We start from the raw sequence: 55,730 nt of genomic DNA on the forward strand, positions 1-55,730 counted from the left end.
TTTTTCTACGCCTGGGGCTGACATCGTTCGGTGGCCCCGTGGCGCACCTCGGGTACTTTCGTACCGAGTTCGTGGAACGGCGCAAGTGGCTTAGCGATCGTGCCTATGCGGACCTTGTCGCGCTGTGCCAGTTCCTGCCCGGCCCGGCGTCGAGCCAGGTCGGTATGGCTATCGGGCTGCAGCGTGCCGGAGTGCTTGGAATGGCAGCGGCCTGGGCGGGTTTCACCTTGCCCTCTGCCGTGCTGCTGCTCGCGTTCTCGGTCGGGGTCTCTGCGCTCGGCGACCTGTCTCAGGCCGGGTGGGTGCTCGGATTGAAGGCTGCTGCGGTCGCGGTCGTCGCCCATGCGGTGCTAGGCATGGCGAAGTCTTTGACGCCTGACGCCCGCCGCGCGACGATCGCCGTCGCCGTGATGGCTTCCGTCGTGCTCGTTCCCGGCTCCCTGACCATGCTCGGCGCCCTGTTCATGGCGGGCATCTTGGGGCTGCTCTTCTGCCGCCCTCAGCACGACCCCGCAGAAAGCGAAGACACCTTTCCAGTGCGGATACGACCTGCCGTGGCAGGGATCAGCCTGGCCGTGTTTGGGCTGTTACTGGGAGGCCTGCCGATCCTCACCATGCTCACCGGGAATGCGACGGTGGGCCTATTCGATATCTTCTATCGCACAGGGTCGCTCGTGTTCGGTGGCGGTCATGTCGTCCTGCCGCTGCTGGAAGCCGAGATGGTGCAGACGCGGCTTGTGGAGTCCGGCACCTTTCTTGCTGGCTACGGCGCCGCTCAGGCGGTACCGGGGCCGTTGTTCACGTTCGCCGCGTTCCTCGGTGCGGTCACCACGAGCGGCCCAGGCGGGATGGCAGGAGCGTCGATCGCGCTGATCGCGATCTTCTTGCCATCCGCGCTGCTCGTGCTGGGGGTACTGCCGTTCTGGGAGCGACTGCGCCGCATAGTCGGGGTGCGGCGTGCTCTGATGGGCGTGAATGCCGGGGTCGTGGGTTTACTCGCCGCAGCACTTTACGATCCCGTGTTCGTCGAGGGTGTTACGGGTGCCGCTTCGTTCCTCGTGGCGGTGCTCTCCTTCGTGGCACTGGCCTCGTGGAAAGCGCCGGCATGGGCGGTGGTGTTCGCCGCCGCCGCACTAGGTATCGTGCTGCTGTGAACAGGCCAGATTCCAGCTGTCACTGATGTAGGTGAGGCTGGCCTGCGGTGCGGGGGCAGCTCCCGCATGGGAAAATAAGTAGCATGAGCCGATTTCTCGCCGCAGTCAGGGCGTATCCGCTCGTGTTCGCAACCCTGCTGGTCGCGACGGTTGGACTCCTGCTCCTCGCGACGCCCGCGAGCGGCGTGGCACGGTGGATCGTGGGCGGGTACGCGCTCGCGATCGCGGCGTGGGAGGCAGTCGGGATGATCCGGCAGCTCCTACGGAAGCATGCGGGGCTCGACATTCTCGCGGTAACCGCGATCACTGCGGCCGTGCTCGTCGGGGAACCGTGGGCGGCACTCGTGGTGGTGCTGATGCTCACCGGAGGTGCGGCGCTCGAAGACTACGCCGAGCACCGCTCCAAGAGAGAGCTCACCGCGCTGCTGCGCAAGGCCCCGCAGCAGGCCACGAAGATCCTCGACACCGAAACCTCGGCGCACACGGCGGATACCGCCACCGAGGAGGTGCCAGTCGATGCGGTCGCGGTCGGTGACCTGCTGCTCGTGCGCCCGGGCGCACTGGTGCCGGTGGACGCGATCCTCGTCTCCGAGCACGCCGTGTTCGATGAGTCGTCGCTCACGGGCGAGAGCCTGCCGGTCGAACGTCAGGCCGGGGAGAAGGTATCGAGCGGTGCAGTGAACGGGCAGGCCGCGGTGACGATGCGCGCCGCAGCGCCTGCGGCGGAGAGCGAGTACCAGCAGATTGTGCGACTCGTCGAGCAGGCCGCGAGCAGCAAAGCGAAGGTCGTGCGGCTCGCGGATCGCTACGCGGTGCCGTTCACGATCCTCTCCCTGGTCATCGCCGGTGTCGCATGGGCCGTGAGCGGTGACCCGGTCAGGTTCGCCGAGGTGCTGGTGGTCGCGACCCCGTGCCCGCTACTGATCGCGGCCCCTGTCGCGTTCCTCGGCGGAATGAGCCGGGCTGCGCGTTTCGGACTGATCGTGAAGGGCGGCGGCACCCTCGAACAGCTCTCCCGCGCCCGCTCGACCGCATTCGACAAGACCGGCACCATCACCGCCGGGAAACCCGCCCTCGAACGCATCGTGGCTGCGCCGGGGTTCGACGCAGACGAAGTGCTAGGCCTTGCAGCCTCAACCGAGGTCTACTCCTCGCACGTGCTCGCCGGCTCCGTCGTCGGAGCGGCGAAGCGGCGTCAGATTCCGCTCCTCGAAGCATCCGAGGCCGAGGAGTTCGCCACCAACGGTGTCGCCGCAACCCTCCGCACGCCCGAGACACCGAACACTGTGGTCGCGCGGATCGGCAAGCCCTCCTGGGTACGCGAATACGCGCCAATGCTTACCGTGGCTGACCTTGCGCCAGGCGAGCTTGCGATCTACCTTGCGGTGGATGACCGCTTCGCAGGTGCGATCATCATGCGCGATCAGGTCCGCGAGGAGGCAGAGGCCGTCCTCCGTGAGCTCACGGCACTCGGCATCGAGCGCACCCTGATGGTCACCGGAGACGTAACCGCCACCGCTCGGCCGATCGCGGAAACACTCGGAATCAGCGAGGTGCACGCGGAGTGCCGCCCCGCAGACAAGGTGCGCATCGTGAGCGAGGTGCGGCCCCGCCCGCTCATTATGGTTGGCGATGGCCTGAATGACGCACCTGTGCTCGCAGCCGCCGATATCGGATTCGCGATGGGTGCTCGCGGCGCGACCGCTGCGAGCGAATCAGCGGCCGTCGTCAACCGCTACGACACACTCTCCTCGCTGCCGCGCGCGGTGCGGATCGGCCAAGATACCGTGCGGATCGCGCTGCAGAGCATCTGGCTGGGCATCATCATTAGCGTCGCCCTCATGCTCATCGCCGCGTTCGGATTTTTACCGGCGCTCCTGGGCGCGTGGATGCAGGAGCTGGTCGATCTCGTTGCGATCCTCGGTGCGCTTCGCGCGGTTGGGCCACGATCCGAACGCCTCGTGAGCGCCGGGCCACACGAGACCACCGCCCCCGTTCAGGCAGCACACACTCCACAAAGGAACTGATCCATGACTCGTCGCTCATCTGACACGCAGCATCCCGGTGAAGCTCACCTCCAGGACATCGGCCAGCGTCTGAACTGGCTTCGCGCCGGGGTGCTCGGCGCGAACGACGGCATCGTGTCGACGGCGGGCGTCGTGATCGGTGTCGCCGCAGCCACCCCAAACAACGTGCTCGCGATCGCCACTGCCGGTATCGCCGCGATCGTCGCGGGCGCGTTCTCGATGGCGGGCGGAGAGTACGTCTCGGTCAGCACGCAGCGCGACACCGAGCAGGCGCTAATCGCCAAGGAAAAGTGGGAGCTCGAATCGATGCCCGACGAAGAACTCGAAGAGCTCGCTGGCCTCTACCGGCAGCGCGGCCTCTCCGATGAGCTCGCCCATCAGGTCGCCGTCGAACTCACCGCGAATGATGCGCTTGCCGCCCATGCGGAAGTCGAGCTCGGTATCGACCACGAAGAGTTCACCAGCCCCTGGGCGGCCGCGTTGTCGTCGTTCGTTGCGTTCACGGTCGGCGCGCTGATCCCCCTTGTGATGATCCTGCTCCCCCTCGGGGAACACCGGATCTGGGTCGCGGCCGTCGCTGTCGTGATCGGCCTGTTCCTCACGGGATGGATCAGCGCTGCTCTCGGTGGTGCGCCGCGCGGCAGGGCGATCCTGCGCAACGTGATTATGGGCTCGGCCACAATGATCGCAACCTACCTCATCGGGCTGCTCTTCGGCGTCGCGGTCGCGTAGCACTAGTACGAGCCCAGGCAGGCGAAACACTACCGGCAACCCGATTCCCGTTTTCGTTCCTCGTCGCAGCCGCGCAACCGGGGAGGGGGTGCGTCAGGGGTTGCGCTGCGCAACGTCGCGCAACCCCGGCGGTAGATCAGAAGTGCGTCAGCCCGTCGCGCTTGCCCGCCGGGGGTCGCCGCCGCACAGGTGCAGGCAACCGTCTGGCCGGTGTCTGCAACGCTTGGGGTTGCAGCCCCTCGGCGAGCACTCGCTTCACGTCGCTCCACAGGTCTGGGCGGTCGAGGTGCGCATCACGCTCGCAGTCGCGGCGCAGCTCGTTCAGGAAGCCCGCTCGTCGTGCCGGGGTGGACAGTTGCGCGTCGTAGAACCCGTCGAGGTCGTAGTGCGCGATGAACCCGAAATAACCGTGGGTCGAGAGCCCCTGGTAGAGCGATCGGGTGAAGCGTTCGCGCGGGCAGTCCGCCGCGATGAACCGGAGCAGGGAGTTCACGAACCTCGCCTTGCGCTCCGGGGTGCCGGAATCCCACCCCGACGCCTCGAACTGGGCCGGTTGGTACGTCGTTCTCGTACTCATCGGGGTCGTCCTTCCTGAACGCTCGGTCGCGTTCGGAAGGAGGTGCGCGCGGTTGGCTCTGCGTGTACTCGCGGGCTCTGAAACCTCATCTGCAAGACGCGTGGAGGCTCGGGAAGGAGGCGGAGAGGTAGCTGAGGATGCGGTGGCGGTGAGGGCTGCGGTGGCGAGGAGGCCGGGCGCGGGAGCGGGGCTCGGGTCTGCGGGAGAGGTGCCGGGGTGAGTAGGGCACGGGTATGGCAGCGTGCACCTGTGAGGTGATCAGCTCGGCGCGCTGAAACCTCGGTGGAGGGGTGTTGCCGGGACCGCCGACCGGCAGGAGCCCCGATGCCCACACCTCTCGAAACACTCGACCCCTCACCACTCACGGTCGGGTCGCTGTTCTCTGGCTACGGCGGCCTCGACCTCGCCGTCGAGCACGTCTTCGGGGCGCGCACGGTCTGGTTCTCCGAAATCAACGAACCCGTCGCCCGCGTGTTCTCCCATCACTGGCCGGACGCACCCAACCTCGGCGACATCACCATGATCGACTGGCACACGGTCGAGCCGGTGGACATCCTCTGCGGCGGCTTCCCCTGCCAGGACGTGTCAACCGTCGGGAAGATGGCCGGCCTCGCACCGGGAACGCGCTCCGGGCTGTGGGCGAACATGGCCGACGCCATCGACCAGCTCCGCCCCGAATGGGTGGTGATCGAGAATGTGCGCGGCCTGCTCTCAGCGTCTGCGATCCGCGCAACCCCCGACGATGCAACCCTTCAAGGAGACGAACGTGCAACCCCTGACCCCGCAACCCTTCGCCACCTGGAACCCGATCTCTGGGGTCTGGGAAACCAGCCAGCTCGACCTCTCCGGGCGCTCGGCGCCGTACTCGGAGACCTGGCCGACCTCGGGTATGACGCACGATGGATCGGCCTACCCGCTTCCCTCATCGGCGCCCCGCATCCCCGGTTCCGCGTCTTCATCCTCGCCCGTGCCACTCCTCCGCACCCCGCTCGCCTCCGACGCAGCGCGAGGCGGGGAGAACCTGGATCAAGTACGGGTAAGACGGGGAACAATCGCGCTCTCGCACCAAGTGATCGACCTCGCCTTGAACGGACCCGATGGCTCACCGAAATGGAGAGCCGAATCGGAGACCCTGTGGAACCTGATCAACGGCATCTTCACCGCTGGGGAAGATACGCTGCGGCCATCGCACGATGGGAACACATCGCCGGACGAGCTGCGCCCGCACCCGCGCTTCTGAGTGACTCGGCTGGCGCCAGACCAGCGCCAATGTTCCTAGAGTGGCTAATGGGTCTCGAACGCGGCTGGGTTGTTGACCTGATCCACCAGTTGACCCCGAACCAACAAATCACTGCGCTTGGTAACGGTGTCGTTCCACTTCAAGCCTCGATGGCTCTGTCGCTGTTGATGACTTGATGAGGGCGGGTGGCGATGAGTTTCGCTCGGATACGAAATGTCAGCGTCGTTGCGGGGTCTGTAGCAAATCGTAGTGTTTCGAACTATGTGCGCCCGCGGCCTCCAGATTAAGCTTTGACTCATCCCGCACCGCCCAGGTATAGCCCGGATGGAGTCAGGGGGCGGTGCGGCCGGCGAGGATGCCGCCGGCGATGAGGAGCAAAGCGCCCATCGGGTAGCCGGCTGCGAGATCGATCCAACCCTCGGGCTGGGCGGGGCCGAAGGCTTCGAGGTGGGCGAGCCAGTGCACGATGAGGATCGCCGTTCCGAGCACCATGAGCAGTTGGCCCAGTCGCACGAAGCGGCGATGGCGACGGTATGCGGGATCGGGGCCCGGTATGCCAGCAGGCGGGTGAGTCTTCATGAGGGGGTGTGATTTCTCGCTGCGAGTGGGGCTACTGCCGGTAGGCGATGGTCGCCATCATCCCGGCTTCGCCGTGGTAGAGGTTGTGGCAATGAGTGAGCCACTGGCCGGGGTTGTCCGCGTCGAACTCGAGGCGGAGCGTCTGGCCGGGAAGCACGATCGAGGTGTCCTTGCGGGGGCCGCCGTCGGGGTGTTGGTAGGTGTGGCCGTGCAGATGCATGGGATGCCACATCGTGGTCGAGTTCGTGATGGTGAGCGCGACCCGCTCCCCCTCGCTGATCGCGAGGGCGTCGCGGAGGGGGTCGTCCATGTTCATGCGGGAGCCGTTGATCGCCCAGTCGTACTCCTCCATACTGCCCGTGAGCTCGAGGGCAATCGTGCGATCCGCGCGCTTGGAGGCCAGCGCCACGTCATCCGCTGCCGTCAGATCGGCGGCGATCGTGGGGGTGCGGGTCTGCGGGAGAGCGGTGCCTGCCGGGGGCGGGGAACCGGCCCCGGTGGAGAGGATCGCGACGGCCTGGTCGACTTTGCCGAGCGCCTCGGCGATGACGGCGAACACGCCGTCGCCGGCGGTGATGATCGCGTCGTAGCGTTCCCCCATCCCGATCACGACGCTCTCCGCCTCGTGCGGTGCCACGGGGTAGCCGTCCGTGTGGGTGATCGTGAGGAGGTGCCCGGTGACGCCGAACCGGAACGCGGTGTCACCGCCGGCGTTGATGATCCTGAGCCGGATCCGCTCCCCCGGTTTCGCGGTGAAGGTCTCGGGATCGAGCCGGGGGCGCCCGTTGATGAGGTAGAGCGGATAGTAGACGTCTCCCGCGTCGCCGCCGAGGAGGTCGGAGGTGGCACCCATGAGGGTGTTGCCCATCCGCATCGGCATGCCGCCGTGGTCCATCCCGCCCATACCGCCCATGCCGCGGCTGAGCTCCGCGAACACGTCGTCGGGGGTGGCCGTGACGCCGTCGAGCCAGTCGTCGAGCACGATCACCCATTCCCGGTCGTAGTCGGCCCGCTCACGGGGGTCGTCGATGATGAGCGGCGCGTACAAGCCCCGGTCGAGCTGCGTGCCCACATGCGGGTGGAACCAGTAGGTGCCCGCGTGCGGCAGCGCGAACTCATAGGTGAACGTGTCGCCGGCGTCGATCGCGGACTGCGTCAGCCCCGGCACCCCGTCCATATCGTTGCGCAGAGCGAGGCCGTGCCAGTGCACGGTGGTCGCATCGGGCAGGTCGTTGGTGAGCGTCACGCGGAGCAGGTCGCCGACATTGCCGCGGATCGGCTCCGCGGCTGAGGCGCCCCGGTACCCCCAGGTCTTGACGGTCTGCCCGGCGAGATCCAGCGTGACGGGCTCTGCGGTGAGCGCGCGTTCGATCGTCGCCCCGGTGGTCAGGCGGCCCGCCTCGGCCGCATCGACCGCGTCCGCCGTGGGCGAGAGGAACGCGGAGCCCTGCCGGGGAGTGCAGGCGGCCAGGCCCACGGCGGCGAGGGTCAACGTGCTGGCGGCGAGGAACTGGCGGCGATTCAGGGAGACGGTCATCCGAGGCCTTTCCGGGGTCGACGAGGTGCGGGGGTACGGGGCGGGGGTCATTGCGCGTTCGCTTCGATGAAGGGAAGCGGGTCGATGGGCTCACCGTTCAGGCGCAGTGCGAGGTGCAGGTGCGCGCCGAAGGACAGGCCGGTGTTGCCCACCCGTCCCGCCTCGTCGCCACTGCGCACCCGGTCGCCGACCTGGTAGGCGTGAGACTCGCCTTCCATATGGCAGTACCTGCTGGTGAGGTCTTGCCCGTCCACGAGGTGCTGCACCTTGAGCGAGAAGCCGCAGCCGTCGTTCGCCCAGCCCGCTTCCACGACCACCCCGTCACCGATGATACGAATCGGCGTGCCGTTGGCGGCGGCGATGTCCTGGGCATCGTGGAACTGCTCCACAGGGACGGTGCGGTAGCCGAAGCCGTCGGTGAGGGGCATGGTCTGGTCGAAGGGGTAGCGCAGTTTCGTATCGGTCAGCCGTGAGGGATCGACGAGGCCCTGCTCGGCGTTCACGCGCTGCGGCGCGACGGGGGCGGCCTGCACTTCGACCGCGCCGATCGCGTCCAGGCCCGCGGCCTCGAATGCGGCAGGGCCGCTCACGAGCTGCTGCGCGGGGAGCTCTGCGGCCGCGGCCCCCGGCACCGGGGCGAACGGGGTGGGGAAGACAACGGGGCTCATCAGGCCGGCCACGCTGAGCGCCGCAGTCGCGGTGGCGATGAAGCTGCGCCGTGCCCGTCGGTGGCGCGCGCCGCCGCCAGTGCCGCCCGAGAGGAAGTCGAATGACGGCATGGGGGTGAGATAGACCTGCTGGGTGTTCATGCGAAGATCCCCCCGATGACGTAGTAGTTGCCGATCGCGACCGGGATGCTCAGGACGAGGGTGCTGGGGATGAAGACGGCTGGGTTCTTGAACGGGTTTCGACGTGAATGCATAACTGTTCCATGGGTCGGTGGCCAGGGGATACGAAAGGTCCGAGGCTGCGGCACGCAGCACCGCAGTTGCTCGGAGGACACGAGCGACATGCACGCGCACCGGCGGGGTGGGCCTGTGATCGAGTTGCCCATGCCGGCCGGATGGCCTTGGACGCCGTACTGTCGCGACACGAGCGAAGCACGCTCAGCGTGCAGGTCCTCGGTCAGGGTCGGCGTCGGGCAGCTTGACCGCCAGGACGAGTTCGGGCGTCAGTCGATCTGCCGCATCGCTCGCCGCGGCTGACTGCCGGGGTACGTGTGCAAGCTCGTGCCGGGGGCCTGGTTTCAGGTGCGGCTGATCGACAGCGCGAATAGCGACGGCGGACGGGCCACCGGCGGTGCGGGCCGTGCGCGGGTCAGCCAGCCGGCGGACTGCGCGGCGGCGCGGGAGAGGCGGAATAAGGCGGGCCGGAGCAGGAAGAGTAGCCCGGTCAACAGGGCCAGCATGCACAGCATGAGCATGCCTAGGTGCCCGTGACCGGGGGCCGTGCCGTGCGCGCAGCTCGCGTCGCAGTCGACCGCTGCCCCGCTCACCGGGCCGGCGAGGGCACCCGCCTCTACCGCGTGCGCGGTATCGTCGGCGGTTACCGTGCTCGCAGGCACGGGCGCGTCGTGCGCGGTCGTGCTACCAGACAGGGAGTGCATCGCGACCAGGCCAAAGACGAGCATCAGCACGATCGCGAACACCGTTCCGGCGCTCTGGAAAAGGGAACGCGTGGCTGCACGGTTCAGCAAATCTCGCACACCAGCCCCCTTTCGTTATGGTTTCGTTACCATACCATGTACTCCTGAGCCGCCGCCAGACTCACCCCGTCACCTCGTCGCGGCGACTCGGCCGCCCCTCTCCGCGCGGTTCCTACGCGGCGGCGGACACCGCCCTCGAGCGGCATGCGCGCGCAGAGAGACGGCAGGCGAGGTAGATGAGGAATGAGATCGTGGTGAAGTACGGGCTGATCGGGAAGGCACTGCCCAGGGCCAGGAGGATGCCGCCCACGCTCGCGGTTACCGCGAATACGATGCTGAGCAGGGGTACGACGACCGGGGAGGCTGACACGCGCAGCGCCGCCGCCGGGGTGACGAGGAGGGAAAGCACGAGCAGGGCGCCGATAATCTGGATCACGACGGCGACGGCGAGGCCGAGCAGCAGCATGAAGACGATGGATAGGGTGCAGGTGTGTACGACGCGGCCGGCGGCGACGGCTGCGAATCAACCGATCCGCCGGCTGTCGCACGGTTCGACCCGGCCGTGGTTCTCAGCGAGGAACGCCGGAAATGCTTTAGCGTAGAACGCAGGACATGCCTGATCTGCGGATCCAGCGCGGCACGGGGATGGAGAAGAGGAGACAACGATGCAGACCGGACGTGGAGTGCCGCGCGGCGACGCGCCACGCCGCCGTCTGCTTATCTTCGGCCTGCTCGCCTTGGTGCTGGTGGGGCTGCTCGGCATGCATGTGCTGAACTTCTCTTCCGGGCACGGCGGCCACGACACGAGATCCCCGGCCGCGCTCATGGCGAGTGACCACGAGGCCATCGGTGCTGGCATGATCGGCGGCGAGCTGCCGGCTGCCGATTCGGACAGGCATGCTACGGGTGCTACTGCCGCGCCGCTGGCACCGGCTGGAGACGCCCACTGTCCTGGCTCGTGCGAGGATCCGGCCCCCAGCCACGTCATGTTGATGGTGGGGTGCGTGCTCGCGCTGCTGGCGGGCTTCATACTGCTGCTCATACCGCTCATGCTGGGATATTCCTGGCACTCTCTCGTCCTCGCGATCCGCTCTTTGCCGCTTGCGGGCGGCGTTTTGCCGCGCCCCCGTCCGCCGTCTCTCATCATCCTCTCAATCAGTCGCACCTGATTTGCGCTCGCTCCGGCCACGATTGCCGGAGCGTGGCTGCGCTCTGCCTGGGGCGCGAATCTCCCAATGTTGACTGAACCGAAAGGACGCACACTGATGCGTATTCGCACACTGGCGCTGGCTTCAGCCGCGCTGTCCACCGCCCTCCTGCTGACCGGCTGCTCCCCGAGCGGAACGTCGGGCGGGATGGCCGGCATGGATCACGGATCCAGCTCGTCGTCGACTCCCGCCGAGTCCGACGCGGAGTTCAATGCCGCCGACCAGACGTTCGTGACGATGATGATCCCGCACCACCAACAGGCCATCGAGATGGCCGACATGCTGCTCGCCAAGGACGGCATCGACGAGCGAGTGATCGAGCTCGCCCAGCAGATCAAGGATGCCCAGGGCCCCGAGATCGAGACCATGCAGGACTGGCTCGAGGACTGGGGCATCTCCGCCGATGACTCGTCGATGGGCGGCATGGAGGGAATGGATCATGGCGGCGGCATGATGTCCGACGACAGCATGACCGCGCTGGAATCGGCCACGGGCGTCGAGGCGACCCGGCTGTTCCTGCAAGGCATGATCGAGCACCACAACGGCGCGATCATGATGGCCGAGATGGAGCTGTCCAACGGGCAGAACCCGGATGTGCTGGAACTGGCGCAGCAGGTCATCGACGGCCAGAAGGCCGAGGTCACCACGATGCAAGAGATTCTGGACAGCCTCTAGCCATCCTCGATAGGAGCGGGCGTGGGAGCCCGACCACCGTTGGTGCGGGCTCCCCACCGTCCTGCCGCTGCTCTTGACACCGGTTCTCCGCGTTTCGCGGCCGGCTTCCTTCACCTACCCATCGGCCAAATCTGTCATCGTCCTGCTCTCCCGAAAGGCCACTCTGATGTTCACTTCTCGCCTTCGTTCCTCACCTCGCCGCGCGCTCGTCGCGCTCGCTGCCGCCGTGGCTGCTGTCACAGTGCTGGCTGGCTGTGGTGCCTCCTCCACGCCGCCCCCAGCGGCGCAGACTCCGGTCGAGTTCGGGCACATTCATGCTGTGGTGCCCGAGGCCGGTACCACGATCCTCGTCGGCACCCATATGGGCCTGTACCGAGTTGATGCCGAAGGCTCCGTCCAAGGTCCGTTGGGTGGCTACGACTTCGACGTGATGGGCCTGACCCTCACGGACGGCGCTCTGATCGCCTCCGGGCATCCCGGCATGAACACGCCTTCGGAATTGGGGTCACCGAATCTCGGCATCATCCGCAGCGAGGACGCCGGGCAGAACTGGGAGCCGGTCGCGTTCACGAGCGAGGAGGACTTCCACGTCCTGACCGCCGGCCCCGATGGGCAGGTGTATGGGATCGGGTCGAGCAGTCCCGCGCTACAGATCAGCGGCGACGCCGGAAACACCTGGACGGCTGGCAGCGAGATAACCGCCGCTGATCTTGCGGTCACCGCAGACAGCACGGTCTATGCGGCCACCCCAAGCGGGCTGTTCGCCAGCCAGGACAACGCTGCTGCCTTCGGACTGGTCGCTGATGCACCCACGCTGTACCTGCTCGAAGCGGCCGGCGACCAGCTAGTCGGTGTCGATACCGATGGGCAGCTCTGGCGACGCAGCGGCCAGGCGGCGTGGACGCCGATCGGAACCGCGGAAGGCACCGTCGCAGCTCTCGGTCTTGCCCCGTCAGGTGTCGTCTATCTCGTGGACGACCGCGGCATCGTCGCCCTCGACGGCGACCAGGCCACCACCATCCTGCCCGCCCTGTAGGGCTGGGCTGAACACCAGTCATAGGAAACGCCATGAACAAGAAGATGAACACCGTCGTCCTACAGGTGGCAGGTCTGCATTGGGCCTCCTCCTCACAGCTCGCCGAGAAGACCCTGGGGCGACAGCCCGGAGTGGCCGCCGTCGAGATGAACCCGGTCGCGCAGACCGCGAATGTCACCTACGACCCCGAGCTGACATCTGTCCAGCAGCTCCGCGCCTGGATCACCGAGTGCGGATTCCACTGTGCCGGACAGTCCGTGCCGCAGCACGTCTGCCACCCCAGTGACGAGCCGCACGCCTCGCGCTCGACGGCCCCTCCCTCCCCCCACGGCAGCGCGCCGCAACATCACCACCACGGAGCAACCGGCGACACGGGGCACGATCACTCCGCCCATGCCGGCCACGACATGGCGCTGGCCTCGCCGGAGCCGGCTCACGCGCATGGCGACTCGGCACCGGCGACCGCGCAGGATGTGATGGGGCACGGCGGCCACCACGGCGGCATGTCGATGGACGCGATGATCCGAGACATGCGCAACCGTTTCCTGGTCGCGCTGATCCTGTCCATCCCGATCACCTTGTGGTCTCCGATCGGCCGGGAGGTCATCGGCTTCACCGTCCCGGCACCGTTCGGGCTCCGCGACGACGTGTTCTCCCTGATCCTGTCGCTGCCGGTCATCTTCTACGCGGCCTGGATCTTCTTCGACGGCGCCTACCGGGCGCTGCGCGCGAAGACGCTGGACATGATGGTGCTGGTCGCGGTCGGTGTCGGCGCGGGCTGGCTCTACAGCCTCGCCATCACCCTGACCGGCGGCGGCGAGGTGTTCTACGAAGCCGCCAGCGTGCTCGCCACCTTCGTACTTCTCGGCCACTGGGTCGAGATGCGCGCCCGCGGCGGCGCGAACGACGCCATCCGCCGACTGCTGGAACTCGCCCCGGCCCGCGCGGTCGTGATCCGCGACGGCAACGAGGTCGAAATCCCCACCGCCGAGGTCGTTCCCGGTGATCTGCTGCTCGTGCGGCCAGGCGCGAAGGTCCCGACCGATGGGGAGGTCGTGGACGGCACGTCGGAGGTCGATGAGTCGATGGTCACCGGCGAGTCGATGCCGATCGAGAAGACGCCCGGCTCGGCGGTGATCGGTGCGACGGTGAACACGGTCGGCACGCTTCGCGTGAGGGCGACGAAGGTCGGTGCCGATACTGCGCTGGCGCAGATCGTGAAACTGGTGCAGGAGGCGCAGAACTCCAAGGCTCCCGGTCAGCGGCTCGCGGACCGGGCCGCGTTCTGGCTGGTCCTGGTCGCCCTGATCGGCGGCACTCTCACATTCCTGGTTTGGTTCCTCGCCGGAGCGGAGGTACCGATGGCGATCCTGTTCGCGATCACCGTGGTCGTCATCACCTGCCCCGACGCACTCGGCCTCGCCACTCCGACCGCGATCATGGTCGGCACCGGATTGGGCGCGAAACGCGGGGTGCTGTTCAAGAACGCCACCGGCATCGAGACCGCCGCCCGGATCGACACCGTGGTGTTCGACAAGACCGGCACGCTCACCAAGGGCGAGCCCGAAGTCACCGACTATCTCGCGGTCGGCACCGACGACCTGGACCTGCTGTCGTTCGTCGTGGCCGCCGAGCGAGAATCGGAGCACCCGCTGGCGAAGGCAATCGTCGCCTACGCCGACGCCCGCGACATCCCACGCCGCGTTACGACCGCGTTCCGCAACATCACCGGGCAGGGCGCGGTCGCGACCGTCGACGGACATCGGGTCGTGCTCGGCAACACCCGGCTGATGGCCCAGGAGCGAATCGACACCAGCCAGATCGACGCCGCACGGGAAACCCTCGCGGCAAGCGGGCGCACCGCGATCATGTTCGCCATCGACGGCGACATCGGCGGAGTGATCGCACTGGCCGACGCACCCCGCGAGACCGCGAAAGCCGCGATCGACGCCCTCCACGAAGCCGGTATCGAGGCCGTCATGCTGACCGGCGACAACCAGCCCACCGCGCAACGCATCGCCTCGCTGCTGGGCATCGACACCGTGATCGCCGACGTGCTGCCCGAAGACAAATCCGCCAAGATCGCCGAACTGCAGACAGCTGGGAAGAAGGTCGCGATGGTCGGCGATGGCGTCAACGACGCCCCCGCTCTCGCCCAGGCCGACCTCGGCATCGCGATCGGCGCCGGCACCGACGTCGCGATCGAAACCGCCGACGTCGTTCTCATGCGCTCCGACCCACTCGACGTGCCCGTCGCGCTGCGGATCGGCAAGGGCACCCTGCGCAAGATGCGGCAGAACCTCGGCTGGGCCATCGGCTACAACGCCATCGCGCTGCCCATCGCCGCCGGTGTGTTCTACCCGAGGTTCGGGATCATGCTCACCCCGGAAATCGCGGCGATCAGCATGTCCGGCTCCAGCGTCATCGTCGCAGTCAACGCCCTGCTCCTCAAACGACTCCGACTGCCGGATCAAGTGCGGTCTCAAGACGAGATGGCCGGATGATCGTGATGAGAACCGTGACCGGCTACCGGATCTGACCTGCGTCAGCGGCATCGTCGGCGCTGGCGACAGTCATCACGAGTTGGTCTTGAAGACGCTATGGCACGGTCAGAGTGAACGGATTAGTCCCCGCGGGGGAGATAACACCGTATGCGCCTTTGCTGGCCCGTACCCGAACGATTCACCGGTCAGTTGACCCGGTCAGGTACGACTGTGTCACGGTGATCGTTGTGCGCGATGGATCGGCGACCGTGTTCAGCGAGTTCGGACAGCAGCCAGTCAAGGTCGGTGATGTGATCCTCCTCGGTGCGAACGTCCTATGCGGTTCTCAGCCCGAGAAGCACGTCACCGTCTCGACTGTCTACCTCGACACCGACTACGTGCTTGATCAGGTGCGTTGGCAATACTCCGGCTTCATTCGGGATCGCCTCGATGCGCAGAGTTTCGCAGACAACATCTATACCGAGCCGGCGCAGGTTCTAAGCTTGGGTGAAGCTCGCGCAGGAACGCTAATGCCCTGGCTGGATGAACTGGTCGAGTTGAGCATCGACGGGGGTTTCGCCCGGCACTTCTTCCGGATGCAGGCACTCTGGTTCTCAATCGCGCATGTGGTTTGCCCGCTCATCAAGGTTTCGCCGGTACGGCTCTCGGAGACGCAGCGGGCGCACACTCGAGCTACGTTGCCACGGGATCGCAGGTTCGCGCCGTTACGAGTCGAGGTGCGCAAGGCCGCGGAGTTGTTGCGCAACAAACCCGAACAGCGTTGGACGCTGGGCGAGCTCGCCGCCGAGGCGCATCTTTCATCGTCTCGGCTCAGCAGTGTGTTCGTGGATGCCTACGGTAAGACACCGCTGGCGTACCTCACGATGATTCGTGCGGAACTCCTGGCCAAGTACCTGCGAGAGACCGACCTTTCTGTGACGGCGGCAATGCACCGGGTGGGGTGGCATAGCCGCGGACATGGCACCGAGCTCTTCCGCCAGTACGTCGGCCTCACCCCGGGCAGCTATCGCCAGATGCGACGAAGCGCCGAGTAGCGAGAGTTGTTCCCGATCTGGCCGACCTGGTTCCGGTTATCTGGATCATCGACCCTTTGGTCCTCAACGGGTGTGCTGATCGTGTAATCCGGTAGAGACTCGCCGGGTTCTTCACGATCCCCGACGGTCACAGCTTTCTTCCGTTGCCCGTCTCGTCTTCCTGATCCTCCCGGCGCACCTCATGGTGACAGGGCCGCGCCTGTCCGTTGCGCGTCCCGCCGAGAGGAGTACGGGATCATGGCAGGACGTAGGAGCAGTGAGGAGCTTCGGGCTGTACGCGAGGCGCAGGTCGGGGAGCTGCAGGAGACGCTGACAGCGTCGGTTGAGGCGTTGGTCACGGGCGAGGACTGGAAGCGGGCGCTCACGTTCGTGGCGCAGTTCCGCAAGCGCAGCGTGAACAATGTGCTGCTGATCTTCGCGCAGCACGAGGCCGCGTTCGCCGCCGGCCTGGTGCCTGATCCGTACCCGACGTATGTGGCTGGGATGAAGCAGTGGCAGTCACTCGGGCGTGAAGTGGTCAACGGACAGAAACCGTATGGCATCCTCGCGCCGTTCAAAGCGCGGTTCGCGTCGGCGACGCCGGGCAACCCGGATTCGTGGCGAAGGCTCAAGCCGCGCGAGCGGCCGAGGCCGGGCGAGTCGGTGCGGGAGCGGATGATCGGCGTCACGCCGGCCCGAGTGTTTGACATCTCCCAGACCGAGGGGGCGGAGGTGCCGCTCCCGCCGAGCCCGAAGCTCCTGGAAGGCGAGGCACCGGCCGGGCTGCGAGAGGGCCTGATCGGGCAGATCACGGCGGCGGGGTACGAGTTCCGGCCGGTGCCGCATGAGCGAGAGATCCGCGGCGCGAACGGGCTCACCCATTGCAATGAGAAGTGGGTTGCGGTGCGGAGGAACATGGACGATGCCGCGCAGGTGAAGACCCTCGCGCACGAGCTCGCCCATATCCGCCTGCATGACCCCGACGACGAGGACGCGACCCGGCATCGCGGGATCGCGGAGGTCGAGGCGGAGTCGGTGGCGCTGATGATCGGTGCCGCGCACGGCATGGATACCGCCGCCTACACGATCCCGTATGTGTCGGGATGGGCGGCGACCGTGGACGGGAAGGACCCGGTGACGGTCGTGAAGCACACCGCCGAGCGCGTGCGGCAGATCGCCGTCTCGATCCTCGACCAGCTCGACACCGTGCAGCTTGGCACCGGCGAGCCTCCCGGCCTCGTCCGCGAACCTCCTGCTCGTACTGCGTCAAAGCAGCCAACACGCACCGGCCGCACCTCCACCGCGAGGTCGCGCCCATCACGGGCATCCGAACCGGCACGCAAGCCAGTCGAAGCGCGAGGGCTCTCATGAGCGCCGGCCAGCTCCTCACCCCGGTCTCGGACATGACGCTCGCCGAGGCCGCCCAGCACTACGCGAGCCAGGGCGTGCCGGTGTTCCCCTGCGTACCGGGCGAGAAGCGGCCTCTGGTCGCGCACGGCTTCCACGATGCGACCGCCGACCCCGGGCAGGTTGCGGCGTGGTGGCAGAAATGGCCGGATGCGAATATCGGCATCCCGACCGGCCCCGCGTCGGGGCTCGAGGTCGTCGATGTCGACGTGAAGGGCGATCCGCCGCGCGGCCCCGAGTCCTGGCAGGCCGCCACCCAGGCCGGCCTCCTCGATGGCTGGGTCGCGCACGTCGTCACCCCATCGGGCGGGCTACACGCCTACTATCCAGTGGCGGAGGCCGAGCAGCGGTCGTGGGCGTCCGGCACCGCGCAGCTCGACTTCCGCGGCACCGCCGGCTACACCGTCGCCCCGCCCTCCCGCACCTCGATTGGCGGTGAGGTCGCGGCGTATCAGCTTCTCGAACTCTCGCCTGACCCTGCCCGGCCGGTGGATGCTGCCGCGTTGCGGGAGTTCCTGGACCCGCGCCCGCCGCGCGCACCGTGGCAGTCGCGCCCGTTCCGAGGGAGTCTCGAAGAGCGCACCGCGCATATCGCGGCATGGCTGAGCGGGCGGAGCGAGGACCGGAACGTCGGCCTCTACTGGGCGTCCTGCCGTCTCGCCGAAAACGGGGCCACGCTCTCGGAGGCGTTCGACGCGCTCGGCCCGGTCGCCGAGGACATCGGCCTGCCGCCCAGGGAGATCGAGCGGACGATCCGCTCCGCCTACCGCGGCCCCGCACAGCCGGCCCCTGCGCAGAGCAATGCACGGCAGTCGCAGGCGCGGCGGGAGCCAGCCGGCCGAGGGCGGGTACTCGCATGACCACGACGGCGGTTCGAGGAGGTGGCCGGCTCGCGGTCGTGACGGCGGTGGCGGGCACGGTACTGATCGCAGCAGGCGCATTCTGGCTCTCCTTCACCTCGCTCACGGACCTGGCGCGCCGTTCCGGGATCGATGCCGGGCAGGCATGGGCCTGGCCCTTGATCGTGGACGGGATCATCGTCGTCGCAACGGTCGCAGTCGTCGCGCTCGCAGGCACCCGGCAGGCATGGTATCCGTGGCTGCTGCTGATCTGCGGGGCCGGCCTCTCGGTCACGGCGAACTCCATTCACGCACTCGTCGCCGCCGATGCCGACGTGCCCGGCGTGCTCGCGGCATCGGTCGCAGCGGTGCCACCGGTGGTGCTGCTCTCGATCACGCACCTCACCGTCATCCTCACCCGCCACCACGCCACCCAGGCGCACCCGGAGGAGAGCTCCACGGTAACCGAGGAAGGAGCGACGTTGCCGGTGTCGTCGGCAGTGGCCTCGGCGACGCTCCCGCTGCCCTCGATCATCGAAGCCCGCCCCACCGTCCCGGAGGCTCATCGAGCGGTGCCGGGTGGTCGGGGTGTGGCGGAGGCGCTGCGCGCGGAGGGTTGGTCGAACAAGAAGATCGCCCGGCACCTCGGCGTCCACGCCTCGACCGTCGGCCGCTGGTTCGCCTCAGACGATCCGCACGCGCTCGCCGGACAGACAGCTGAGCCAGCCGAAGACGATCCCGCATCCGAGCTTGACCCTGCATCCGATCTTGACGAGGAGGAGGAACCCTCATGAATCCCGACGACCAGGCCCCGGAAGCGGGGCCGCCGGAGGCCGCGCACTCGCGGCTGCACCCGGCACTGGCGGCGGCGATGGCCGCCGAACGCGCACGACCGGCCGACAAGGCCTCAGCGGAGCGGTCGATGCTCGCCACGCACCACGACCCCTCCCTCACCCAGCAAGCCGCCACGGTGGTCACCGAAACCCCCGAGGCGGAGACCCCGGAGGCGGAGGGGTGGCGGCGCACGCAGGTGCGGTGGGTGCGCCCGACCGAGCTCATCGTCGCCGGCGGCGCACGAGCGACCGGGTGGGGCGTCGACCTCAGAGCCGAGCTGCTGCGTCGCGCCCGCGAATCCGCGCACGAGCACCGCGCCGCCCGCGCAGAACGTCCTGAGCGGAGCGAGCGCGCGAAGCGGCTGCCCGATCTGTCGATCGGCGGGCGCCGGAGAACCCCCGCACGCCGCGAGGTCGAGCGTGCAGGGATGGGGCTGAGGTGAGCCGCCATGTCCGCACGCATCGACTTGCTCGCGCAGGACCTTCCCGGCCCCATGCAGCTCTGGCGCACCACTCCGGTAGGAGGTGCCATCATCATGACCAGCAAACGCACGAAGAGAACCCCCGCGACCGCGCCCAGAACTCCGGGCGGGGCGCGGGGGTTCGAGCATCCCGAAGGACTCCGCGCCCTGCTGATCCGCCTGCACGGGCAAGGCCCGTGGGCGTGGCAGCACGACCCCGAAGTTGCGGAGCTCATGCGGCACGCCGCCGACCGCTACGCCGCGCTCGCTCGCCGGCACGGCCTCGACCCGTGGGAGGCCGCCGCTGCCGCGTTCGATGCGATGCGGACCGGGGCGGTGCGCCGCGCCGACGACCCCTGGGCGGTCGTCACCCGCGCCGTGCAGGTGACCTGCATCGCCGAGGAACGCGCGAACGGGCTGCTCTGTTCGGTACACCAGGCGCGCCGTCCGAAGTTCTCCGCGCACCACGACGCTGAACGCTTCTCAGACCGGGAGAACCCGCTCACCGACTACCACCCCAGCTTCCGCGCCCCCGACCCCTTCGCCGAGAACACCGAGGCCGAGGCGGATGAGGCGGCCCGGCGGGTAGCACCGGCGATCGAGGATTGCGTCGCCTTGTTCCACTTCCTCGGCTGGCCGGAAGAGGCCGCCCGTTCCGGGATCGAGTACATCGTGACCCGGCTTGCCGAGTGCCCGTCGCGTGCGTCAGCGTTCGAGTCGCTGCGCCGCGACTACCACGCCCGCGCCCTCCTCGATCTGCCCGCCGGGTCGTGGCTGTCGATGCTCCGGGTCGTGCTCGGCAACCCCGACCCGATTCATGCGCACACGAGGGTCGCGCGCGGGGTGCTGCACCGGCTCGTGAACGAAGAACCTCTCCGATCGCTCCTCACCGATGAGGCTGTGCTGTCGGAGGTGGTGCTCTCCGCTCCGGGAGGGGGTGGGTGCCGTGGCTGCGAGTAGCCCGGGGCATATCGAGCTGGAACGCGCCCTCGACTCCATCGTCGTCGGCACCCGGCACCGCACCGATCTCGGCGACATCGACGCCCTCATGGAGTCGATCAGCCGCGTCGGCCTGTTGCAGCCGATCACGCTCACCCCGGACGGGGTGCTCGTGTGCGGGTGGCGCCGCTACCACGCGCTGCGCCGGCTCGGGCATCGCACGACGAACGTGTGGATCAGGTCGGGCCTCACGGACCGGCTCAGCCAGCTCCTCGCCGAGCAGGACGACAGCGCGATGCACAAACCTTTGTCGCTGATCGAGGCGGAGTCGCTGTACCGGGAGCTGAAAGCCGTGATGGCCGAGGATGCGGCGCGCCGGCAGGAGGCATCACGCTTCGGCAGCAACACCCGGGAAGCCGGGGATGCTGCGGAAGTCTCCGGTGCCGTCGAATCGACGGCACCGCGCTCCGCCGGGGAAGCCAGGGTGCAGGCCGCCCGCATGGTGACCGGGCGCGGCTCGCAGACGATGCTCGAACAGATCAGCCGCTTGAAAGACCTCGCGAACGACGACACCCGCCCCGAGCACATCCGCGCCCAGGCCGCCGAGGAGCTGGCGCGGATCGAGGCCGGCGGGAAAGTGCATGGCTCACACCTGCGCATGAACGCCGCCCTCTCACTCGATGAACTCGACCGCCTCGCCACCAACCCCGGCACGCCGGAGATCGTGCGGGCGCAGGCCGCGACCTCTGCCGCCGAGGTGCGGGCCGCAGGTCAGGAGGCGCGCACGGCGGAGCTTGCGGAGCTCGCCGCCGACGCAGTGGCCCGGATCACCGCGGCGAAGCGCGCCGGGAAGAAGAAGGGGAAGGCCGAGGCGCGGCCTCGGCTGGCGCTGGTGATGCTGCCGCCGCGCGCGTTCCTCGCGTTGTGGGCGGACCTGGACGGGTGGACGACCCGGTACGACGCCGCCGAGATCGCCCGCACGCTCACCGCGCCGGAGTGGGAGCGGGTCGAGCGGGTGCTCGCCGAGACCGTCGCCTTCCTCACGATCATCCGCGACCTCCGCACCGACACTGCCGGCACGGTGGATGCTGAGCCGCGACGGGCCGAGGTACGGGCGGGCTGACCCAGGGCGCGGGGTGTGCACCTCCTGAGCATCGACTTCCAGGAGGTTCCGCATGGACCCGAACGCTGACCGCCCGCCCCGCAGGCTCTTCATCGCCGCCGCAGCCGGCGCGACCGTGCTCCTGCTGCTGATCGGCGTCGGCGTCTACGGCCTCCTCCGCGGCCCCGCCACCCCGGACACCCCGCACACCCCGACCTCGCCGACAAGCCCCGCCGAGGGGACACGGCAGCCGAACTTCCCGCCCCGCCCGGTACCCGAGACCCCGGATGGAGAGGCGTTTGCGCGGTCGGTGGCGGAGCGGCTGTTCGGGTGGGATACCGGCCTCGAGTACGGGCCTGCCGACTACATGCAGCGCCTTGTCGATGTCGCGGACCGGGCAGAGGCGCCGGGTCTGGCGGCGGATGTGCGCGGCTATTTCCCGGAGGCGCGGGCCTGGGGTGAACTGCGGCAGTACCAGACCCGGCAGTGGATCGAGATCGACAGCATCGTCGTCCCCCAGGATTGGACGGCGGCGAAGGCGCAGGCCGGTGCCGGGCAGCTCCCGCCCGGCGCGATCGCCTACACGATCACCGGCACCCGCCACCGCACCGGCATGTGGGATGGGCGAGAGACCTCGGATGCGCGCCCGGTCGCGTTCACGATCTTCGCCGCCTGCACCGAGCAGGACGGGTGCCGACTGCTCCGGCTCTCCGCCGTCGACCAGCCGCTCCGCTAACCCCAGGCGCGCTGATGGTGAAGAAGCTGCTGATCCTCGGCCTGGTGCTCCTGTGCCTGGGCCCGTCGGTCGCGATCGTGAGCGTCGGCGCGCTCCTCGGCCCGGTGCTGTGCATCACGGGATCGCTCACAGTCGGGCCGATCCCGGATTCCCTCACCGCCACCACCGCCGACGGCACCCCCGTCACCCTGGACAAGCAGCAGCTCACCCATGCGGCCACCGTGATCACGACCGGGGCGGGCATCCCCGGCATCGGACAGCCCGGCGTGCGGGTCGCCCTCACGGCCGGGCTCACGGAATCGCGGTTACGGATGCTCGCCAACACCGGCGCCTACCCCGAGTCGGGGTCGTTCCCGAACGATGGCGACGCCTCGGATCACGACTCACTGGGCATCTTCCAGATGCGCCCCCAGGCCGGCTGGGGCACGGTCGCCGAGCTCATGGACCCCGTGTACCAGTCCCGAGCTTTCTACGGCGGCCCCGACGGACCCAACTTCCCGACCCCGCGCGGTTTGCTCGATATTCCCGGCTGGCAGCAGATGGACCCGGGAGCCGCAGCGCAGGCCGTGGAGGTGAGCGCCTTCCCAGATCGGTACCGGAACTGGCTGCCCGTCGCCGACGCGATTCTCACCGCCCTCACCACTCCCGCCAACGGTGGCGGCAACACCAGTGGGCCGGGTCCGGTGCCGGAGACTTCGCGCATCGTGTTCCCGCTGCCCGAGGGCACCTACACGAGCACGGATTCCTTCGGGTGGCGCAGCGACCCCTTCACCGGGGAGCGCGAGTTCCATTCCGGCAGCGACCTCGCCGCAGCCGACGGCACACCCATCTCGGCGATCGCCGACGGGCGCGTGACGGTCGCGGAGTTCTCCGCCGGGTGGGGCGGCCTCATCATCGTGGAGCACACGGTGCAGGGTGAGCGGGTTGCGTCCTATTACGCGCATATGTGGCAGGACGGCATCTACGTCACCGCCGGGGAGACCGTGACTGCGGGGCAGCACATCGGCGATGTCGGCTCCTCGGGCCGCTCCACCGGCGCGCATCTGCATATCGAGATCCGGCCGGGCGGGCAAGGACAGCCGCCCGTGGACGCGGTTGACTGGCTCGCGCAGCACGGAGCCGTCGCCACCGACAGCAGCGCGCCCCGGCAGGGCGGCTGCCAGATCGGGGCCGGCTCGTGAACGTGTTTCCCGACTTCGGCGCAGTCAGCGGCGCGGACGGGCTGACCGAGGCGATCGGGGCGATGTTCACGATCGTGCTCATCGCCTCAGTGCTGACGCTCCTGATCTCCGCGATCGCGTGGGCGATCTCCTCCTCGACCGGGAACTCGTACACCGCGCAGAAGGCCCGCGTCGGGGTGTTCGTCGCGCTCGGCGCGGCCGCCCTCGCCGGGGCCGCCGTCGCGTGGACGAACTTCCTCATCACCGTCGGCGACACCCTCTGATCCCACCCTGACCTCGCCGCGTTTCGCCGGATCGCTGGGGCGCACCTGCCTGCTGGTGGACGAGTCGCGTCCCCGCATCGACAGGAGGACCACCCGTGATTGATATTGACCCGAACAGCGACGGGCTCCCCGGCATCGCGCAGCTCCGCGAGATCGTCGGCGCAGTCATGACGGCAGGATTGATCCTTGCCGTGCTGGCATTGATTGTCTCGGCGATCATCTGGGGTTTTGGTGCGAACAGCAGCAATCCCCACTTGGCATCTCGGGGAAAGACGGGCGTGCTCGTCTCCTGCGGGGCCGCGATCCTGTGCGGTGCGGCAGTCACGCTCGTGAACTTTTTCTGGACTGTCGGCCAGGCCGTCAACTAGCCAGGGCTGGTGAGTCACGGTGAGCATCTGCGACGCCCCGATCATCTCCACCGTCTGCACCGCCGTCGGCGACGGCCCCGCCGGGCTCTTCTTCCGCTGGGTCGCCGACGCGATGGGGCTGGCCGTCTCCACACTGTTCCAGGGCATGTGGGAGGTGTTCTCCACCACGACCGCCGTGGACATCACCTCCGACGGGTACATCCGGGTCTACAACATCCTCTTCGGCATCGCCGTCGTCGTGACCCTGCTGCTGTTCTGCTTCCAGCTCATCGCAGGGCTCGCCCGCCGCGACCCCTCCGCGCTCACCCGCGCCGGCATCGGCGTCGCGAAGAGCGTGCTCGGGTCGTTCGTGCTCATCACCCTCACCGCCCTGCTCTTGCAGGTCACGGATGTGCTGTCGGTCGGGATCATGCAGGCCGCCGGGGAAACCATCGAGAGCATGGGCGGGCGGCTCGCTCTCCTCATCGCCGGCCTCACCGTCGTCGGGGCGACCAGCGGGGCCGGGGCGCTGCTGATGATCTTCCTCGCCGGCCTCATGATCGCCGCGATCTTCATCCTCTGGTTCTCGCTCCTGATCCGCAAAGCCCTGCTGCTGGTCGCGATCGTGCTCGGCCCCATCGCCCTCGCCGGCCTCACCTGGGAAGCATCGCGCGGATGGTTCGGAAAATGGGCGACCTTCGTGGTCGCCCTGATCGCGTCAAAACTCGTGGTGACCGTCATATTCCTCGTAGCACTCACCCAGGTGGCGACCCCGATCACCCTGGACCTCGCCGTCCTGTCGGAGCCCATCGCCGGAATCGTTCTGCTGTTCATCGCCAGTTTCGCGCCCTACATGGTCTACAAGTTCCTGGCGTTCGTGGGTTTCGACATGTATCAGGCCGCGTCGATGGAGCAGGAAGCGAAGTCGGCGCTCAACCGCCCTATTCCGATTCCGTCCAAGCCGAAAGCCGCAGACGCGAAGCAGGTGCTCGACGGTGGTGGCGACGCGAAGGGCACACCGTCCGCGCCAGAGTCCTCGCCGGCACCCACACCGGCAGAGACACCCACGGCAAGCGCGCCCGCTACGGAAGGGGCTGCCGCCGGAGGCACCGCAGAGGGCACGACGGCCGCGGCATCGAGTGGTGGTGCGGCGGTGCCGGTCGTCGGCGGAGTGATCCTCGCGACGGAAGCCGTCAAAGAGGCCGCGACCGCTGGGCCTGCGCTCGGCGGTGCGATCGGCGAGGTCGCCGACGGGCACGCCGCCGCTGCGGGCGAGGGCTCCGCCCCGCCGCCAGCGACCTCGCAAACGCAGCAACCGCCCGCAGTGCTCCCGCCACCGAGTTCGCGGCCATCCGACGCCGGATCGGAGTGGTGAGCAGTCATGACCAGCACCAGCACCCCGTTCGAGCTGCAGACGATCCAGTTCTCACGGCTCACCCGTCGCGGCGTCCTCCTTGGCCTGTCGCTGTCGCAGTTGATCGTGCTCGCCTGCGCCCTCCTCATCGTCGTCACCGCGCTGTACACGAGCGGCGGGGCGGGGCTTGCCTGGTCGTCGCCCGCGTGGCTGACGCTCGCGGCGATCACGTGGGTGCCCGTCAGCGGGCGCAAGCTCATCGAGTGGGCGCCGATCATCACCCGCTGGCTGCTCCGCACCCGCGCGAAGCAGACCCGCTACCGCCGCCGCATGATCCGGCCCCGCCCGGCCGGCACCCTCGCCCTGCCCGGCGACCTCGCGGCACTACGAGAGTGGCATGACCCCGAGACGGGGGCGGCGATGATCCACGACCCGCACGCGCAAACCTTGACGGCGATGTTGCGGGTGCAGCATCCGGCGTTCGTGCTCCTCGACCCGGCCGAGCAGCAGCGCCGCGTCACCGGCTGGGGCCGCGTTCTCGCCGCCGCGTGCCGGTCCGGCAGGATCGCCCGCATCCAGGTCATGGAGCGCACCCTGCCCGATTCGGGGTCGGGTCTTGCCGAGTGGTGGCGGCAGCATGGCACCGATGATGGCTCCTGGGCGGCCACCACTTACCGGGAACTCATCGAGCGTGCCGGCCCCGCAGGCGAACGTCACCAGACGACGATCTCGCTTGCGCTCGACATGCGCGCCGCCACCCGGCAGATCAGGAGTGCTGGCGGCGGGATGGCGGGTGCGGCGGCGGTGCTCAGGCAGGAGATGCAGTCGCTGCATACCGCGCTGCGCAGCGCGGAGCTCGCGTTCGCGGGGTGGCTCACTCCGGGCGATGTCGCCCTGATCCTCCGCACCGCCTACGACCCCGCGGCCGGCCCCGCCCTCGAACGGCACGGCGCACTTGGCCGCGACCTCGCCACGGCCGGCCCGGTCGCGGTGAACGAGGCGTGGGATCGGCTGCGCTCCGACAGCGCCCACCATGCGGTGTTGTGGATCAGCGAATGGCCGAGAGCGCAAACCTTCCCCGGGTTCCTCGCCCCCTTGGTGCTCACCGGCGGCGTACTCCGCTCCCTCTCGCTCCACTACTTGCCGGTACGCGCCGACCAGGCGGCGCGTGACCTCAGGAAGAAGAAGACCGAGATGATCGCCGACGCCGCACAGCGCCGGAAGATCGGGCAGGTCGAAGACACCCAGGCGTCGGCGGAGTTCCAGGACGTGCTGCAACAGGAGAGCGAGCTGACTGCGGGGCACGGCATCCTCCGCGTCGTCGGCCTCGTCTCGATCTCAGCACCGACGCCGGGCGAGCTCGATGCGGCGGTCGCGCAGATCGAGCAAGCCGCGATCCAGTCCTCCTGCGAAACGAGAAGACTCGTCGGCCAGCAAGCGCAAGCCTTCACCGCGGCGGCACTGCCGCTATGCCGCACCATCTGATCCGCGCCTCTTGGCACTGTCTCGGCGAGCGTACCTGGCTGGTGACCTGCCCCCTGTTGTGAAGGAGTCCTCCGATGGTGACATTCTCTGATCCGAGTGCCGATGCTGCTGAGGCGGCGGAAGCGGTGCGCGGCATCGCGCACGCCCTCCACGCTACTGACCATCCCCGCGACGTGTACGACGTGATCGGCGAACTTCTCTCCCTCACTCGGCGGCTCACAAACGTCACCGGACAGCTCGCCGGGAACATCGCCCACCATCAGCGCCTCGCCGCAGACAACACCGGGAACCGGCAGGCCGGCGCCGACGCCGCACAGTCCGCGATCGATGGGCTGCGGGAGGCGTCCGCGATCTTCGACCAGGCAGAGACCGCCATGGACCGCGCCTCGCAGGCCGCGTCGCGCATCGCCTGGCAAGACCTTCCTGACACGGTGCCGCCCCGCCGCTTCGTGAACATCGTGTTCCTTCAAGGTGAGGAGGCCGACCGGATCATCGAGACGATCAACCGGCACGGCCCGGATGGCGCGTTCGAGGAGCTGGCCGGGTACGACTTCGGCGACGAGACCGTAGATGCGGCGCTCGAGAACGGGTACGTCTACGACCGGCCCCCGACGGGGCAGCTCGACCGGGTAGCGACCCACGACGTGTACACGATGGTCTACAACCCCTTCATGGGGCACGTCGGCCTCTACCGGGAACACGACGCCCTCCCCGATCCCGTACTCCTCGGCATCGAAGACCCGCCCGCGCACGCCGCACCCACGACCACTGCTTCCGTGGCGGCGGTGCGGGAGTCGTCGCGGGCGGATCGCCTCGGCACCCCAAGAGTAAGCCGGGCTTCCTATCCGACTCGGTCGAGCCTGCGGGGGCTGGGCGCGTGACCGCCCGCCACGCCGGCCCCCACACCTCCGATGAGGGGCAGTTGCATACCTCGGTGCTCGTCGGTCCCGAAGGCGAACGCCGCACCCAGCGCAAAGCGCGCCGGCAAGCCGCTGCACGGCTGCGCGCCGAGGCACGGGCGACGCAGGCCGCAGCGGCACGGGCGGAGCGAGACGCGGAGCGGGAGGAGCGCCGCACGACCAGCTACCTGCCCCACGCCGGAGAGGTCGGGGCGGCGGCGCTTCGGACGCCGGGCAGGTTCCGGCTCCCGCGCCACCAGGACACCTCGGCGACGCTCGCCGGGCACTACCCGTTTCTCGCCGAAGGTGGCCTCGGGTCGGCCGGCACCTTCGTCGGACAAGACCTCTACTCCGGAGGCTCCTTCGTGTACGACCCGTGGGAGCTGTACCGGCAGGGCGTCATCACCGCCCCGAACATGATCCTCGCCGGCATCGTCGGGAGCGGGAAGAGCTCGCTCGCGAAGGCCCTGTACACGCGGGCGCTGCCGTTCGGGCGGCGCGTCTACGTCCCCGGAGACCCGAAAGGCGAACACACCGCAGTCGCGCGCGCCGTCGGCGGGCGCGCGATCCTCCTCGGCCCCTCGCTGCCCGCACGCCTGAACCCCCTCGACGCAGGCTACCGGGCCACGGGGATCGCGGATGAGGACTGGAAGGCGCAGGTCGCCGCCCGTCGTCGCGACCTGATCGGCGCACTATCGGAGACGGTGCTCGACCGCCGCCTCTCGCCGGTCGAGCACACCGCGATCGACGTGGCACTCGCCGACGCCGTGCGCTCCGCAGAGGTGCCGATCCTGCCGATGGTCGTCGACCGCATCCTCGAACCCTCACCCGACGACGACCCCGACGGCAGGCTCGCAGAAGACGGCCGCATGGTCGGGCACGCACTCCGCCGCCTCGTCGCCGGCGACCTATCCGGCATGTTCGACGGGCCATCCACGGAGACCTTCGACCCGACGTTGCCGATGCTCTCCCTCGACCTCTCCCGCGTCGCCGAGAACTCCGCACTGCTCGCCGTGCTGATGACGTGCAGCTCGGCATGGATGGAGGCCGCCCTCCGAGACCCGAACGGCGGCCGGCGGCTCGTCGTCTACGACGAAGCATGGAGGCTGATGTCCTACCCAAGCTTGTTGGCTCGGATGGATGCGCAGTGGCGGCTGGCACGCCATTTCGGGATCAGCAACCAGCTCATCTTCCACAAACTAACCGACTTGGAGAACGTCGGCGACAGCGGCTCAAGGATGCGCGCACTCGCCTCCTCCCTGCTCGCGAATGCGGAAGTGCGGGTCGTGTACCGGCAGGCGAGCGACCAGCTCGGCGCGACCGCGGAAACCCTCGGCCTCACCGGCACCGAACGATCCCTCCTCCCAACCCTCGGCATCGGGCAAGGCCTATGGAAGATCAAGGACCGCAGCTTCGTCGTGCAGCACCAGCTCCACCCGGCAGAGCTCGAGCTCTTCGATACCCGTGGACGGATGCTCTAAGAAACCCGCAGGTTCAGGATTCCTGAAGACGATTCGGCGTGAAGATGCGGTTCGACGGGGCGCTGGACTGGGTGTGAGGGTGCATGTTCGCGGAAGATGCGCCCTCACTTCGTTCTCCAGCGGTGCGGCGTTCGACGAGGATCGTGTCGCGCCATTGGCCGGCGTGCGGACCGTAGGCCATGCGGGCGATGCGCTCTCGTCGTCCGACAGTGCGGAACCCTGCCCGCTCGTGCAGGCGCAGACTCGCGGTGTTCTCCGGGAAGATCGATGACTGGACGGTCCAGATCCCGTGCTGGTCGGTGAGATCCAAGAACGCTGCGAGAAGGCGACGCCCAACTCCGTGACCGGCCGCGCCGGGATGGATGTAGATCGAGTGCTCGACAACGCCCGCGTACACGGCTCGCGCCGACACGAGAGACGTGGCGACCCACCCGAGGATCCGGCCGTTGGAGTCGACGGCGACAAGGCTGAGCTCCGAGCGCTTGCCCCCAGTGAACGCGGCCCAGGTCGCGGGTGGAGCGGTTTCGAAGGTGGCGTGCCCGGTCGCGATCCCCGCCCGGTAGATGCTCTCGACCTCGGCCCAGTCGGACTCGGCCATCGGGCGGAACCGGAGCGGCTCCATCAGCCCGCGAACGCCCGCGCCGCGGCGGCGAGGGTACCGGTCGTGGGCTGGTAGTACGCCCACTTGCCACGCTGCTCACGGGTGACGAGCCCAGCCTCAACAAGGAGCTTCATGTGATGCGACACGGTCGGTTGTGACAGTCCGACCGGTTCGGTGAGATCGCACACGCACATCTCTCCGCTCGCGCTCGCGGTGATCAAGGAGAACAGTTTGACCCGGTTCGGGTCTCCGAGCGCCTTGAACACCTTCGCGAGTTGATGCGCGGTCGCGTCATCGACCACCGCATCGGCCGCAGGGACGCAGCACGACGCCTCCGCAGGTGTCGCGTCGATCGTCACCGGGAGAACCGTCATGCCTCCATTCTGCCCCACATATTGACAGATGTCGATGCGTCGGGCAGGCTCTTCATATCGAAGAACATCAATGCGTGGAGGTTGGTTATGGATTCCGTCGTCGTCATCGGTGCGGGCCCGCAGGGACTCGCGGCGGCCGCGCATCTGCTCGAGCGCGGCCTCAACCCGCTGGTTCTGGAAGCCGGCGATGGTCCGGCTGCGGCGGTGGCCGAATGGGGCCATGTGCGCCTGTTCTCACCGTGGACAGAGCTCACCGATGCGGCGTCGCGTCGCCTGCTGGAGCCCGCCGGATGGGTGGCGCCGGCCCAGGGGTACCCGACCGGGGCGCAGTGGATCGAGGGGTATCTCGCGCCGCTCGCGGAGACGCTCGGTGATCGCATCCAGTACGGGGCGCGGGTCGTCGGGGTCGGGCGAAAGGGCCGGGATCTCTCGGTCGATGCCGGGCGGGCCGGACAGCCGTTCGTCGTGCACGTCCGCCGCGCCGATGGCACGGAGGTGCGGATCGAAGCACGCGCCGTGATCGACGCGTCGGGCACCTGGCGCACCCCGAGTCCGGTCGGTGCCGACGGTCTCCCCGCGCTCGGGGAACGAGCCGCCGCCGAGGCGGGGCTCGTTGAGCACCGGATGCCCACGATCGAGGACGCCACGGGTCTCGCCGGACAGCATGTGGTCGTGGTCGGCAACGGGCATTCCGCGGCGACGACGATCGGCATCCTGTCGCGGGTGGCGAAGCGAGAGCCCGGGACGCGGATCACATGGGTGCTGCGCCGCGGCACGGTCGGCAACACCTTCGGCGGCGGGACCGCAGACGAACTCCCCGAGCGTGGGGCGCTGGGCCAGCGAGCCAAGAAGGCAGTCGAAGACGGGCTCGTGGACCTCGTCACCGGGTTCCGCACCGACCAGGTGGTCAATGAGGGCGGGCAGGCTGTGCTCGTCGCGGAAGACGGCCGCCGGCTCGATCCTGCTGCCCGGGTGTTCGTTTCGACCGGGTTCCGCCCTGATCTGTCGTTCCTGTCCGAGGTCCGTCTCGACCTCGACGTGCGGTTGCAGGCGCCGGTGAAGGTCGCGGTCGAGGTGGACCCGAACCTGCACTCCTGCGGCTCGATCCGCGCGACGGGGGCCGCGGACCTGGAGCATCCGGAGCCGGGGTTCTACATCGTGGGCGCGAAGTCGTATGGGCGTGCGCCGACGTTCCTGGCTCTGACCGGGTTCGAGCAGGTCCGCAGCGTCGTCGCCGCGATCGCCGGCGACCGCGAGGCCGCGGAGCGGGTGGACCTCGTGCTGCCCGATACCGGCGTGTGTGGCGGCTCGGGACTCTTCGACGCGCCGGACGAGACTGCCAGTGCGGGATCGTGCTGCGCGCCTGTCCCGCAGCTCATCCAGCTCGGTGTGGGACCAGTGTCGTAGGACTCGCCACCCACCCACTTTACGTCAGTCCCCACTGTATGATCAGTGCATGCTGACCATTGCTTCACGCCTCGACGTCATGAACCGGCTCGGCCGGGCGATGGCGGACCCGACGCGCTCCCGGATCCTGATGACGCTGCTCGCCGGCCCGAGCCACCCCGCCGTACTCTCGCGCGAGCTGGAGCTGACGCGTTCAAACGTGTCGAACCACCTGACCTGCTTGCGCGACTGCGGGATCGTGGTAGCGGAGCCCGAAGGGCGGCAGACGCGCTACGAGATCGCCGACCCGCACCTGGCGGCGGCACTGACCGCATTGGTGGACGTGACGCTCGCGGTGGACGAGCACGCGCCATGCATGGACGCGGCGTGCACCGTGTCGGGCTGCGGCGGGACGGGAGCGGGCGAGTGAGCGCGGCGTGCGGCTGCGAACGTGACGAGCCTAAGACCACCATCAGCGAAGAGACTGAGGCGGCGGAACACCCCTGGTGGCGGGACCGCGGGATCATGGTCCCGGTCTTCTCCGGCATCTCGTTCCTCACCGGCCTGTTGCTGGAGTGGTCCGGGATGGAGATCCCGGCCTTGGTGCCGTTCTGGATCGGTCTGCTGCTGGGTGCGTCGACGTTCACCCCCGGCGCGATCCGGAAACTGTTCAAGGGCAAGCTCGGCATCGGCCTGCTGATGACGATCAGCGCGGTCGGCGCGGTGATCCTCGGGTATGTCGAGGAGGCCGCAGCGCTGGCGTTCCTGTACTCGATCGCCGAGGCACTGGAAGACAAGGCGATGGACCGCGCCCGCGGCGGGCTCCGGGCATTGCTCAAGCTCGTCCCCGAGACCGCGACCGTCCGCCGCGACGGAGCATCGGTCGAAGTCCCGGCGAAGGATCTCCAGGTGGGGCAGCTGATGTTGGTGCGTCCGGGCGAGCGGATCGCGACCGACGGCATCGTCCGCACGGGGCGCTCGAGCCTGGACACCTCTGCGATCACCGGGGAGTCGATCCCGGTCGAGGTCGAGCCCGGCGACACGGTCTCAGCCGGTGCGATCAACACCGCTGGGGCGCTGGAGGTCGAGACGACCGCAGCAGGCACCGACAACTCGCTGACCACGATCGTCGACCTCGTGGAGAAGGCGCAGGCGGAGAAGGGCGACCGGGCCCGTCTCGCCGACCGCATCGCCCGCCCCCTCGTCCCGGGCGTCCTGATCCTCGCCGCCCTCGTCGCGATCATCGGGTCGCTGCTCGGCGACCCGGAGCTGTGGATCACCCGCGCCCTCGTCGTGCTGGTGGCGGCGTCGCCGTGCGCGCTGGCGATCTCCGTGCCGCTTACCGTGGTGGCCGCGATCGGCTCGGCGAGCAAGTTCGGCGTGATCATCAAGTCCGGCGCCGCGTTCGAGCGGTTTGGCGTGATCCGCCACGTCGCCGTCGACAAGACCGGCACCCTCACCCTGGGCGAGCCCGCCGTCACCGCCGTGCTCACCGCTGAGGGCGTGACCGAGGATCAGGCGCTGGCGTGGGCGGCCGCGTTGGAGCAGCACAGCACCCACCCGCTCGCCGCCGCGATCACCGCCGCAGCACCCAGTGCCCCTGCAGCGCAGGGCGTGACCGAGCAGGCCGGGCACGGCATCGAAGGCGAACTCGACGGTGCCCGGATCACGGTCGGCAGCCCCCGTTGGCTCGACGCCGGACTCCTCGGCGACGAGGTTGCGGGGCTCGAGCAGCAAGGCATGACGGTCGTCATCGTCCACCGCGACGGCGTCACGGTCGCCGCGATCGGCGTCCGCGACGAGCTGCGACCCGAGGTTCCCGAGGTCGTGCGCACGCTCGCCGCGCAGGGCGTCGGGGTCACGATGCTCACCGGCGACAACGTCCGTACCGCGCGTGCCCTCGCAGCCCAGGCAGGGATCGGTGACGTGCGCGCCGAACTGCGCCCGGAGGACAAGGCCGCCGCGATCGGCGAACTGGGCAAGAACGGTTCGGTGGCGATGATCGGCGACGGCATCAACGACGCCCCCGCCCTGGCCGCGGCGGACATCGGGATCGCGATGGGCGCGACGGGTTCGGATGCGGCGATCGAGTCGGCCGATGTCGCGTTCACCGGCCACGATCTGCGTCTGTTGCCACGCGCGTTCGACCACGCCCGCCGTGGACGCCACATCATCAACCAGAACATCATCCTGTCGCTGCTGATCATCACCGCCCTGCTCCCACTCGCCCTCTTCGGCATCCTGGGGCTTGCCGCGGTGGTGCTCGTGCACGAGATCGCCGAGGTCATCGTGATCCTCAACGGTCTGCGAGCCGCCCGCGTGCGGACGGAGCGGATCGCATGAAGGTCGAGTTGCTGCACATCGTCGACTGCCCGAACGCAGACGTCGCCGAAGCCAACGCACGCGCAGCGCTGGACGCTCTTGGGCTGGGGACCGTGGCTGTCGAGGTGGTGACGATCCGAACCGAGGTCGAGGCGGCGAGCACTCAGTTCGGAGGCTCGCCCACGATCCTCGTCGATGGCGTCGACTTGTTCCCGACGGCCCCGGGTCGCTCGCTCGCATGCCGGGTCTACGCGACCGAGAGCGGGTTTGCCGGAGCGCCCACACCGGAGCAGATCGAAGCAGCGCTGCGGGGCGCATCTCGATAGAGAGGGAACAATCGGTGACGCGATCACTGTGTCAGACCACGGCACAACGGTGTTCGCCCGCACAGATCGAGAACCCAGAAACACAGCGGAGGGGCAGGGCCATTGGCCTCTGCCCCTCCGGTGCTCGCAGCTCCTCAGACGAGCAGTTCTGCGAGAAGGGTCTCGATGCGGCCCCTGATGTCGTCTCGGATCGGGCGCACCGACTCGATGCCCTGCCCGGCTGGGTCGTCGAGCTTCCAGTCCTCGTAGCGCTTGCCGGGGAAGAACGGGCACGCGTCCCCGCAGCCCATCGTGATCACGACATCCGAGTCCTGCACGGCCTCAGTGGTGAGGACCTTCGGAGCCTCGGCGGTGATGTCGATGCCCTCTTCGCGCATCGCCTCGACCGCGACCGGGTTGATCTGGTCGGCGGGCATGGACCCGGCCGAGCGGACCTCGACGCGGTCGCCCGCGAGGTGGCGGAGGTAGCCGGCGGCCATCTGGGAGCGGCCGGCGTTGTGGACGCAGACGAACAAGACGGACGGCTTCTGGGTTTCGGTCATGACGGGCTCCTTCAAGCCTTGCTGGTGAGAGTGGCGAGGAGGCCGCGGACGCGGCCCTCGATATCGTGGCGGATCGCGTCGACCCCTTCCGGGGAAGCGAGGGCCGGGTCGCCGACGGCCCAGTCTTCGTAGCGGACGCCGGGGATGATCGGGCACACGTCGCCGCAGCCCATGGTGATCACCACGTCGGCCGCGCGCACGGCGTCGTCGGTGAGGGGCTTCGGGAACGCCGTCTCGGCCTCCAGCTCGCCCTCGATCTCGGTGAGCAGAGAGCGCACATGCGGGTGCACATCCGACGCAGGGGTGGATCCTGCAGAGCGGGCGATCACGCGGCCGTCGGCGAGCTGGTTGACGATCGCGGCGGCGAGCTGGGAGCGGCCCGCGTTCTGCACGCACACGAACAGCACCTGCGGTACTCCGGCCGTCCGATCACGGGTCAGGTCGGCGAGGCGCTGTCGGGCGAACCGCTCGGTCAGCGGGATCATGTGCGCGGTCAGCTTCGCTGAACGCACCAGGCCGGCGTAGGACTCGCGCACGATCGCGATCACGAGGTCCCGGTTCAGCCCGGCCAGCTCGTCCGCGAGCTCATCGGCGAGACGGGTCACGCGGGCGTCCATCTGCTGCAAGGCCTCGGCCCGTGCTGCGGTGTCCTCGGGCTCGTCGGTCACGGCCGCGGCGGGAGCGAACGCGTCGAGGAGGGCCGCGACGGCGCGCTGCTTGCCCGGGGCGATGCGGTAGTACACCCAGGTGCCGCGCCGCTCCGACAGCAGCATCCCGGTCTCCTTCAACACTTTCAAGTGGTGCGAAACGGTCGGCTGCGACACCTCGGCGAGATCGGCGAGATCGCACACGCAGGACTCGCCACGAGGGTCGGTCGCGATCGCGGACAGCATCCGCAGCCGCAGCGGGTCAGCGAGTGCTTTCAGTGCCCCGGCCACGGTGGTCGCGGCCTCGGTCCCGATGGCGTGCGCCGTAGACGGTGCGCACGCGTCGGCGTCGGAGATGACGGTGGTGTCGGTCATGACGTCCTCGATTCGGTGGCGTAGGGGTCGGTGTGGAACCACGCGCGGGCCGCCCAGAGCGAGACGTAGACGAGGCCCACGAGTACGGGTACTTCGATGAGGGGGCCGACGACGCCGGCGAGGGCTTGCCCGGAGGCGGCGCCGAAGGTGCCGATGGCGACCGCGATCGCGAGCTCAAAGTTGTTGCCCGCTGCGGTGAACGCAAGTGTCGTCGACCGTGCGTAGCCCAGGCCGAGGGTCTTGCCGAGCAGGATGCCGGCGAACCACATCAGGGCGAAGTAGACCAGCAGTGGCAGCGCGATGCGGGCGACGTCCATCGGGTGGGAGGTGACCTGCTTGCCCTGCAGGGCGAACAGCAGCACGATCGTGAACAGCAGCCCGTAGAGCGCCCACGGTCCGATCGTCGGGAGGAACTTCTCCTCGTACCAGTCGCGCCCCTTGCGCTTCTCGCCGATGAAGCGGGATGCGAAGCCCGCGATGAGCGGGATGCCGAGGAACACGAGTACGTTCAGTGCGATCTGCCAGACCGAGATCTCTAGCCCCTGGGCGTCCAGGCCGAGCCAGCTCGGCAGCACGGTCAGGTAGAACCAACCCAGTAGCGAGAACGCGACGACCTGGAACACGGAGTTGATCGCGACCAGCACCGCGGTGGCCTCGCGGTCGCCGCAGGCGAGATCGTTCCAGATCACGACCATCGCGATACAGCGGGCGAGCCCGACGATGATCAGCCCGGTCCGGTACTCGGGCAGATCGGGCAGGAAGATCCACGCGAGCGCGAACATGACCGCGGGCCCCACGAGCCAGTTCAGCACGAGCGAGGAGACGAGAAGCTTCTTATCGCCAGTGACGGCGGCGACCTTGTCGTAGCGGACCTTCGCGAGCACCGGGTACATCATGACCAGCAGGCCCAGCCCGATCGGGATCGAGATCCCGCCGACCTCCATCGCGGAGAGCGCGTCTGAAAGTGCGGGCACGAAGCGGCCGAGAAGGAGGCCCGCGACCATCGCGAGGCCGATCCAGAGCGGCAGCCACTTATCGAGTGTGGAGAGCCGTTTCGGGGCGGTGCGAGTCAGGGTGTCGGTCATGCGAGCAGCTCCTCGATCTTCGCGATGTAGACGGGCTTCGGGTGGGCACCGATCAGCACGTCCACCCGTTCCCCGTCCCGGTAGAAGCCGAGGGTCGGGATCGAGGTCACGCTTGCACCGGTCACGGTCTCGGGGTTCTGGTCGGCGTCGACCTTCACGATCTTCACCCGGCCCGCGTAGTCGCTGGCGAGCTGGTCCAGGATCGGGGCGATCGCCTTGCACGGGCCGCACCAAGTCGCCCAGATGTCGACTACGACGGGCAGCTCGGACTCGAGCACCTCGGTCTGGAAGGTGGCGTCGGTGACGGCGGTGACGGTGCTCATGCGGAGACCTCCAGAACAGGTGCGGAAACGGTGGCGGGTGCGAGGTTCGACAGGTAGTGCTGGGCGTCCTGCGCGGCCGCACAGCCGGTGCCCGCGGCGGTGACCGCCTGCCGGTACGTGTGGTCGACGAGATCCCCGGCCGCGAACACCCCTGGCAGGTTCGTCCGCGTCGACGGGTGCGCGACCCGCACGTACCCGTCCGCGTCGGTGTCGACCTGCCCGGTCACGAGCTCGGAGCGCGGGTCGTGCCCGATCGCGACGAACACCCCCGTCGCGTCGAGCGTGCGCTCAGCCCCGGTGATCGTGTCGCGCAGCCTGAGCCCGGTGACCTGCTCGTCGCCGAGGATCGCGGCGACCTCGCTGTTCCAGGCGACCTCGATCTTCGGGTCATCCAGCACGCGCTGCGCCATGATCTTCGACGCCCGGAACTCGTCCCGGCGGTGCACCACGGTCACCTTCGACGCGAACCGTGTGAGAAACAGGGCCTCCTCCATTGCGGAGTCTCCGCCGCCGACAACGATGATCTCCTGCTCCCGGAAGAAGAACCCGTCGCAGGTCGCACACCACGACACCCCGTGCCCCGACAGGCGCTCCTCCTCGGGGAGGCCGAGCTTGCGGTACGCGGAACCCATCGTCAGGATCACTGCACGCGCCCGGTACGTCACCCCGGCGCCGGCCTCGATGATCTTCACATCGCCGTCGAGATCGAGGCGGGTCGCGTCGTCGTAGACGATCTCGGCGCCGAACCGCTCCGCCTGCGCCCGCATCGACTCCATCAACTCCGGCCCCTGCACGCCATCGACGAAGCCCGGGAAGTTCTCCACCTCGGTCGTCGTCATCAACGCACCGCCCGCGGTCACCGAGCCCGCGATCACGACCGGAGCGAGACCCGCACGGGCGGCATAGACCGCCGCGGTGTACCCCGCGGGACCAGACCCGACGATGACCAACTCGACCTCTTGATTCGACATGTATCTATATTGACGCCTATCAAAGCAGTCGGCAATTCGATGGGCTGCACCTGGGCCGATGTTTACCGAAGGTTCACCTTCAGCGGCGGCTACACGCTGTCGACCTTGGTGTTGGCCGGGTCTGTGACGGTGCGGGCGTATTGGAGGGCGGTGTCGATGGTGATGCCGAAGAGGTCGCAGACCCGACGGACGTCTCCACCGGTCTACTCAACCTCATATGAGGATGCGGTCGGTACGGGGCGACTGAGCGGAGATCCCGGCCTTCTTCCATCGGAAGTTGCGGCCGGGCAGGGTGACTCACACACCATCTGGGGTTCCCTCCCTCGCCTCGCTCGCGGTCGTGGCCTCTCAGCCCGGCTCGGGAAGAGGGGAAGCAGACAAGAACCCGGCGCGCGGGTGAGCCGGTGGTGTACCTGGCTGTTGGCCGTCGCCATCCCTGGCGGCGGCGCTCGTTCTAGTCAGGAGTTCACTATGTCGCATACCGCTCTCGTGCCACCCGATACCTCGCCACCGCCGGGCCGGGCCGTTGCCCGCGTGTCGGTGATCCTCACCGTGCTGCTGATGCTCTTCGGCGGCCTGTTCTTCACCCCGGCACCCGCGCAAGCGGCAACCCTCGGGGTCGGATACGGCAACGAGGACTTGTGGCTCGGCAGCTTCGCCTCACACGGTCGGCAGGCGTACTGCATGGACCTGGACGCGCTGCCCCCGTACGGCACGACGGAGCATCCCGAGCTCAAGACCACGCTCGATGAGCTCAGCGACACGCAGCTCGCACGGCTGAACTACGTCATGGGCCGGTGGGGCGAATCGCAGGACCCGAACATCACCTCGGCGGTGCAGCTCTATGTCTGGGATGTCGCCGACCACGGCAACTACACGAGCCGGGGTGGCGACGGGCACTTCATCACCCGCGTGCCCGCGAACGCGCAGGCGACGGTGCTCGCGAACCTCGCCGGAATGAGGGATGCGGCGGCGGCGAACGCGGTCCGGAACCCGTCGGTGTCGATGTCGATTCAGATGAGCGACCAGTACCACGGGCAGCTCACCATCAGCACGAACCCCGCCACCGCGACCGGCACCGTCACTCTCACCGGCGGCACCTTCACGAACGGCTCCGCGACGGCGACGCTCGGGGCGGGCACGCACGAGATCGTCGGCACCCCGGCCGAGGGCGCACCGGAGTACCGGATCGAGGCGAAGATGTCGGCGCACGCGCTCGGCTACGGAGCCGGCGTCGACCTGTTCTACACGCCCGGCGAGCAGAGGATTCTCGCCGCCGCATCCTTCGAGCCACTGACCGCGACCGCGCAGTCCCCGGTGATTCCGCTCGACTTCCAGCCGATCATCGAAACGCAGGTGTCGTCGAAGTTCGTGCAGGCCGGCGATCCGATGCTGGACGACCTCACCGTGACGGTGATCAAGCACTCCTGGATCAAGGTCGACGGCAAGCCGGTGCCGGTGGTCGCGGAGGGTCGCCTCTATGGCCCGTTCGACGCGCAGCCGGCCGAAGCGAACGCGCCACCTGCGGGTGCGCCACTCGCCGGCACGGAGGAGCTCACCCTCACCCATGCCGGCCACTACACCTCGCCGGGCACGATCATCGCGCCCGAGTCGGGCTTCTACACGTGGGTGTGGTCGATCGACAAGACTGCGCAGGGCGATTGGGCGAAGTACCTCACCGATTCCTTCACTGATCGTTTCGGCCGGGTCGTAGAGACTTCGGTGGTGCCGTTTCAGCCGGAGGCGGTGTCGCAGGCGAATGGCCGGCTCGTGAAGCCTGGCGATGAGGTGACCGACACTATCACCGTCGCATCCACGAACGGGGCCTGGCTGAAACAGAACGGCGAACCGATCCCGGTGATCTTCGCGGGCACCGCCTACCAGGTGCCCGGCACCCTGCCCCCAGCCCAAGGCGCTGCGGTTCCTGCGGATGCGGTGCCGCTCGGCACCGTCACGGTCACGGCGACCGGGCCAGGCACCTACACCTCGCCGAAGGTGACGCTCCCGGATGCGGGGTTCGTGACCTGGGTGTGGGAGGTCAAGAAGAGCAGCCAGCCGGAATGGGTGCGACCGTTCATCGCCTCGGATTGGCGAGACGACTACGGCATCAACGTCGAGACGCACAGCGTCCGCTGGCCGCTCACCATCACCTCGGAAGTCCGCGAGTACAACGTTCACAAGGGCGGGCGGGCGTTCGACCGGATCACCGTCAGCGGGTTCCCCGAGAACCATCCCAGCTTTGAGGGCGACGGCTACTGGCAGCCCGACACCAAGGAGCTCACGCACACCGTCTACGGCCCCTTCGCCACCGATGCGGAGCTGACCGAGGACATGGAGCTGGACGATGCGCCGGTACTGACCCGGATCACGACCCCGGCGAAGAACGGGGTCTACGACACCGGCTACGGCGAGGACGATCGGATTCAGCCGACGGAGCCCGGCTACTACGTCGTGGTGACCCGGTTCGAGGGCGACGACCGGGTGCAGCCGTTCACGTCGTCGCCGGCCGACATCTGGGAGCGATTCTTCGTCCCAGGGCCCGAGCAGCCGCTGTCGGTGGTGACACAGGCGCAGGCGTCGGCGTTCGTCGGCGACCCGTTCGAGGACACCGCACTCGTGCAAGGCAGCCACATTCCCGAAGGCGCATACCTGGTGTTCCGCGCCTATGGGCCGCAGCCCGCGGGCGAGGACCCGGTGTGTGAGGTCCCGTTCTTCACGTCGAAGCAGATCGCGGTGACCGAGGCCGGGCACTACCGTTCCGGCACGACGAGCACCGATGAGGCCGGGAGCGTGTACTGGGTCGAGACCTTGTATGGGAAGGACGGGAAGGTGCTCGCCGAGGGCCGTTGCGGTGCTCCGGGCGAGACGACCGTCGTGAGCGTACGCCCGCCGGGTACCCCGGAGACGCCGACGCCAGACAAGCCGGAACTGCCTGAGCTGCCGCCGGAGCTCGCACTCACCGGCGGCACCGACTGGGGCGCCTGGGCCGGCGGTATCGCGGCCGTCCTGCTCCTCGCGGCCGGGGCGACGCTCTGGTTCGGCCGCAAGCTCGCGCTCCACCGTGAGCGCATGGAGAACGAGGGTGAGGAGGTGACGATCGAAGAACTCATGAACCAGTAACGCACCCCCAGGACGGGCGGAACCCGCAGACCCTTCACCCCCAGGTCTGCCGGCTCCGCCCGTCTCTCATGTCGTCCCTGACGCACCTCACTCCTGTAGACGACCACACAGACCAGGGAGGGCCGATGATGGCGACGTTCTCGGAGGACATGCTCATCCGGATGGAGCTGACGGCGCTCACCGAGCCCGGCAACCCGGTCACGGGGCAGCTCGTGCGCGCGATCGGCCTGACCGAGACGCTCGCCCTGATCCGCGACCCCGGCTCAGCAATCCCCGCCGCCGTCGATCCGCTCCAAGGGGTCAGGTGGCGGCAAGCCGCCGCAGCCCGGCAGGCCGACGCGCTCCGGGATCAGATCGCCGAGCTCACCGACCGGCACGAGTTCCGGGCGCTCACCCCAGGCGGGGCGGGGTGGCCGGTCGCGCTGAACGATCTCGGGGATCGCGCACCGCTCATGCTCTGGGCGCACGGGAACCCGGAACTGCTCACCGCCTCCGCCTCCTCGCGGGTGACGATCACCGGAGCCCGAGCCGCGACCGCCTATGGCGTGCACGTCACGCAGGAACTCGCGGAAGACCTCGCCGCACTCCCGCGCATCATCGTCTCCGGCGGCGCCTACGGCATCGACGCCGCCGCGCACCGCGCCGCCCTCACCACGGGCCCGGCCGCGACGATGGTGGTCTCTGCCAGTGGCCTCGACCGCCCTTACCCGCCGAACAATGCTGAGCTGTTCGAGCGGATCGTCGTGCAGGCCGGCATCCAGATCAGCGAGACCCCGCCCGGCCAGGGGCCGTCTCGGGAGCGGTTCGTCGCCCGCTCCCGGCTCCTCGCGGCGCTCAGCGGGGCGACGATCATCCCCGAGGCTTCGGCCCGCTCGGGGTCGCTGCTGGTCGCGGCGCGCGCGTTCGAGCTCGGCCGGGCCGTCGGCGCGGTTCCCGGGCCGGTCACCTCAGCGTCGTCGGCGGGCTGTCACCGGCTCATGCGGGAAGGCATCGCCGAGACCGTCACCCGCGCCGGCGAGGTCGCCGAGCTCATGGACCCGTCGCCGTTCCCGCTCGCCCCGGCCTATCAGCAGGTCGCCCGCCGCGCCGCGCCCGATCACAGCCGCGCCGCACGCCGACTCGCACTCTGACCCACCTCTCTGCCTCCCGTCTACTCGGGCGGCTGTTCGTTCATCCACTCGATAGGAGAACTTTGCCGATGTCGAAGCGTGCCCGCTCGAAGACCGACCCGACTGCCGTGGTGATGGTGCGAATCGTCGTCGCTGAGGACGGCACCTTGTCGGTGACCGTGGACGGGGCGCCGTATCTGCCGCCGGAGTTCTCGCCGCCGTGGCGGCGCTCCGCCTACCCGCACATCGTGGACGCCATCAGCCAGCACACCGGCCAGACCCTTCACGTCGATGTCATCGAGATCGACGGACGAGTCATCACCGACTACCGCACCCCACCCAAACCCAGACCTGTGAGCCTCGACCCTGTCGCGGCTCCGGTCGTAGCGGCCGCGCAGCCGTCAGCACCGCAGCCCGCCGCGCCCGTGGAGGCGGTGCCACGGTTTGCGCAGCTCGCGGGCAGCGGCTTCGTTCCCGGTGAGGATGTCGCGGTCGCGGTCATCATCTCCCACACCGAGACCGCACCGAACGGGATCGCCCGTGCCCTGATCGACTCCCGGTATCTTGCGGCGTGCCCGACGGGCGAGGCGATCCTCGTGGGCCGCATCTCCGGCACCCTCGTGCTCGGGCGGCCCGAGTGAGCGGGCAGCTCCGCCCGACCGGGTCGATGGGCGACGAACTCACCAACGCCGCACTCGTCGCCCTCGCCGCCCTCGGCGTCGCAGCGGTGCTGCTCCGGGTCGCGGGCAGCATCGCCGTGTTCCTCACCGGCACCCCGCAACCCGAAGCCGGCCTCGGCGCCGGCGCAGCCGTGCTCCTGAACCCCGGCGACCCCGCCACCGCGCTCGGCGCGCCCGGCCTCAACATGGTCGCCTACTGGATCGTCGCGGGGCTCCTCATCACAGGCAGTGGTGTCGGGGGCTGGTGGGTGTGGTCCGCGATCCGGCACCACACCCGACAGCAGGCGCTCGACCCGTACCGGATCGTCGGTGTCGCGACCCGCCGCGAGGTCGCACGGGCAGGCTCCATCAAGGCGCTCCTCGCCCGCGCAGGGAACCTGCGTCCTTCCCTGGAACATCCCGAGCCCGTGGAGGTCGGCTACCGGATCGGCAGCTCGCGCGGGGTCGAGGTGTGGGCGTCCGTCGAGGACTCGATGCTGCTCATCGGACCACCCCGCTCCGGCAAGGGCGTGCACATCGTGATCAACTCGATCCTCTCCGCACCCGGCGCGGTCATCACGACGAGCACCCGCCCCGACAACGTGACCGCCACGATCAAGGCCAGGCAGCGGGTAGGGCCGGTCGCGGTGTTCGACCCGCAGCACCTTGCAGACGGCATTCCCGCCGGGTTGCGCTGGTCACCCGTGCGCGGCTGTAGCGATCCGCTGACTGCGATGATCCGTGCCTCTGGGCTCGCCTCGGCGACGGGGCTGGGGAAGGGCGGGGTCGAGGGCGGCGACTTCTGGGAGGCGAAGACGAGGGTCGCGTTGCAATGCCTCCTCCACGCGGCAGCCCTCGACGGCCGGCAGCCCGCTGATCTGTTCCGGTGGACGCTCGACCCCGCCGCGGCCGGGGATGCCGTATCGATCCTCGCCGCCCACCCGATGGCTGCCGGCGGGTGGGCCGAGGCGCTGCAGGCGATGCTCGAATCCGACCCGCGCACGATGGACTCGATCTGGCAGGGCGTCTCCCTCGCCCTCTCCGCGCTCGCCGACCCGCGCGTACTCGACGCCGTAAGCCCAGACCCCGACGAGGTGTTCGATCCCGAGACCTTCCTCAAGCAGAAGGGCACCCTCTATCTCCTCGCGACCGCTGCCGGGGCAAACAACAGCGCACCGCTGGTCGCGGCGCTCATCGAGGATGTGGTCGAGGCTGCCCGCCGGCTTGCGGCAGGCAGCCCGGGCGCGCGTCTCGACCCGCCCCTGTTGCTCGCGCTCGACGAGGTGGCGAACTTGTCGCCGTTGCCGTCCTTGCCGACGCTCATGGCTGAGGGTGGCGGGTCGGGGATCACGACCATGCCCGTTCTGCAATCGCTCGCGCAGGCGCGGGAGAAGTGGTCGGAGAACGCGGCGTCGGCGATCTGGGATGCCGCGATCGTGAAGATCATCCTCGGCGGTGCCTCGAACTCGAAAGACCTCCAAGACCTGAGCACCCTGATCGGGGAGCGCGACGAGATCACCGACTCCACCACCGTCGGCGATCACGGCTCACGCTCCGCGCAACGCTCGATCCGCCGAGTGCCCGTCATGCCGCCCGACGTGATCCGCCGCTTCCCGTTCGGCACCGGCCTCGTGCTGCTGCGCTCCGCACCACCGATCGTCGCGCGCCTCCGCCGGTGGACCGAACGCGCCGACGCGAAGCAACTCACGAAGGATCGGGCAGAAGTCGAGGCCCAGCTCCACCACCGTCAGGCCCCAGGCCCGGCGGGAGCACCTGCCGAGTAGAGGCGGCACACCGGGTGCCGCAATGAGCGAGGAGGTCGTGACGATGGAGATCCGTTCAGAGCCGTCGATCCGAGGGTTTCTGTCCCGAACGCCGGAGCAGAAGTCGAAGCCGGGAGAGGTCTTCCTGCTGGTCGCGCAGATCGGGCAGAAGTTCCGTCGCCGCGAGGAAGACGGCACCTTCACCCTCATCGGTTCCGCATACATCGACCTGATCATGATCGGCGACAAGGCCGAGGAGGCCTTCGCGGATTTCGTCAAGGGCGATGATGTCGTGGCGATCGGCGAGTTCACGAAGCGACAGTACGAGCAGGACGGGCAGCGAATCGAGCGCCCTCAGTTCCGCGCCTCCCGGCTCCTCTTCGATACCTCCCGTGCCCGATACGCCGTCGAGCGCACCCCGCGCCAGCTCGCACCAAAGACGCTCACGGCGGCGGAGGTTACGGCGGTGGAGTTCCGCTCGCCCGAGCCTCGGCGTGCGAGCGGACTGGGGAGGTGAACACGATGACCGATGAGTCGACGCAACCGGACCCAGAGGCCGAAGTCGAGATCGAGGACATCGACCTGTACGACGAGCTCATGGCCGGAATGGCGCTTCCCGAGCCGCCGCGTCCGATCAACTGGAATCTCCTGACCGCCGGAGACGCCGAGGCAGAGTGGCTGGCGCTGAACCAGTGGGTGGACTGGCTGCGGAAGACCTACGGGCTGCCCGCCTCTGTCGTGCCGCCGTTCTGGCACCGTCATCCCGAACTCGTCCTCGAACTGTCGGCGCTGCACCTGCACTGGTGCGCAAGCTACGACCCCGAGCAGTCCGCGTCCGGGCCGATTGCCTGGCATACGGACTTCGCAGCGGCACGCGACCGGCTCCGCGAATGGGTCGTCACCTCCGGCACTCGGCTCGATCGCGACCGTCCGACACGGCAGACGGCCTGGCCCGGCGAGAAACCGCAACCGCCGCTCGAGGACGAGACGATCCCGAACCGGACCGAGGATTTCGTCGCGTTCGTCGCCGCCGACGTGCAGGCACGTCAGGACATCGAGGATGCGTTCGGCCGAGCGCGACGGGCGAGCGACCATGCCCACGGCGATTGAGGCCGTCGAACCTCTCTGGAACTCGCAAGAGGCGGCGGAGGTCCTGAACGTCTCGCAGGCCACGCTCTCTCGCTGGCGGCGAGAGCACGAGGGCCCTCCGTTCGTGCAGGTCGGTGGCATCGCCCGCTACAACCCGCCCACCGTGCGAGCCTGGGTGCTGGAACGCGAGGGCACGCATGGCTGATCCGCGCAACCACAAGATGCCCCCGATCGGGGTGAAGCTCTCCACGAGCATCGAGAGCCGCGGCAGCGGCTACCTCGCGCGCGTGCGCTGGACCGACCCGCAGACCAAGAAACGGCCCAGCCGATCCGAGTTCGTCGAAACCCCGGAAGAGGCGGAAGCGTTCTTCGAGAAGCTGCAGCAGGCGACCGAGACCGGCGCGAACATCCTCATCACGTTCGCCGACTATGTGGAGTCCATCGGCGAGCGCTGGCAGCGCGGCCTCGACCCGACTTCAACAGCTTCCGGCTACGAGATCAGCCTCCGGCTACGAGTGGTTCCCGCGCTCGGGCATCTGCAAGTCAGCCGCATCTCCACCGGCCTGATCGACCGCACCATCGATCAGTGGGAGACCGAGTTCGGGCCGTCAACGATCAAGACCTCGATCGCGGCTCTCGTGCGCGTACTCGACGTGGCGGTGCGCGACGAGGTGATCCCGTCGAACCCTGCCAAGAATCGCGCTCGCCGCACGCTCAGTCAGCAGTCGGCGCTGTCGCCCGGCTCTCTGCGAGCCCTCGCCGTCCCGGACATGGAGACGCTGAACAAGATCTCCGATGCGTGCGCTGAGGTGCATCAGAGCTATTCGGATCACGTCATGCTCTGCGCCATGCTCTGCGCTCGCGGTTCCGAAGTCGCCGGACTCGAAGTCGGCGACATCGACTGGGTGAATCGCATCGTGGAGATCGAGCGGCAGATCTACCCCGGCAAGGGCGGCCTCGTCACGAAGCAGACCAAGGGCCGCAAGGAACGCTACGTGCCGATACTCGACCCGCTCGAACCCATCCTCATCCGCCTCTCAGCAGGGAAGGAACCTGGCGATCCTCTGCTACGCGGCCCTCGGGGTGGGGTGCTCACCACTGCCACCGTGCGCGACGCAACGAAGTGGGATGAACTCGTGACGAACCTCGGCCTGCCGAACCACACCCGCCACGGCCTCCGGCACACCGGAGCCACCTGGCTCGCGGATGCCGGCGTGCCGCTTCATGTGCTCCAGCGCATCCTCGGCCATGCCTCCATCGAAACGACCAAGGGCTATCTGCACCCCGACCACCGGCACCTGAGCGAAGCTGCGACGCTCGCCAACCAGTACTTCGCCAGCCCATCGAAGAGGAAGGAGACCACCGAGAAACCCCGCGGGCGACAGCTCTAGATACTCCTGCGCCAGCATCCTGGTTCGGGAAGGGCCGGGAGCATCATGCTGCCCGGATTTTGGCCCACTAGATTTCCACTTTTTGGCCCACTAGCTTGCTAGACAGGCCGGAACGAGCAGCGATCACGAGCGGGTCCTAGACCCGATCTTGGACCCATTCCGAAGCCCGGCGAAGGTCACCAGAAACGAAGGAAGCCCTGACGAGAAATAGCTTCTCATCAGGGCTTTTTCGTCGGGATGACAGGATTTGAACCTGCGACCCCCTGACCCCCAGTCAGGTGCGCTACCAAGCTGCGCCACATCCCGTTATTCAGTTGATTTGGACCGAGGAAAGCTCTACTGCACTTAACCCCCAGTCAAGTGCGCTACCAAGCTGCGCCACAACCCGTTGCTACTGCGCCTTCGCGAAGCAACCCCTCTATCTTACCCATACTTTGGGGGCGCAAATGACCACTGTGGCAAAAGCGGTGCGGTTAGCCCTCTTGCTGGTCTTCGCGGCGCGGCTCCTCCCCGAAGCGGTACTCGCGGCCGCCGATCGAAAGCGTCTCGATGCGCACGAAGGTGGGTTTCAGCGTCGGCACGAACGGCTTCAGCGGCAGCATCTCGGCCGCAGCGATCTCAGCTTCGGTCTCTAGTGCCCGCGCATTGCCTCGCAGCACGACGCTCCAGCCCGATTCCTCACCGATTTCGTCGACTTCGAACAGCACGGTGTGGTTGATGGTCAGTTCGGCGAGTTTGTTGCCCGCCGCGGTGCGAAAGACCACGGTGCGGCCGTCGACTACGAAGTTGATCGGCACGAGGTCGACCACATCTCTCACGCTCGTGACGAGCCGGCCCACGCGCTGCGATGCCAGCCGCTCCCAGCACTCGTCCTCCGCTAGCACGGTCACGACACTCTGGTTCTCACTCATACCTCATTCTCTCCCCAACACCGCTCAGGCGAAAGGGGCACCACGAACGCACCCAGCCCCGCCCGCTACGCTGACACCATGAGCGATCTCCGAAATGCCGGCGATGCGTGGGTCACGGCAGCCGACGGCGGGCGCTATTGGGGCCGTTTCGGTGCGGCCGGTCTCCTCGCCCACGATCGATCGCTCGACGCGATTCTGCTGCAGCACCGCGTCACGTGGAGCGACCACGGAGACACCTGGGGTATTCCCGGGGGTGCGCGCCATGAGGGCGAGTCCGCAGTCGATGGCGCGATCCGCGAGTCTCAGGAGGAAGCGGGGGTGCCTGATCACTCGGTGACCCCCCGCTACACGCACGTGCTCGACCGCGGCGGCTGGACCTACACCACGCTCATCGCCGACGTGGCAACCCCATTTGCGCCCCGCATCACCGACCCCGAGAGTCACGCGCTCGCCTGGGTGCCAGTGGGTGAGGTCGAACGCCTGCCGCTGCATCCCGCCTTCGCGGTGAGTTGGCGGCTGCTGCGGCCGCTGCTTGCGGCGCGTCCCGCGGTAGTGGTCGATGCGGCGAATGTTGTCGGATCGGTGCCCGATGGCTGGTGGCGGGATCGCCGCGGCGCCGCGGAGCGTCTGCGCGACCGGCTCGAGCAGCTGGCGGCCGACGCGGCTGGGATCCGCAGCGGCTTCCTCGATCTCCCCGAAACCCTCGTGCCCGGCCTCGACCGCGCCTACCCGGAATGGACGATGGTGGTGGAGGGTGCCGCGAAGGGCATCGACAGCAGCACCCGCGTGCGAGTGGTCGATGCTCCCGGGCTCGGCGACGACACGATCGTCGCGGAGGCCGCCGCCCTCACTTCCTCAGACCATACGGTGACTGTTGTGACGAGCGACGCCGAGTTGCAGGCTCGGGCGCAGGCGGTGGGTGCTGCGACGCGCGGTGCGAAGAAGTTGCTCAGCTTGTTTGCGGCGGATCCGGGCGCTTCAGCATCCTGACGCGCAGCGCACGAACGATGCCGTACGCGATCAGCCCCTGCCCCAGCGTGTAGGTGAGCATCACAGCGCCAGCCGTCCAAGCCGGCATGATCTCGGGCATGAAGATGCGGAGCGAGAGAATCGCGTCGGACACGAGAAACCAGGCCCCGCCCCACGCCACGACGGGCCCGCAGCGCGACGCCATCGCCGCTGTGCCGGCGAGCAGCAGCCCGTACACCATGACTGGCACGGTGAGGTTGCCGGTGCGCGGGATGAGCAGCACGATGAGCACCGCGTAGGCGAGCGCGTAGACGGCGGCCCAGGCAGGCAAGCGGCGCCTGGCGACGCCCCGCGCCCGCCACATGAGCAGCAGGTAGCCCACATGTGCGAGCCCGAAGCAGAGCAGCATCATGGGCAGCTCGTCGTCGAACATCGGGAAGAAGGTGGCGGCACCGTCGCCGAGCCAGGAGAACATAATCGCGGCCACCAGCAGCGCGATCGCCCCGGGAGCACCGCGCAGCGCACTCGACGCACTCGGGGCACCCACGCCCCCGCCACCCGCAACCGCAGCCACACCCGCAGCCGCGGGCATTGCGGCAGCCCAGAGCACTGCGAGCGCCAGCGCCGGCATCAGGGCGAGTTTGCTGGGCGGCGCGAAGGAGCTGCCTGCGAAGAGCGCAATGACGTGCACGACGGAGATCGCCGCGTACGGCAGGAATGGAATGAGGAAGCGGATCCGCGATCCCATATGCGCTCCTCGCGCCCGGCCGGGCCTCAGCCCTCGACCAGGATCCCGTCTTCGTCGCACCACACGGTCGCGCCGGGCTGGAACACGACCCCGCCGATCTCGACGGGCACGTCGGTTTCACCCTCGCCGGTTTTGGTGGATTTGGCGGGGTTCGATCCGAGCGCCTTCACGCCGAGCGGCAGCGTGCCAAGGGCGACGCGGTCGCGGATGGCGCCGTGCACGATGAGGCCGGCCCAACCGTTGTCGACTGCGAGGCTGCCGATGACGTCGCCCACGAGCGCGGTTTCCAGCGATCCGCCGCCGTCGATCACGAGCACTGCGCCCTCGCCCGGTGACGAGAGCAGCGCTTTGAGGCGGGCGTTGTCCTGGAAGCAGCGCACTGTGCGCACCGGGCCGGTGAACCCGCTGAGCCCGCCGATGTTCTGAAACTGCAGCGACACCGACCGCAGCTCGTCGCCCCGTTCGTCGTACAGGTCTGCGGTGCTGATCTGAGCCATGCCGGCTCCTCCCCTCGATGCGCGGCCAAGTGGCCGCTTCGTATCCTCCACGCTACCGGCAGCCTCGGACATTTGGGCGAGACTGCGCAGAACTCCGCAAAGTTGCGCAACAGAACGAAGCTCCTGTACAAAAGTACATGTACAGATGTCCATGAGCGAAAGGAGACACCCGTGAGCGACACCGCCACAGATGCTCCTGCGCCCGGACGTCGCGATCCCGAGGGCCGCCGCCGCGCTATCCTCACTGCAGCCACCGAAATCGTCGTGGAGCAGGGCCCCGCCGCACTCACGCATCGCGCCATCGCGACGCGCGCCGGCGTCGCCCTCGGCTCAACCACGCAGTACTTCGCCTCCATCGACGAGCTGCGCGACCTGGCACTGCAGCAGCTCGCCGACGAGATCGACACCTCACTCACCCAGCTTGAGCCCCTGCTCGAAGGCTTCCCGCACAACCCGGCCCCGGCCATCGCCGAAATCCACGACTTCCTCCGAGACGCGCGCGCAGTGCACGCCGACGTGGCCCTCATGAGCACGGGCAGCACCGACCCCCGCATGCGGGCTCTCGCGCAGCGATGGACCGACAGGGTGATCGACCTGCTCGCCGTGCACGTCAGCCGCGAACGCGCCACCGCTATCGCCGTCTACCTTGACGGGGCCACGATCCACGCCGCACTCCACGACGCGCCGCTCGACCGAGACCACCTCGAACGGGTTCTCCTGGCACTGTGCGCGATGCCGGATCCGGCGCTCCCCGCCACCTCGTAGCTGTAGCGACCCGATCCGGCTCCCCGCCCCGGCGCCCCTCACCGACAGGCCCACGCACCGCACCGCCGGCAGCAGCCCCGCGATCCGCCGCTCAGCCGCAACAGCGGAGCAGCACCGGAGCACCCGTCTCAAACCTCAACCACCCACCATCGAACACGAAAGCGAACTCATGTCCACCCCCGCCCCCATCACGCCCGCACCGTCGCCGCTCAGCCGCTCGCGACGCTGGGCCGCCGTCGCCGTGCTCACCGCGAGCCTGCTCGTCATCACGATGGACATGACGATCCTCAACATCGCGCTGCCCGAGATGGCTGCCGAACTTCACCCCACCTCCGACCAGCAGCTGTGGATCATCGACGTCTACTCCCTGGTGCTCGCGGGTCTGCTCGTCTCCTTCGCGGCGATCGCCGACCGATGGGGCCGCAAGCGCATGCTGCTCACCGGCTACGCCATCTTCGGCGGCGCCTCGCTGCTCGTGCTGTTGGCGAACAGCGCCGAATCGGTGATCGCGATCCGTGCCCTGCTGGGCGTGGGCGGTGCCATGATCATGCCGATCACCCTGTCTCTGATCCGCGTCATCTTCACCGACCCGAAGGAGCGCGCGACGGCGCTCAGCATCTGGGCGGCCGTGTCGGGTCTTGGCGCCGCGGTGGGCCCGCTCGTGGGCGGGCTGCTGCTTGAGCACTTCTCGTGGCACGCGGCGTTTCTCATCAACGTGCCGCTCATGGTCGCTGGTGTCATCGCGGGCATCATGATCCTGCCCGAGTCGCGGGTGCCCAACCCCGGCCGCTGGGACGCGATCGCTGCGGTGCTCTCGCTCGCGGGCATGACGCTCGTGGTGTGGGCCGTGAAGACCTTCGGCAAGGAGGCGAGCTTCCTGGTGCCGGAGGCCCTCGTGGCGTTCACTGCCGGTGCCGCACTGCTGGCCTGGTTCATTGTGCGCTGCGTGCGCAGCGACTCGCCGCTGCTCGAACTGCGGCTCTTCCGTAACCGGGAGTTCTCGGCCGGCATTGTCGCCGCGCTCGGGTCGATGTTCGCGATGGCGGCGGCCCTGCTGCTCATCGCCCAGTGGATGCAGCTCGTCGACGGCGCGACACCGGTGGAGGCGGGCGTGCGCCTCTTCCCCATCGCGATCGCCGGCGCCATCGCGTCGCTCGCGGCTCCCCCGCTCGCCCGCATCTTCGGCGCTCGCACGGTGCTCGCCGGCGGGGTGGCCCTGGCCGGGGTTGGCATGCTCATCATCGCGCTGCAGCCGGGCACGCTGTCGACGATCACCGTGCTGATCGCGCTGACTCTGGTGGGCGCGGGCACCGGTTCGCTCGCGATCGGGTCGGCGATGATCATGCACGGCTCCCCCGAGGAGAAGGCCGGCAACGCAGGCGCCCTCGAAGAGACCTCGTATGAGCTTGGTGCGGTGCTCGGCGTCGCAATTCTGGGCAGCATTTCCGCGCTCATGTACCGGGCCGAGCTGGTTGCGAGCGGCGCGCTTGCGGGGCTCGACGCGAAGCTGAGCGCGCAGGCGGAGGCGTCGCTGGGTGCCGCGGTGGCGATCGCCGACGAGGCGGGGATTCCCGCGCTCGCCAGCGAGGCCGGGGTGGCGTTCACCCACTCGCTGCAGGCGACGGGGATCACCGGCGGCATCATCATGCTCGCGGTCGCCGCGGCAGTGTTCGTGATGACGCCCAAGGGCACCGACGTCTCGGGCGTCTCTCACTGACCGGTGTGCTCGTCGGTGCCGGTCGGGTCGCGGCCGGCACCGACGAGCGGTGCCGGCTGAGGTGGCGGATCGCGAGGCTGCGGCGGCTCCCGGCACAGGGGCAGATTCGAGACGAGACGCCGCAGCACGGAGTGCCTCCGCGAAGGTTCCCGGGTGCCACTTCGAGGGTGGTACCCGGGTATGAGCGGGTCAGTACCTGGGCAGGACGCGGGGCTTGGGGCTGCGAACGTAACGTTGAAGCATCATCACATCACAGGCTTCTCTCGAAAGGATCCGCACCATGAGCACCACAGTTCTCCCCTCCGACACCACCCCCGAGTTCGCCGCCGCTCAGCAGTCCGCGCAGCCGCAGCAGGCTCCGCAAGCTGCGCAGCCTGAACCGACCGCAGCCGATACTTCCCGCACCTTCGCGATCACCAGCTTTGTGCTCGGCATCGCTTCGGTGGTGAGCGGCTGGACCTTCATCGCACCGATCACCGGCCTGGTCTTCGGGGTGCTCGCGCTGCGTCGCAAGACGGGTGAGCGCACGCTGGCGCTCTGGGGTGTGTGGCTGAACGCCGCGATGCTGGCGCTCACGGCGCTCGCCGTGCTGGTGATCGTCGCGCTGCTGGGGTTCGGCCTCCTCACGATCCCCTTCATGGCCGCCTGAGCCGAGTGAGCGGCCCGATGGGCCGCAATGCCTGGCACGACTGCGCGCCCGGTGCGATCTCCACTCGAGATCGCTCCGGGCGCGCAGTCGTATTCAGAGCGTCACCCGCTCTTCGTCCGATAGATCGGGCGTTCGGGGCGGGTACACCCACGTCACCATCACCACAGAGATGATCATCAGCAGGAACCAGGCGATGAGCTTCTGCGGCGACACCAGCTCCCAGCCGCCCTGCTGATGGGGGTAGAGCCACGCCCCGCCCCAGGTCGCGACATTCTCGGCAATCCAGACGAAGAGGGCCACTCCGGCGAACACCAGCAGCAGCGGCACGCGCAGCGTGGCGCGCCACACCCGGAAGTGCATGACCGTGCGCCCCCAGAGCAGCAGCGCACCGAACACGCACGCCCAAGCCTGCTTGAGCAGGAACACCGCGCACTCGATGGCTACGGAGCCGCGGCCCCCGCACCCTGAAACGACACGTCGCCCCGAGGCAGCCTGGCTACCTCGGGGCGACGTGTATACGCGCTTAGCGGCGTTGGCGACGCTCGCGGATGCGCATGTTGAGCACGATGGGCGTGCCTTCGAAGCCGTAGCGCTCACGCAGACGGCGCTGGATGAAGCGACGGTAGCCGGGGTCGAGGAAGCCCGAGGTGAACAGCACAAATGTGGGCGGGCGGTTCTGCACCTGCGTGCCGAAGAGGATGCGCGGCTGCTTGCCCCCGCGCAACGGGTGCGGGTGCTCCTGCACGAGTTCGGCGACGAAGGCGTTGAACTTGGCGGTGGGGATGCGGGTATCCCACGACTCAAGCGCCGCTTCGAGCGCCGGCACCAGCTTTTCGAGGTGCCGCCCGGTGCGGGCCGAGATGTTGACGCGGGGCGCCCAATCGACGTGCGCAAGATCCTGCTCGATCTCGCGCTCCAGGTAGCGGCGGCGATCGTCGTCGAGCAGATCCCACTTGTTGAACGCGAGCACGAGCGCGCGGCCCGACTCGAGCACGAGGTCGATGATGCGCAGATCTTGGTCGCTGATCTCCTGGGTCACGTCGATGAGCACGACCGCAACCTCGGCCTTCTCAAGCGCGGCTGCGGTGCGCAGCGAGGCGTAGAAGTCTGCACCCTTCTGCAGGTGCACGCGACGGCGGATACCCGCCGTGTCGACGAAGGTCCAGACGCGACCGGCGATCTCCACCTGCTCGTCAACGGGGTCGCGGGTGGTGCCCGAAAGCTCGTTGACCACCACGCGCTCTTCGCCGGCAGCCTTGTTCAGCAGGCTCGACTTGCCCACATTGGGGCGGCCGAGCAGCGCGACGCGACGGGGGCCAGCAAGCTTCGGCTGCGCCACAGCCGACTCTTCGGGCAGCGCCTCGACGATGAGGTCAAGCAGATCGGCCACACCGCGCCCGTGCAAGGCGGAGACAGGGTGCGGCTCGCCCAGACCGAGCGACCACAGCTGTGCCACCTCGGGCTCGAGCACTGCGTCGTCGACCTTGTTGGCGACCAGGAAGACGGGCTTATTGGTGCGACGCAGCAGCTGCACCACGCGCTCGTCGGTTGCGGTGGGCCCCACGCGCGAATCGACAACGAACATCACCACGTCGCAGAGTTCGATGGCCACCTCGGCCTGCAGTGCAACGGAGGCGTCGATGCCACGGGCGTCAGGCTCCCAGCCGCCGGTGTCGACGAGCGTGAAACGAGTGTCGAGCCACTCGGCGGAGTAGCTGACGCGGTCGCGGGTCACGCCGGGCACGTCTTCGACAACGGCTTCACGGCGTCCGAGGATGCGGTTGACGAGCGCCGACTTGCCCACGTTGGGGCGACCCACGATCGCAACGACGGGCAGGGCTTCGGCGAGCGGTTCGGAGAATCCGAGAAACTCGCCGTCGTCACTGATGATTGCGAGGTCGTCGTCCTCGAGGTCGAAGCCGTCGAGGTTCGAGCGCATCGCGCGCAGGCGCTCCTCGTCGGTGACGTCAACGTCGAAGTCGTCGCCGACGATGATCTCGTCTTCTGAGATGGCGGAGGCGTCGAACACCTCGGTCTCGCCTGGTTCGGCTGCCGCGCCGGGAATCTGCTCGTTCATTGCTTGCTCTCTTCTGCGGCACTCGGCGCCGCTCGTACGATATCGACCACAGCCTGCACC

The 55,730-nt window shown here is 68.5% G+C and carries 55 protein-coding genes, 1 tRNA gene and 3 pseudogenes (2 of these 59 cut by a window edge); 39 read left to right on the plus strand and 20 right to left on the minus strand.

The genetic code is table 11. From position 1 onward, the window contains the following. The 3 genes from chrA to WFI54_RS07325 all read left to right on the plus strand — a co-directional run. Window positions 1-1,154: the 3' portion of a chromate efflux transporter gene (chrA, locus tag WFI54_RS07315; RefSeq protein WP_442918647.1), read on the plus strand. Its footprint begins 61 nt before the window's first position; 1,154 of the gene's 1,215 nt are visible here — the last part of the coding sequence; its start codon lies beyond the left edge, outside the window; its stop codon occupies window positions 1,152-1,154. An 83-nt stretch (window positions 1,155-1,237) separates the two neighbouring features. Further along, a complete protein-coding gene (locus WFI54_RS07320; RefSeq protein ID WP_336652131.1) occupies window positions 1,238-3,181 on the plus strand; it encodes a heavy metal translocating P-type ATPase in 1,944 nt (647 codons plus the stop codon). Window positions 3,182-3,184: 3 nt separating this feature from the next. After that, window positions 3,185-3,913: a VIT1/CCC1 transporter family protein gene (locus tag WFI54_RS07325; protein WP_336652132.1), complete on the plus strand. Its 729-nt coding sequence runs from the start codon at window positions 3,185-3,187 to the stop codon at window positions 3,911-3,913. A 136-nt stretch (window positions 3,914-4,049) separates the two neighbouring features. On the opposite strand, the gene WFI54_RS07330 is transcribed toward WFI54_RS07325, so the two are convergent. Beyond that, entirely contained in the window at window positions 4,050-4,490 is a 441-nt protein-coding gene (locus WFI54_RS07330) for a hypothetical protein (RefSeq protein WP_336652133.1), read from the minus strand. Between the two features lie 324 nt (window positions 4,491-4,814). Here WFI54_RS07330 and WFI54_RS07335 point away from each other — a divergent pair, with 324 nt between their 5' ends. Then, entirely contained in the window at window positions 4,815-5,906 is a 1,092-nt protein-coding gene (locus WFI54_RS07335) for a DNA cytosine methyltransferase (protein ID WP_336652134.1), read from the plus strand. Window positions 5,907-6,060: 154 nt separating this feature from the next. On the opposite strand, the gene WFI54_RS07340 is transcribed toward WFI54_RS07335, so the two are convergent. From WFI54_RS07340 to WFI54_RS07360, 5 genes and pseudogenes are all read right to left on the minus strand, one after another. Continuing rightward, window positions 6,061-6,309 (minus strand): hypothetical protein, encoded by a 249-nt coding sequence (locus tag WFI54_RS07340; RefSeq protein WP_336652135.1) that lies wholly within the window; start codon window positions 6,307-6,309, stop codon window positions 6,061-6,063. A 31-nt stretch (window positions 6,310-6,340) separates the two neighbouring features. Next, window positions 6,341-7,846, minus strand: a complete 1,506-nt coding sequence (locus tag WFI54_RS07345) for a multicopper oxidase family protein (RefSeq protein ID WP_336652136.1) — start codon at window positions 7,844-7,846, stop codon at window positions 6,341-6,343. A gap of 47 nt (window positions 7,847-7,893) precedes the next feature. Then, window positions 7,894-8,655, minus strand: coding sequence for a M23 family metallopeptidase (locus tag WFI54_RS07350; RefSeq protein ID WP_336652137.1), 762 nt, complete (start codon window positions 8,653-8,655; stop codon window positions 7,894-7,896). A 437-nt stretch (window positions 8,656-9,092) separates the two neighbouring features. After that, complete coding sequence (locus tag WFI54_RS07355) at window positions 9,093-9,551, minus strand: DUF6153 family protein (protein WP_336652138.1); 459 nt, start codon at window positions 9,549-9,551, stop codon at window positions 9,093-9,095. Window positions 9,552-9,663: 112 nt separating this feature from the next. Then, a pseudogene (locus tag WFI54_RS07360) lies at window positions 9,664-10,005 on the minus strand (metal ABC transporter permease); the annotation flags it as partial. A gap of 151 nt (window positions 10,006-10,156) precedes the next feature. Here WFI54_RS07360 and WFI54_RS07365 point away from each other — a divergent pair. The 19 genes from WFI54_RS07365 (at window position 10,157) to WFI54_RS07455 (ending at window position 29,254) form a co-directional block, all read left to right on the plus strand. After that, the gene (locus tag WFI54_RS07365; protein WP_336652139.1) at window positions 10,157-10,660 is read left to right on the plus strand and encodes a hypothetical protein; all 504 of its coding nucleotides are present in this window, start codon (window positions 10,157-10,159) and stop codon (window positions 10,658-10,660) included. 96 nt (window positions 10,661-10,756) lie between these two features. Next, a complete protein-coding gene (locus WFI54_RS07370; RefSeq protein WP_336652140.1) occupies window positions 10,757-11,374 on the plus strand; it encodes a DUF305 domain-containing protein in 618 nt (205 codons plus the stop codon). A 166-nt stretch (window positions 11,375-11,540) separates the two neighbouring features. Next, window positions 11,541-12,410 (plus strand): F510_1955 family glycosylhydrolase, encoded by an 870-nt coding sequence (locus tag WFI54_RS07375; RefSeq protein ID WP_336652141.1) that lies wholly within the window; start codon window positions 11,541-11,543, stop codon window positions 12,408-12,410. A gap of 32 nt (window positions 12,411-12,442) precedes the next feature. After that, on the plus strand, window positions 12,443-14,914 hold the full coding sequence (locus WFI54_RS07380) for a heavy metal translocating P-type ATPase (protein ID WP_336652142.1): 2,472 nt from the start codon (window positions 12,443-12,445) through the stop codon (window positions 14,912-14,914). Window positions 14,915-15,132: 218 nt separating this feature from the next. Continuing rightward, window positions 15,133-15,948, plus strand: a complete 816-nt coding sequence (locus tag WFI54_RS07385) for a helix-turn-helix transcriptional regulator (protein WP_336652143.1) — start codon at window positions 15,133-15,135, stop codon at window positions 15,946-15,948. 237 nt (window positions 15,949-16,185) lie between these two features. Beyond that, window positions 16,186-17,298, plus strand: a complete 1,113-nt coding sequence (locus WFI54_RS07390) for an ImmA/IrrE family metallo-endopeptidase (RefSeq protein ID WP_336652144.1) — start codon at window positions 16,186-16,188, stop codon at window positions 17,296-17,298. After that, on the plus strand, window positions 17,295-18,194 hold the full coding sequence (locus WFI54_RS07395) for a bifunctional DNA primase/polymerase (protein WP_336652145.1): 900 nt from the start codon (window positions 17,295-17,297) through the stop codon (window positions 18,192-18,194). The genes WFI54_RS07390 and WFI54_RS07395 overlap by 4 nt, the downstream gene beginning before the upstream one ends. After that, the gene (locus tag WFI54_RS07400; RefSeq protein WP_336652146.1) at window positions 18,191-18,967 is read left to right on the plus strand and encodes a DUF2637 domain-containing protein; all 777 of its coding nucleotides are present in this window, start codon (window positions 18,191-18,193) and stop codon (window positions 18,965-18,967) included. Before WFI54_RS07395 ends, WFI54_RS07400 begins: the two co-directional genes overlap by 4 nt. Next, the gene (locus tag WFI54_RS07405) at window positions 18,964-19,449 is read left to right on the plus strand and encodes a hypothetical protein (RefSeq protein WP_336652147.1); all 486 of its coding nucleotides are present in this window, start codon (window positions 18,964-18,966) and stop codon (window positions 19,447-19,449) included. The genes WFI54_RS07400 and WFI54_RS07405 overlap by 4 nt, the downstream gene beginning before the upstream one ends. 6 nt (window positions 19,450-19,455) lie before the next feature. After that, window positions 19,456-20,427, plus strand: a complete 972-nt coding sequence (locus WFI54_RS07410; protein WP_336652148.1) for a hypothetical protein — start codon at window positions 19,456-19,458, stop codon at window positions 20,425-20,427. Then, window positions 20,414-21,529 carry a ParB N-terminal domain-containing protein gene (locus tag WFI54_RS07415; protein WP_336652149.1) on the plus strand — a complete coding sequence of 372 codons (1,116 nt, stop codon included), beginning with the start codon at window positions 20,414-20,416 and terminating at the stop codon, window positions 21,527-21,529. Before WFI54_RS07410 ends, WFI54_RS07415 begins: the two co-directional genes overlap by 14 nt. Before the next feature lie 52 nt (window positions 21,530-21,581). Next, the gene (locus WFI54_RS07420) at window positions 21,582-22,244 is read left to right on the plus strand and encodes a hypothetical protein (protein WP_336652150.1); all 663 of its coding nucleotides are present in this window, start codon (window positions 21,582-21,584) and stop codon (window positions 22,242-22,244) included. A 14-nt stretch (window positions 22,245-22,258) separates the two neighbouring features. Continuing rightward, window positions 22,259-23,425: a M23 family metallopeptidase gene (locus WFI54_RS07425; RefSeq protein ID WP_293868994.1), complete on the plus strand. Its 1,167-nt coding sequence runs from the start codon at window positions 22,259-22,261 to the stop codon at window positions 23,423-23,425. After that, on the plus strand, window positions 23,422-23,688 hold the full coding sequence (locus WFI54_RS07430; RefSeq protein WP_293868992.1) for a DUF6112 family protein: 267 nt from the start codon (window positions 23,422-23,424) through the stop codon (window positions 23,686-23,688). Before WFI54_RS07425 ends, WFI54_RS07430 begins: the two co-directional genes overlap by 4 nt. Before the next feature lie 95 nt (window positions 23,689-23,783). Next, a complete protein-coding gene (locus WFI54_RS07435; RefSeq protein WP_293868990.1) occupies window positions 23,784-24,056 on the plus strand; it encodes a DUF6112 family protein in 273 nt (90 codons plus the stop codon). Between the two features lie 19 nt (window positions 24,057-24,075). Beyond that, complete coding sequence (locus WFI54_RS07440) at window positions 24,076-25,410, plus strand: conjugal transfer protein TrbL (protein ID WP_336652151.1); 1,335 nt, start codon at window positions 24,076-24,078, stop codon at window positions 25,408-25,410. A gap of 6 nt (window positions 25,411-25,416) precedes the next feature. Continuing rightward, window positions 25,417-26,874: an SCO6880 family protein gene (locus tag WFI54_RS07445; protein ID WP_336652152.1), complete on the plus strand. Its 1,458-nt coding sequence runs from the start codon at window positions 25,417-25,419 to the stop codon at window positions 26,872-26,874. A gap of 74 nt (window positions 26,875-26,948) precedes the next feature. Next, a complete protein-coding gene (locus tag WFI54_RS07450; protein ID WP_336652153.1) occupies window positions 26,949-27,755 on the plus strand; it encodes a hypothetical protein in 807 nt (268 codons plus the stop codon). Next, entirely contained in the window at window positions 27,752-29,254 is a 1,503-nt protein-coding gene (locus WFI54_RS07455) for an ATP-binding protein (RefSeq protein WP_336652154.1), read from the plus strand. The genes WFI54_RS07450 and WFI54_RS07455 overlap by 4 nt, the downstream gene beginning before the upstream one ends. Window positions 29,255-29,372: 118 nt before the next feature. Here the strand turns inward: WFI54_RS07455 and WFI54_RS07460 are convergent. Continuing rightward, window positions 29,373-29,876: pseudogene (locus WFI54_RS07460) on the minus strand (GNAT family N-acetyltransferase); the annotation flags it as partial. Beyond that, the gene (locus tag WFI54_RS07465; protein ID WP_336652155.1) at window positions 29,876-30,229 is read right to left on the minus strand and encodes an ArsR/SmtB family transcription factor; all 354 of its coding nucleotides are present in this window, start codon (window positions 30,227-30,229) and stop codon (window positions 29,876-29,878) included. The gene WFI54_RS07465 and the pseudogene WFI54_RS07460, both read right to left, overlap by 1 nt. An 87-nt stretch (window positions 30,230-30,316) precedes the next feature. Between WFI54_RS07465 and WFI54_RS07470 the strand changes: the two genes are divergently transcribed. From WFI54_RS07470 to WFI54_RS07485, 4 genes are read left to right on the plus strand one after another with little or no spacing between them, the layout of a single operon-like run. Beyond that, window positions 30,317-31,636 (plus strand): FAD-dependent oxidoreductase, encoded by a 1,320-nt coding sequence (locus tag WFI54_RS07470; RefSeq protein WP_336652156.1) that lies wholly within the window; start codon window positions 30,317-30,319, stop codon window positions 31,634-31,636. A 49-nt stretch (window positions 31,637-31,685) separates the two neighbouring features. After that, on the plus strand, window positions 31,686-32,045 hold the full coding sequence (gene cmtR / locus WFI54_RS07475; RefSeq protein ID WP_336652157.1) for a Cd(II)/Pb(II)-sensing metalloregulatory transcriptional regulator CmtR: 360 nt from the start codon (window positions 31,686-31,688) through the stop codon (window positions 32,043-32,045). Beyond that, complete coding sequence (locus WFI54_RS07480; RefSeq protein WP_336652158.1) at window positions 32,042-33,958, plus strand: heavy metal translocating P-type ATPase; 1,917 nt, start codon at window positions 32,042-32,044, stop codon at window positions 33,956-33,958. The genes cmtR and WFI54_RS07480 overlap by 4 nt, the downstream gene beginning before the upstream one ends. Beyond that, entirely contained in the window at window positions 33,955-34,263 is a 309-nt protein-coding gene (locus WFI54_RS07485; RefSeq protein WP_336652159.1) for a hypothetical protein, read from the plus strand. The genes WFI54_RS07480 and WFI54_RS07485 overlap by 4 nt, the downstream gene beginning before the upstream one ends. A 134-nt stretch (window positions 34,264-34,397) precedes the next feature. On the opposite strand, the gene WFI54_RS07490 is transcribed toward WFI54_RS07485, so the two are convergent. From WFI54_RS07490 to trxB, 5 genes are read right to left on the minus strand one after another with little or no spacing between them, the layout of a single operon-like run. Next, window positions 34,398-34,805 (minus strand): arsenate reductase ArsC, encoded by a 408-nt coding sequence (locus tag WFI54_RS07490; protein ID WP_336652160.1) that lies wholly within the window; start codon window positions 34,803-34,805, stop codon window positions 34,398-34,400. An 11-nt stretch (window positions 34,806-34,816) separates the two neighbouring features. Beyond that, window positions 34,817-35,827, minus strand: coding sequence for a metalloregulator ArsR/SmtB family transcription factor (locus tag WFI54_RS07495; RefSeq protein WP_336652161.1), 1,011 nt, complete (start codon window positions 35,825-35,827; stop codon window positions 34,817-34,819). Further along, entirely contained in the window at window positions 35,824-36,912 is a 1,089-nt protein-coding gene (gene arsB, locus WFI54_RS07500; protein WP_336652162.1) for an ACR3 family arsenite efflux transporter, read from the minus strand. The genes WFI54_RS07495 and arsB overlap by 4 nt, the downstream gene beginning before the upstream one ends. Beyond that, a complete protein-coding gene (gene trxA / locus WFI54_RS07505) occupies window positions 36,909-37,235 on the minus strand; it encodes a thioredoxin (protein ID WP_336652163.1) in 327 nt (108 codons plus the stop codon). Before trxA ends, arsB begins: the two co-directional genes overlap by 4 nt. Then, window positions 37,232-38,206, minus strand: a complete 975-nt coding sequence (gene trxB / locus WFI54_RS07510; protein WP_336652164.1) for a thioredoxin-disulfide reductase — start codon at window positions 38,204-38,206, stop codon at window positions 37,232-37,234. Before trxB ends, trxA begins: the two co-directional genes overlap by 4 nt. A 471-nt stretch (window positions 38,207-38,677) precedes the next feature. Between trxB and WFI54_RS07515 the strand changes: the two genes are divergently transcribed. The 8 genes from WFI54_RS07515 (at window position 38,678) to WFI54_RS07550 (ending at window position 47,337) form a co-directional block, all read left to right on the plus strand. Beyond that, a complete protein-coding gene (locus tag WFI54_RS07515) occupies window positions 38,678-41,326 on the plus strand; it encodes a hypothetical protein (RefSeq protein WP_336652165.1) in 2,649 nt (882 codons plus the stop codon). Between the two features lie 128 nt (window positions 41,327-41,454). After that, window positions 41,455-42,456 (plus strand): DNA-processing protein DprA, encoded by a 1,002-nt coding sequence (locus WFI54_RS07520; protein WP_336652166.1) that lies wholly within the window; start codon window positions 41,455-41,457, stop codon window positions 42,454-42,456. A gap of 68 nt (window positions 42,457-42,524) precedes the next feature. After that, window positions 42,525-43,076: a hypothetical protein gene (locus WFI54_RS07525; protein ID WP_336652167.1), complete on the plus strand. Its 552-nt coding sequence runs from the start codon at window positions 42,525-42,527 to the stop codon at window positions 43,074-43,076. 26 nt (window positions 43,077-43,102) lie between these two features. Next, complete coding sequence (locus WFI54_RS07530) at window positions 43,103-44,878, plus strand: TraM recognition domain-containing protein (protein WP_336652208.1); 1,776 nt, start codon at window positions 43,103-43,105, stop codon at window positions 44,876-44,878. A gap of 22 nt (window positions 44,879-44,900) precedes the next feature. Further along, window positions 44,901-45,374 carry a single-stranded DNA-binding protein gene (locus WFI54_RS07535; protein WP_336652168.1) on the plus strand — a complete coding sequence of 158 codons (474 nt, stop codon included), beginning with the start codon at window positions 44,901-44,903 and terminating at the stop codon, window positions 45,372-45,374. A 5-nt stretch (window positions 45,375-45,379) separates the two neighbouring features. Beyond that, window positions 45,380-45,967 (plus strand): hypothetical protein, encoded by a 588-nt coding sequence (locus WFI54_RS07540; protein WP_336652169.1) that lies wholly within the window; start codon window positions 45,380-45,382, stop codon window positions 45,965-45,967. Beyond that, the gene (locus WFI54_RS07545; protein ID WP_336652170.1) at window positions 45,951-46,151 is read left to right on the plus strand and encodes a helix-turn-helix domain-containing protein; all 201 of its coding nucleotides are present in this window, start codon (window positions 45,951-45,953) and stop codon (window positions 46,149-46,151) included. The genes WFI54_RS07540 and WFI54_RS07545 overlap by 17 nt, the downstream gene beginning before the upstream one ends. Further along, a complete protein-coding gene (locus WFI54_RS07550; RefSeq protein ID WP_336652171.1) occupies window positions 46,144-47,337 on the plus strand; it encodes a tyrosine-type recombinase/integrase in 1,194 nt (397 codons plus the stop codon). The genes WFI54_RS07545 and WFI54_RS07550 overlap by 8 nt, the downstream gene beginning before the upstream one ends. Before the next feature lie 232 nt (window positions 47,338-47,569). On the opposite strand, the gene WFI54_RS07555 is transcribed toward WFI54_RS07550, so the two are convergent. Then, window positions 47,570-47,643: transfer RNA gene (locus tag WFI54_RS07555), tRNA-Pro, on the minus strand. A 167-nt stretch (window positions 47,644-47,810) separates the two neighbouring features. Further along, window positions 47,811-48,248, minus strand: a complete 438-nt coding sequence (locus WFI54_RS07560) for a pyridoxamine 5'-phosphate oxidase family protein (RefSeq protein ID WP_336652172.1) — start codon at window positions 48,246-48,248, stop codon at window positions 47,811-47,813. Between the two features lie 78 nt (window positions 48,249-48,326). On the opposite strand from WFI54_RS07560, the gene WFI54_RS07565 reads away from it, so the two are divergent. Further along, on the plus strand, window positions 48,327-49,238 hold the full coding sequence (locus WFI54_RS07565; protein ID WP_336652173.1) for an NUDIX hydrolase: 912 nt from the start codon (window positions 48,327-48,329) through the stop codon (window positions 49,236-49,238). Here WFI54_RS07565 and WFI54_RS07570 read toward each other — a convergent pair. Further along, the gene (locus tag WFI54_RS07570) at window positions 49,198-49,965 is read right to left on the minus strand and encodes a lysoplasmalogenase (RefSeq protein WP_336652174.1); all 768 of its coding nucleotides are present in this window, start codon (window positions 49,963-49,965) and stop codon (window positions 49,198-49,200) included. The two genes, WFI54_RS07565 and WFI54_RS07570, sit on opposite strands and share 41 nt — an antisense overlap. Window positions 49,966-49,991: 26 nt before the next feature. Then, window positions 49,992-50,462 carry a ribonuclease E activity regulator RraA gene (gene rraA, locus WFI54_RS07575; RefSeq protein ID WP_336652175.1) on the minus strand — a complete coding sequence of 157 codons (471 nt, stop codon included), beginning with the start codon at window positions 50,460-50,462 and terminating at the stop codon, window positions 49,992-49,994. Between the two features lie 171 nt (window positions 50,463-50,633). On the opposite strand from rraA, the gene WFI54_RS07580 reads away from it, so the two are divergent. The 3 genes from WFI54_RS07580 (at window position 50,634) to WFI54_RS07590 (ending at window position 53,593) form a co-directional block, all read left to right on the plus strand. Further along, window positions 50,634-51,227, plus strand: a complete 594-nt coding sequence (locus WFI54_RS07580) for a TetR/AcrR family transcriptional regulator (protein WP_336652176.1) — start codon at window positions 50,634-50,636, stop codon at window positions 51,225-51,227. A gap of 169 nt (window positions 51,228-51,396) precedes the next feature. Next, window positions 51,397-52,944 carry an MFS transporter gene (locus WFI54_RS07585; protein ID WP_336652177.1) on the plus strand — a complete coding sequence of 516 codons (1,548 nt, stop codon included), beginning with the start codon at window positions 51,397-51,399 and terminating at the stop codon, window positions 52,942-52,944. Between the two features lie 280 nt (window positions 52,945-53,224). Further along, a complete protein-coding gene (locus WFI54_RS07590) occupies window positions 53,225-53,593 on the plus strand; it encodes a DUF4190 domain-containing protein (RefSeq protein ID WP_336652178.1) in 369 nt (122 codons plus the stop codon). Window positions 53,594-53,686: 93 nt separating this feature from the next. On the opposite strand, the pseudogene WFI54_RS07595 reads toward WFI54_RS07590, so the two are convergent. The 3 genes and pseudogenes from WFI54_RS07595 to cmk form a co-directional block, all read right to left on the minus strand. Beyond that, window positions 53,687-53,977, minus strand: a pseudogene (locus WFI54_RS07595) (DUF817 family protein); the annotation flags it as partial. Window positions 53,978-54,116: 139 nt separating this feature from the next. Next, window positions 54,117-55,670: a ribosome biogenesis GTPase Der gene (der, locus tag WFI54_RS07600; protein WP_336652179.1), complete on the minus strand. Its 1,554-nt coding sequence runs from the start codon at window positions 55,668-55,670 to the stop codon at window positions 54,117-54,119. Continuing rightward, window positions 55,667-55,730, minus strand: the 3' portion of a protein-coding gene (gene cmk / locus WFI54_RS07605; RefSeq protein ID WP_442918648.1) for a (d)CMP kinase. It continues 695 nt past the right edge of the window; the window shows 64 of its 759 coding nt (coding positions 696-759); the start codon falls outside the window, past its right edge; it ends in the stop codon at window positions 55,667-55,669. The genes der and cmk overlap by 4 nt, the downstream gene beginning before the upstream one ends.

This window comes from Leucobacter sp. MMO-125 (genome assembly GCF_037148395.1).
Lineage (GTDB): Bacteria > Actinomycetota > Actinomycetes > Actinomycetales > Microbacteriaceae > Leucobacter.

What these genes read in the sequence shown, in the direction of transcription:
- WFI54_RS07395 (WP_336652145.1), top strand. Translation starts at nt 17,295, where the DNA reads ATGAGCGCCGGCCAGCTCCTCACCCCGGTCTCGGACATGACGCTCGCC.
- WFI54_RS07570 (WP_336652174.1), bottom strand. Translation starts at nt 49,965, where the DNA reads ATGGGATCGCGGATCCGCTTCCTCATTCCATTCCTGCCGTACGCGGCG.
- WFI54_RS07370 (WP_336652140.1), top strand. Translation starts at nt 10,757, where the DNA reads ATGCGTATTCGCACACTGGCGCTGGCTTCAGCCGCGCTGTCCACCGCC.
- WFI54_RS07590 (WP_336652178.1), top strand. Translation starts at nt 53,225, where the DNA reads ATGAGCACCACAGTTCTCCCCTCCGACACCACCCCCGAGTTCGCCGCC.
- WFI54_RS07495 (WP_336652161.1), bottom strand. Translation starts at nt 35,827, where the DNA reads ATGACCGACACCACCGTCATCTCCGACGCCGACGCGTGCGCACCGTCT.
- WFI54_RS07530 (WP_336652208.1), top strand. Translation starts at nt 43,103, where the DNA reads ATGGGCGACGAACTCACCAACGCCGCACTCGTCGCCCTCGCCGCCCTC.
- WFI54_RS07515 (WP_336652165.1), top strand. Translation starts at nt 38,678, where the DNA reads ATGTCGCATACCGCTCTCGTGCCACCCGATACCTCGCCACCGCCGGGC.
- WFI54_RS07425 (WP_293868994.1), top strand. Translation starts at nt 22,259, where the DNA reads ATGGTGAAGAAGCTGCTGATCCTCGGCCTGGTGCTCCTGTGCCTGGGC.
- WFI54_RS07490 (WP_336652160.1), bottom strand. Translation starts at nt 34,805, where the DNA reads ATGACCGAAACCCAGAAGCCGTCCGTCTTGTTCGTCTGCGTCCACAAC.
- WFI54_RS07380 (WP_336652142.1), top strand. Translation starts at nt 12,443, where the DNA reads ATGAACAAGAAGATGAACACCGTCGTCCTACAGGTGGCAGGTCTGCAT.
- WFI54_RS07450 (WP_336652153.1), top strand. Translation starts at nt 26,949, where the DNA reads ATGGTGACATTCTCTGATCCGAGTGCCGATGCTGCTGAGGCGGCGGAA.
- WFI54_RS07550 (WP_336652171.1), top strand. Translation starts at nt 46,144, where the DNA reads ATGGCTGATCCGCGCAACCACAAGATGCCCCCGATCGGGGTGAAGCTC.
- WFI54_RS07545 (WP_336652170.1), top strand. Translation starts at nt 45,951, where the DNA reads ATGCCCACGGCGATTGAGGCCGTCGAACCTCTCTGGAACTCGCAAGAG.
- WFI54_RS07350 (WP_336652137.1), bottom strand. Translation starts at nt 8,655, where the DNA reads ATGAACACCCAGCAGGTCTATCTCACCCCCATGCCGTCATTCGACTTC.
- WFI54_RS07340 (WP_336652135.1), bottom strand. Translation starts at nt 6,309, where the DNA reads ATGAAGACTCACCCGCCTGCTGGCATACCGGGCCCCGATCCCGCATAC.
- WFI54_RS07335 (WP_336652134.1), top strand. Translation starts at nt 4,815, where the DNA reads ATGCCCACACCTCTCGAAACACTCGACCCCTCACCACTCACGGTCGGG.
- der (WP_336652179.1), bottom strand. Translation starts at nt 55,670, where the DNA reads ATGAACGAGCAGATTCCCGGCGCGGCAGCCGAACCAGGCGAGACCGAG.
- arsB (WP_336652162.1), bottom strand. Translation starts at nt 36,912, where the DNA reads ATGACCGACACCCTGACTCGCACCGCCCCGAAACGGCTCTCCACACTC.
- WFI54_RS07400 (WP_336652146.1), top strand. Translation starts at nt 18,191, where the DNA reads ATGACCACGACGGCGGTTCGAGGAGGTGGCCGGCTCGCGGTCGTGACG.
- WFI54_RS07485 (WP_336652159.1), top strand. Translation starts at nt 33,955, where the DNA reads ATGAAGGTCGAGTTGCTGCACATCGTCGACTGCCCGAACGCAGACGTC.
- WFI54_RS07525 (WP_336652167.1), top strand. Translation starts at nt 42,525, where the DNA reads ATGTCGAAGCGTGCCCGCTCGAAGACCGACCCGACTGCCGTGGTGATG.
- WFI54_RS07330 (WP_336652133.1), bottom strand. Translation starts at nt 4,490, where the DNA reads ATGAGTACGAGAACGACGTACCAACCGGCCCAGTTCGAGGCGTCGGGG.
- WFI54_RS07410 (WP_336652148.1), top strand. Translation starts at nt 19,456, where the DNA reads ATGTCCGCACGCATCGACTTGCTCGCGCAGGACCTTCCCGGCCCCATG.
- WFI54_RS07345 (WP_336652136.1), bottom strand. Translation starts at nt 7,846, where the DNA reads ATGACCGTCTCCCTGAATCGCCGCCAGTTCCTCGCCGCCAGCACGTTG.
- WFI54_RS07390 (WP_336652144.1), top strand. Translation starts at nt 16,186, where the DNA reads ATGGCAGGACGTAGGAGCAGTGAGGAGCTTCGGGCTGTACGCGAGGCG.
- trxB (WP_336652164.1), bottom strand. Translation starts at nt 38,206, where the DNA reads ATGTCGAATCAAGAGGTCGAGTTGGTCATCGTCGGGTCTGGTCCCGCG.
- WFI54_RS07405 (WP_336652147.1), top strand. Translation starts at nt 18,964, where the DNA reads ATGAATCCCGACGACCAGGCCCCGGAAGCGGGGCCGCCGGAGGCCGCG.
- WFI54_RS07445 (WP_336652152.1), top strand. Translation starts at nt 25,417, where the DNA reads ATGACCAGCACCAGCACCCCGTTCGAGCTGCAGACGATCCAGTTCTCA.
- WFI54_RS07585 (WP_336652177.1), top strand. Translation starts at nt 51,397, where the DNA reads ATGTCCACCCCCGCCCCCATCACGCCCGCACCGTCGCCGCTCAGCCGC.
- WFI54_RS07565 (WP_336652173.1), top strand. Translation starts at nt 48,327, where the DNA reads ATGAGCGATCTCCGAAATGCCGGCGATGCGTGGGTCACGGCAGCCGAC.
- WFI54_RS07560 (WP_336652172.1), bottom strand. Translation starts at nt 48,248, where the DNA reads ATGAGTGAGAACCAGAGTGTCGTGACCGTGCTAGCGGAGGACGAGTGC.
- WFI54_RS07320 (WP_336652131.1), top strand. Translation starts at nt 1,238, where the DNA reads ATGAGCCGATTTCTCGCCGCAGTCAGGGCGTATCCGCTCGTGTTCGCA.
- WFI54_RS07375 (WP_336652141.1), top strand. Translation starts at nt 11,541, where the DNA reads ATGTTCACTTCTCGCCTTCGTTCCTCACCTCGCCGCGCGCTCGTCGCG.
- WFI54_RS07540 (WP_336652169.1), top strand. Translation starts at nt 45,380, where the DNA reads ATGACCGATGAGTCGACGCAACCGGACCCAGAGGCCGAAGTCGAGATC.
- WFI54_RS07535 (WP_336652168.1), top strand. Translation starts at nt 44,901, where the DNA reads ATGAGCGAGGAGGTCGTGACGATGGAGATCCGTTCAGAGCCGTCGATC.
- WFI54_RS07465 (WP_336652155.1), bottom strand. Translation starts at nt 30,229, where the DNA reads ATGACGGTTCTCCCGGTGACGATCGACGCGACACCTGCGGAGGCGTCG.
- rraA (WP_336652175.1), bottom strand. Translation starts at nt 50,462, where the DNA reads ATGGCTCAGATCAGCACCGCAGACCTGTACGACGAACGGGGCGACGAG.
- cmtR (WP_336652157.1), top strand. Translation starts at nt 31,686, where the DNA reads ATGCTGACCATTGCTTCACGCCTCGACGTCATGAACCGGCTCGGCCGG.
- WFI54_RS07325 (WP_336652132.1), top strand. Translation starts at nt 3,185, where the DNA reads ATGACTCGTCGCTCATCTGACACGCAGCATCCCGGTGAAGCTCACCTC.
- WFI54_RS07520 (WP_336652166.1), top strand. Translation starts at nt 41,455, where the DNA reads ATGGCGACGTTCTCGGAGGACATGCTCATCCGGATGGAGCTGACGGCG.
- WFI54_RS07420 (WP_336652150.1), top strand. Translation starts at nt 21,582, where the DNA reads ATGGACCCGAACGCTGACCGCCCGCCCCGCAGGCTCTTCATCGCCGCC.
- WFI54_RS07470 (WP_336652156.1), top strand. Translation starts at nt 30,317, where the DNA reads ATGGATTCCGTCGTCGTCATCGGTGCGGGCCCGCAGGGACTCGCGGCG.
- WFI54_RS07365 (WP_336652139.1), top strand. Translation starts at nt 10,157, where the DNA reads ATGCAGACCGGACGTGGAGTGCCGCGCGGCGACGCGCCACGCCGCCGT.
- trxA (WP_336652163.1), bottom strand. Translation starts at nt 37,235, where the DNA reads ATGAGCACCGTCACCGCCGTCACCGACGCCACCTTCCAGACCGAGGTG.